Origin of the sequence: Blastomonas ursincola, from assembly GCF_013607875.1 — a bacterium.
In the GTDB taxonomy this organism is placed as follows: Bacteria; Pseudomonadota; Alphaproteobacteria; order Sphingomonadales; family Sphingomonadaceae; genus Blastomonas; species Blastomonas ursincola.
The window spans coordinates 537374-593767 of record NZ_VDES01000003.1; the positions used below are offsets into that span (position 1 = coordinate 537374).

Below are 56394 nucleotides of genomic sequence, written 5' to 3' on the forward strand. Positions count from 1 at the left end.
ACGACAGGGGTTCGGTGCGGGGCCGACATCGCTCAGTCCCGCTCGGCGCGCTTGGGTGGCCGGTTCCAGTGCAGGCCCCACGCCGATTTATCGTCGGCCGACTGGAAGAGATTCGCCCGGATCGGATGACCGAAGGTTGGATCGTCGATCTGCAGCGAGACATAGTCGCCGGCCTTCTCGCCGGTGCGCTTCCAGGCCGCGCCGACTTCCGGGCCGACCTCCGTTCCGTCATCGGCGGCGCCGAGGTGGATGCGATAGTCCGGCGCATTCTCGGCTTCGGAGTGCTCGGCGGGGACAAGCACCAGCTCGGCATCGATGGCGAACGTGCGGATGCGTCCGGCATAACCGCTCTGGGTGCTATGGAATTGACCGATCAGGGACATGGGTGGCTCCTCGGTTGTGCGGTGGGAGAGGTCATGGGCACGCCGTCACCGCGTCGGCGCGCGCCAGACGAAGCGGCCATCGCCGTCCTCGTCGGTGTAGAGGGGGGTGGCCCGGCCGATGATCGCGGCGGCAGGCAGCGGTCCGAAATAGCGACCGTCGAGACTGTCGCGGACTTGGGCGTTCATCAGGAAGACTTCGCCGTCTGCGATGCGCCGGCAGCCCCGCCAGACCGGCAACTCGCGGCCAAACCGGTCGCGCTCCAGCGCCGCGGCCATGGGCAGTCCGTCGACCGTGACCGTGCGTCCGATACGGCAGACCCGCTGTCCTGGAAGGGCCACGACCCGCTTCAACAGCGGCACGCCGCGCGCCAGATAGCCGCGTTGTTCGAGGAAGGCCGCCAGCGGTTCGGGCGCTTCCAGGGCGACAAGGTTCGTCACCGCGATGCGCTCGGTGGGACGGATCAGGTAGAAGCCGATCGGCGTGCTGGCGGAGGCGTTCCAGATCAGCTTCGGCGCGACCTGGACGGCAGACACGCCGACGATCGTCAGCACCGCGGCAGCCGTCACGATGACGTATCCGCGCCGGCTCATGGCGCGATGCTCCGACGCAGCAGCCAGGCGCGATGCTGCTCGAGGCTGTACGCCCGTGGCTCATGGCCGGCCGTCAGCCGGTTGTGAATGTGGCGCCAATGGTCAGGCGCGATGTCGATCGGATCGAGCCCGAGTACGTCGATTGCGTCGATCATGTGCAGGACGCGTTCGACTTTTGGCCAGCCCTCGATCTTCAGCAGGATGTCGCCGCCAGGACGCACGAAGGGCAGCGTCTGATAGGGCTCGCCCGATCCGACCGCGCGCACCACGTCGATCCGCGACACTACCGTGCCGAAATCGTTGGCGGCCCAGCGCACGAAGGCGAAGATGCTGCCGGGCGCGAACGACAGGACGCGCCGCCGGCGGTCGAGAATCTGTTCGTGCGCCTCGTGGCCGAACCGGATCCAGTATTCGATCCTCTTTTCGATCCAGGTCAGTTCAACGTGGGTCGACGCGTCGGGTCGACAGTGCGACGGCGATGCACCGCCCATCGAACCAACGCCGGTCATGGCTGCTCTCCTTCGGTCGTCGGGAACTCGCGGGCGAGCAGATCGCGCAGCATGTCGGCGACCGTGACGCCGCGCCGGAAGGCGCTGACCTTGATGCGGCCACGCAGCTCGGGCGTGACGTCGATCGTCAGTCGGGCGGTGAAGCCGGTGGCGTCATTTGCGCGTGCCAGCGGCGCATCCGCCGCCTTCACCCAATGCTCGGCGGAGGGGGCGGTCTCTGCGGGCCGCGCGGCGAAACCATGCTTGGGTGTGCGCGCGGTCATCGCGGAATCCTTTCTACCTCGGCGGCGAAGGCAGCGATTTCCCGCGCGGCAAGGCTATCGGGGTCGACCTCGAAGGCGAGGCGGCCGGATTGCGCCGCGTCGGCGAAGGCGACGCGCTGCCCGATGGTCTGGGCGAGCGCCGGGGGATCGTTTTCGGCGAGCGTGTCCGCCGTCTCGCGCGCGATGACGGTGCGCGCGGCGCAGCGATTGAGGACGAAGCGGGCGGCGAGATGCGGGCGATAGATGCGCGCCTCGCCGAGCAGCGCCAGCATCTCGGCCGACGCCCATCCGTCGAAGGGCGACGGCTGAACGGGGATCAGCACCAGGTCGGCCGCCAGCAGCGCCGAGCGCATCAGCCCGGCGACGCGCGGCGGTCCGTCGATGACCACATGGTCAGCGTCGCACGCCAGCTCCGGCGCTTCGCGGTGGAGTGTGTCGCGCGCCAGGCCGACGACCCCGAACAGTCGCTCCAGCCCCTCCCGGCCGCGCTGCTGCGACCAGTCGAGCGCCGAGCCTTGCGGATCGGCGTCGATCAAAGTGACGCGCCTGCCTTCGCGCGCCCATTGGCCGGCAAGGTGCAGCGCCAGCGTCGTCTTGCCAACGCCGCCCTTCTGGTTGAGGAGCGCGACGATCATGGCGCGCACCTGCACTGCCGTGACGAGTTATCCGCCGATGTGCAAAAGCGCGGTCGCGTTAGAAAGATTCCGAAGGAATCTTGGTTAGATAAGTTACGGGGCTCGCAAGCTGATGATTTCGCGTGAGGAATCGTCGATTCCGGTCCCCGATAGCACGAGGATCGGGTCCCCGATGGCACGATACCGCCGGTCCCCGATAGCACGAGGCGATTCACAGCTTATCCCCAGTGCGAGATGCTGCGCGACGTCGGCGGCGCGGCATGTTGAGCGCGTCGGGATCGACCGGTGCGAAGGACAGAATGTCGGGACGGCCGGGACACGGCGCGATGCTCAACCAGTAGCCAGGCAATGGCTGCCGCCGAACGATGTCGCGCAGATCGTAGGCGAAGTGCTTGAGCGGTGAGAGACTGCCTGACTTGGCGTGCAGATGCGCGAAGTCGAAGCTCCAGCCGTGCGATTGCCGGCCGCCGTGCTTGCGCACCAACCTGTAGAGCCAGCGCTCCAGGCCACCGGTCAGGTCGAAATACGCCCGGTCGATGGTCAGAACGAGCGCGTCGTCGAGGACGGCGGCGTAGAACCAGTCGGGAACGATCAGCTCGAGGCCGAGTGGTCGCCCGTGCGCGTCGGCCTTCTCTTTCCATTCGTTGATCCAGGAGAAGCGATGCATCCGCCGCTCGTTGGGCTGGCGGATCGAGGTGGCGATCGTGGTCGACTGCAGCCGGTCGAGCGCGGCTTTGAGGCGGTCGTAATCGCGCAGCGAAACGCCGCGACCGATGAACCTCAGGATCTCATAGGGCGTCGTGCCCATCAGCCGCGACGGGCTAAGGCCGGCGTCACGCGCCTCGACGATCTGGCTGGCGGCCCAGATCAGCACGTCGGCGTCCCAGATGGTCGCCATGCCGTGCTCGGGAACGGCCTCGACGCGGATGACGACCGCGCCGGCCTTGAAGTCGATCGGCGCGAGGCGCTTCGACTTGGCGAGCGAGAAGAACGGATAGGCCATGAGATCCTGCGCGTCGCGCGGCGCGAGATCGCCGGGCAGTGCGCGGAACAGATCGAGCTGTTCGCGTTCAGGGCTGGGGCGGCGGAAAGACATGCCAGACGTCTCAGCGCGTCGAGCGGCTGGCGTGCGCCAGCGCCGCCGCGTCATGACGCTTGGCGGGCAGGACAGCGCCGCGCGGATCGGAGGTGGAGGTGACCGCGCCGCGGTCGGCCCAGGCCTGCAGGTCGTCGACGGAATAGACGACGCGACCGCCGAGCTTGCGATAGGCCGGGCCGGTGCCGTAGGTCCGGTGCTTCTCCAGCGTGCGGCCGGAGAGGCCGAGGAAGCGCGCGGCTTCGGGGGTGCGCAGAAAGCGCGGCGGCAAACCGGCTGCATTGGCGGACATGATCGGGCCTCCGGGACGTTCGTTGGCGCCGCTGGTGATCAGCGGCGAGCGAAGGCCACGGTGGCGAAGGGCGCTCGGCTGGGTGGAGGGCGAAGACGGGGATGCGATGTTCGCACACCGGCCGACCTCGCCGTGCAGTCAGCGGCGCTGCTGGTGCCGCAGGAGCTTGCGATAGCCGCCGGCAACCATGGCCAGGCCGTCCCGGATCAGCGACCGGGTCGCAAACCGGGCGGGCGTGGTCTGCCATTCGTCGCGGGGCATCGCGTCGAGCCGGAAGATCGCCGATGCGATCGCTTTCTGCGAGGCGCCCGCGCGACGTCCGTCGATCGCGCGCAACATTCGCTTCGCGCGAAGTCGCTGCTGGCGGGTCATTCGCGTATCGGCGGGGATAGCGCGGCCGTGGAGGCTCGCGAGCAGCCGCAGAACGGCTTCGAGCCGACCGAAGCCGGACACATCGAGCGGGACCAGGGCCGCGAGCTTGTCCTGCTCACCAGCATCAGCGCTGCGAACGATGTGGATGCGTTCGCCATTTGGCAGGATCTGAAGGCGATGAAGACCCTGCGCGTCCGCGACCTCGGCAGCGGCGGGGTCGAAGGGCAGTGCGACTGTTCCGACATCGAGCGCCGGCGGAGCGGTGGTCAGCCAGAGCGAGGCGGTGTCGGCGTCAAGCTGCCAGAAGACGTGCGCATCGGGTGCCGGCAGGGACGGCGGTATCGGGAAATCGCAGCCCCCAGCGCTCGCGGATCAGGTCTGGCGTGCCGCCGGGCTCGGAAGGCGCGCGGTCGAACGCCGCGAAGTCGTCCTCATATTGCTCGTTACGGCGAAGCCACTCCCAGGCGAGATCCGACGGACCCAGCGTGTCGAGATAGTCATAGTCCGACGCCGCTTCCCAGTCGGACGCATCCTTTGGCATCACATCCTCCGCATATGTCGTGCAGAACCGGCTGGAGACGATTGCCGGTTGTATGGCTGTGGGGAAGACGGTGGGTGGGCATCGCGCGATGCCGCGCCGGCATCACCCCTGGCGCGATGCGTCCTCGCGGACGAGTTGCCGATAACCGGTTTCGGTCATCCAGCGGGCCCGGGCCAGGTGCGCATCATGCACTTGCCGGGCCCGTTGCGGGTCCTGGCCGACGTCGAGGCCGAACAGTGTGCGGACCGCGTCACGCCAGTCCGCGCCGTCCCGTGCGGCGTCGAGCAGCCGCATGTACAGCGTCATGTGCGCGCGGTCGTAAGGCGTCAGCACGCTGCTTTGCGGCGGTTCGTCCTTGAAGGCTTGTTCTGTCACCTGACCCCCTGCGGCGAGTCGTATCCGTTTTGGAGGGTGTTGTTAACCATCGTCCAAGACGTGCGTGGCCGCGAATCGGCAAGTGGGGAGATGACCACGTCGGAGTGACGGGGTCTGCGCCTAGGTTTTTGCTGTCCGGACAAGCATCACCCCTTCGCCTCTGTCGGACTGGAGCAGGACGACGCCGTTGCCTTCGAAGGCGCGGCGAACCTGATCGCGGGTCGACTCATAGACAGGCAGGGCGGACTCCGACTCGAGGCGCTTCAGCGCCGTGAGCGAGACCTGGGCCTTGTCAGCGAGCGTCTCCTGTGTCCAACCCAGCAACGCGCGTGCGGCCCGCGATTGTCGGGCGGTGATCATGCATGATCACCTCCCACTCGGACCGGAGCGAGCGCCAGAACTACGACTATAATAGTCGTTCTGCGCTGTCGACGCCAGCCCAAAGCGCCTGTGGTGGGCCGCGCAAAGGCCCCTCAGGCGCGAGCTGATTCGGTCGTCGGGAAAGCGGAAGGCCCCGCCCGGTTCGACCGGACGGGGCCTTGCTGGCTGGCATTACTCGCCGTTGCGGCGGGTGGGGCGGGACCAGATCAGGCTGTAGGTCTCTTCGCCCTCGTCATCGAAGAGGTTGGCGTAGATCGGAGCGTTGAAGCTCGGATCGTCCAGCTTCAGGCCGAGATAGTCGCGGCCCTCGTTGGAGCGCTTGGACCAGGCGGCGCCGATTTCGACGCGGCCGACCATGACCCGGTGGGAGGGCGCGTTGTCGCCGGAGCGGGTGGCCTCGGGGACGATGCGGACATTCTTGGCCTGGACCGAGAGGGTGACGATTTCGCCGGTGTAGTCGTTGCCGGACTTTTTGAAGGTGCCGATGGTCGCCATGGTAGTTCTCCGTTCTTCTCTGCCTCGAGCCCGCACCATTGCGGCCTCGATGGCGATCGGCAGGCCGGAGGCGATCGACGCGGCATCGCTTGCGACCGCAGCGCAGCGGAGGATGGCGGCAGAGCGACTTTGTTGGTTCGCGAGGAATGACGGCGCAGCCGGCAGGGGAAGAAAGTCGTGGCGGCGCCGTTGCCGCATAGGCGATCGAGGCGCAGCCGGCCTTCGGTCAGATCAGCCCATTGAAGAGGCCGTTTGGAGCGGTCGACCCAACAGAGATCGAACAACGGAGAATGTGGCGACACTGGTGGAACCGCGAAGTCCCGCTGTCACCGCACCGGCAAGGATGACCGCGTCCGGGCGCGAACGCGCACGCCCTTGGCCCGTCGTTCGAGCGCCAAAGCAAACCGACCCGGTCAGGGTCCGTCGAGCAGGGCATCGCCTAAGCGGACCGATCGCTCCGGCTGGCCGTGCCCAAGGATCGGTCCAGAACCTCGGTCGTGCCACGCTGCTTCCGCCAATCCTCTGGCGATGAGGTGATTGCGGCCAGAGCCATTGTCGGTCCGACCCCAGCATCCGCGCCAGAGTTTAGCTCCGCACCAGGCCCTGTCCGGTCGAACCGGGCGGGGCCATCGCGGCGAGCCGCATCAGCGCGGTCACGCCGACGGCGACGGCGCCGATGATGGAAAAGGCGACCTGCCAGCCTTCCGACGGCATCGTGTGTTTCACGATGCCATGCGTCGCGTGATAGCCGGCGATCGCTGCTGGTGCGACGAAGGCGACCGCGACGAGGATGCGCGCCCAGAGCGGCCGAACGGACCCGAGCAGGACCTGGCCGATGCCGAAGGTCAGCGCGGCGGCAAGGGTGCCCACGACGAGCGCGCCGAGCCAGCCAGCGCCGGTATCGTACGCCCACAGGCCCGCCGTGACACCTGCGAAGAGGGGCAATGCGAAGACGGCGAGTGTGAACAGCAGCCAGCAGAAGACGCCGATCGCCGCGATGCTGAGAAGAATGCCGATGAAGATCATGGTAGTGGTCTCCGTGAGATATAGTCTGACGGTCGCGCCTTCCACCACCACCACGGCGCGGTGTTGAGTATAGCCGAAGAAAAAGAGCGGCGGGAGCGGAAACCGGCAAGGGTTTCCGCGTCGCCCCGGCGCGTCCCGTCAGGGCGCGAAGGGATCGATCTCCGCCACGACCTCGGCGTCGCCGTCGAATTCGCTGGCGGGGGTGACCGAATGCGTCCCGTCGCCGGCCTTGAAGATGACGATCACGGCCATGAGGGTGGTGGCGAGGCTGAAGGCGAAGGCGTGTGCGTCGGTGAGGGACATCGTTCCGGCTCCTGTCTTGGAGGCGGGGGACTATCCCCCGCGTGACAGGCGCCCGATGTGTCCGGCCGAGGGCCGCAATCACCGCGCAGGCGAAGCCGCAGCGGCGGCATGCGTGCATAGCCGACCCTTGATGACGTGGAACGGCCCGCACTCAACGACTCGAGGAGTGATAGAAAGCGACCGTTGGAGCACCACCATCAGGGAAGGACTATTCGATGCAGGAAGCGGTCACCGTTGGCTTGGACTTAGCCAAGCAAGTTTTTCAGGCCCACGGCGCTGATGCCGATGGCGCGCCGCTGTTCAGCCGTAAGCTTCGTCGAGCCGAAGTCTTGCGCTTTTTCGAGAAGCTACCGCGATGCCTTGTCGGTATGGAGGCGTGCAGCGGAGCGCATTACTGGGCGCGCGAGATTGGGGCACTTGGTCATCACGTGCGGATGATTCCGCCCGCCTACGTCGCGCCCTTCGTCAAGCGAGGCAAGACGGACGCGGGAGACGCTGAGGCGATCAGTGAAGCGGTGACCCGTAAGACCATGCGGTTCGTCCCGATCAAGACCGCCGAGCAGCAGGCGGCTGCGATGGTGCTGAAGACGCGATCGCTGCTGGTTCGCCAGCGGACTCAGGCCGTCAACGCTCTGCGCTGCCATCTTACCGAGCTCGGTATCATTGCCGGTGCCGGCATCGCCAAGATTGATTCACTGATCGCGATTGTTCGCGACGAGAGCGATACACGCCTGCCTCCGGCGGCGCGCTTTGCGATGACCGCCATTGCCGACCAGATCGAGGCGTTGAAGCAGCAGGCCAGCAAGCTCGAGGATGCAATCGTTCGTGAGGCCAAAGTCGACGAAGATATGCGGCGCCTCGTCACTATCCCCGGCGTCGGCGCCATCACCGCGGCCACAATCAAGGCGCTCGTTCCCGACCCCGGCGGCTTCAAGTCCGCTCGGCACTTTGCCGCCTGGATCGGACTAACGCCTAAGCCTCGTTCGAGCGGCGGCAAAGAGCGGCTGGGACGCATCTCCCAGATGGGAAATCCGGATCTGCGTTCCCTTCTCGTGGTCGGGGCAACGTCAGTGCTCCGCTACACCGAGAAGAACGCCAAGGCGATGCCCTGGCTGACGGGTATTGTCGCGAGGCGGCCTTACAAGGTCGCGGCCGTCGCGCTTGCCAACAAGATGGCGCGGATCGTTTGGGCGGTTCTGACCCGAGGCGGGGTTTATCAGCGCGGCAACAGTTTAGTGGCTGCCACGGTCACGGCGTGACCTTCACAACCGCTTGAATGAGCTGACGGCACGGTAGCCGGCAGAAGTGAGGTGCATGAAGTAGACGATGATTCCTTGGGACGAAACTCCGACGCAAGATAGGCTGAAACCCGTGACGCGCTTCGAGCGCGCACCCTTGATTAAGCCACTTGCGACGCGAACTTCATCGAGGCCAGCGGTCATAGGCCGCGCTGATAGGCCGGACATATGACCGCACCGTTCCCAAGTGATGAATCGACTGCCGACAGCTCTTGCTACGCGGGCCGTTCCACATATTAAGGGTTGATGGCGTCAGGCCCTGGGCCGGACCAAGGATCTGCGTCAGAGATGCGGGGTGGGCGCGCGCCCGGAAGCTGGCGGTTTAGATGTCCCGACGTGGGCCAATCGATTTCGACACGCTCACCAGCAACGTGCTCGCTACGCTGCACGCTTGCCCTGCGAGCGCCTCCGGCCATTGTCGCGACGGTTCACGCTGGAATCCGCCGCGCTGGAAATGCGGATGCAACACGCGCGCGACGTCGCGCAGTCCGCTCGGCGGATCGAGCCCGGCCCGCTCGGCATAGGTTATGGCCTTGTCGAGATCGTGCCCGATATGGGCGCGATTCCACGCATCGGTGGTGGCTGCGTTCAAGAGATAGGATTTCAGCCCCAATTCGATGGCGATGGCGATGGAATGGAGGGCGTCATTCGCCATTCCGCGCGACAACGCCCAGGCCGCGCTCCGAAGATGCGCTTCGGCATTAGAAAGCTGAACGTGTGCCAGTTCCTGATCGGGATAGAAATCGTTCGGAAAAGGTTCGCTGGCGTTCATGAACCGATGAACCTCGCGGACAGGTCGCTTCAAATACGTTGCGCCTGTCAAGCACGCCGGTGAAAGAGCGGCGCTCACGCGCCGCCTCTTTTCCGGAAATCGAACAGCGGGATACCGAGCTTTCGGGCCTTGTCCGCGAGGTTGTCGGAGATCCCCGAGCCCGGGAACACCACGACTCCGATCGGCATCGTCTCCAGCAACACGTCGTTGCGCCTGAACGGCGCTGCGTTCTTGTGCCGGTTGAAGTCGGGCTTGAAGGCGATCTGTGGCACCTTGCGTTTGTCGGCCCAGCAGGCGGCGATGCGCTCGGCGCCCTTGGGGCTGCCACCATGCAGCAACACCATGCCAGGGTACTTGGCGTTGACCCGGTCGAGCGCGGCCCAGATCGCCTCGACGTCGTTGCATTCATAGCCGCCGGTGAAGGCGATCTTCGGACCGGCCGGGAGCAGGACCTCGGTCTCGGCGCGACGTCGGGCCATTAGGAAGTCGCGGCTGTCGATCATCGCCGCGGTCAGGTGCTTGCGGTTCACCATCGACCCGGTGCGCGGGTGCCAGGGGTTGCGGGAGTGGATCTGGAAGTGCTCGGCGGCCAGATCGCGCATGAGCTCGAAAGCATTGCGACGCTCGATCAACGTCAGTCCCTCGGCCAGGAGCCGTTCCAGCTCGACCGATTTCACCTCTGAGCCGTCCTGCTCCCGCTGCCCGCGCTTCTGCGCCTGTTCGTTGTCGTCGAGCTCGCGTTCGATCCGTTCGGTCGCGCGGTGGAAGACGTTGACGGTCGACCAGAGCAGGTCATCGAGGTCGGGTTCGAGGCGCGTGTCCTGGAGGGTGGAGACGAGGGCGTCGAAGACGTCGGCGATCGCGGCTGTGACCAGAGGGGTTTCGGGCAGCGGTCGTGGGTCAGGCTCGTCCTGGAACGGGCGGTGACCATAGAGTGCCAGTTCGTCGAGCAGCGTGGAGGTGGCAGATGCCGCGTGGTTGGGCTCGTGGTCGTTGAAGTCGGGATCGGTCGTCATGGGGGTTCGCCTTGGCTGTCGACCGCGCCCATCGCGGCCTTCACAGGCGACGAAGAGCGGGGGCGGACCGGGCCTGCACCGACGCGCGCCAGCGCGATCGGCTGAAGCGCAGCGGAGGACGGCGAAAAGCCCCGCTATTTTGTTTCGCGATGCAAAGGCGGGCGCGAGCCCGCTGGCGGAAAATAGCGGGGCGCAGCCGTTGTCGGCCCGGACCGGCTCCGCTCCGATCGCCCTCTCAGAAGGCCGTGGGCGGCGGCTCTAAGCGGAAAAAGCGGACTTTGACGTTCCCTCTTCCCGGCAATCGACCTGCCGTCACAGCGCCGCAGCTTCAATTGCGCTGATCGACCTCACGAACCGCGCCACGTCCTCCGGGGCGAGCTGCAGCCGCACTGCCGCAGCCAATGCTTCCGGTCCGAAGGTGCGCAGATCCTCGTTGAAGTCGCCCAACCTTGGCTCGAGCGTCAGCGCCTCGATCCCGACCGACGTTGCCCGTTCGGCCAACGCCGCCACCGCACCATGCCCGGCCGCATCATTGTCGCGCGCGAGGTAGAGCCGACGGAGGGTCGGCGGGAAAAGCAGAACAGCGAGGTGGTTGGCGGAGAGTGCGGCGACCATCGGCAAGGTCGGCATTACGCGCCGGAGCGACAGCATCGTTTCGATGCCTTCTCCGGCTGCCAGTTCGTCGTCCGCCACTCCGAACCTGACGCCGTGCCCGAGAAGATGACCCATGGCTCGTCGCGGCGTCGACACCGGGGCCTTGTCCTGCCCCGACAAGTCGAGCCAGGTGCGGTGCGCTCCCGTCTGCGTGCCGGCGAGATCGGTTACGGCGGCGATAAGCGCCGGCCAGGCGTCACGTACCCGGTCGCGCGGGTCGTCTTCGTCACCCCGGTAATAGCAGCGGGGGTGGAAGCGGAGCGCCGTGCAGTTCCGCAAACCCGTCAACGCACGGCTGCGCAAATACGCTTCTGCAAGCGTGCCGGCGATCGGCTGCGACATGGCGAACAGGCGGCGCGCAGCTTCTGGCGATCCGGTCGGTGCGGGCGGTTGTCGGGGCGGCGGATCGGGCCGGGGCAGTGACAGGAAGGTGCGCGCCTCGTCGAGGATGTCGCGAAGGCTGTCGAGGCGGCGGTTGGCGGCGATCAGGTCGAGGAGGTCGCCATGCTCGCCAGTGGCGGCGTCCGTCCATTTGCCTGCCGCACCCTTGCCGGACTCGGTGCCCTTCAGGCGGACATAGAGGCTGCGCCCGGGTGTGTTTTCGACATCGCCGACGAGCCAGTATCGGCCCTCGCGGCGGCCATTGGAAAGATAATGACGGCATACCGCCTCGGCATTGCGGGCGAGCCGTTGCGCCAGCTCGGATGCATCGTTCCGCATCGCATTCTCCCAGACGAAAAAGGCCCGCCGACGTTGCGCCGGCGGGCCCAGAGGGGGCGGGTGCGTTGCTCCTCTATTCGGCCGCAATCGCGTGGGGTTCGATCTCGACGGAGTCATCCTCGACCGAAGCGTCGGGTTGGTCGATGGCCGATTCGCCGCCGTCCGCCGCCGTCTCTTCGCCAGCCGGTTCGGGGGTCGGATCAGGATCGATCGCGGACGCCTCGATGTCGGCGGTGTCGACGACGGGCGGCAACGCGCGGCCCGGCGTGCGGAGCGGCTCGGGGAGCCAGCCGGAACCGTCGAGCAACGCCTCGGCCTTCTCCGCCATCTCGACCTTTTTCAGATGGTCGATGAGTTGCGCGGCCCGTTCGCCGTTCGCCTCCCTGACCGCTCCGAGGATCCGCGCCTTGGTGACGCGGCCGAGATATCCGCCGACCGTCGGCGTCCACCCCGCCGCAACCATGTCGAGATCGACCGCCTGGGCGAGCCGGTCGGCATGGGCGAGCGCCTTGGGCCGGCGGTTGTAGGCCTCGAACATGGCGTTGAGCGAGAGCGAGACGCAGTGCGCGAACAGCGCCTGCCGACTGTCGGTGTCGAAGTCCGTCAACGCCTCCCACAGGTCGCTCGCCTCCTTGGGCAAGGCGGTCCGCCACGCCTGATGCCGCTCGGTCATCTCCGTGGCGATGCGGCTGTCGTTCAACCCCGGCGCCTGCGAATGGAAGCCGACGCTTTTGATGTCGATCTCCAGGCAGGTGTCGAGCGCATAGGAGTAGAACGCCTTGAGGCAGAGCGCGTGCAACGCGGCGAGGAACGCCACGTCGGGTTGGCCGCCGAGCGCGTGGCGAAGCGCCAGCGTGCGGTGCGCGGTCAGTTCGGTCATCAGCCGGTCGGGGATCGGCTTCAGGCCTTCGTCCTCGTCCGGCTCGGTTGCGGCATCCGCCTCGTTGACGACGTCGTCGTCATCGTCCGTGCCGGGCGCGATGATCGGGTGCTGCTGATCGCCATCGCCCCCGGTGTCTCCGTCGGCATCCGGCTCGGCGACGATGGGCAGTTCGTCCTCGGGCCGGACGTAGCCACGCTCGACGCGCAGATCGCCGTTGCGGTCGATGCTGACGAAGGCGCCCGCCCGTTCGACCTCGGCCGGATCATACGCGACCGGACGATCCTCGAATGCTGCGAGGGCGGCCTCGATCTCGCTCAGGCGCTGATCGACATCCTCGGGCAAATCGTCCGCGGATTCCGCATAGGTCGCCTCGATGCCGTCCAGCTCGGCCTGGAGCGCGTCGCGGGTCGCTTCTTCCTCGGCGGTCAGCGGCACTTCATCCCCGCTGAGCTGGCGCAGCCCGAAGGTATGGCCTTAGGCGAAGTCGGGTGCGACCTCGATCCACTTCCATCCCTCGGCGCGGATCATCTCCGCTTCCTCGCGCAGCTTTTCGGCGACGAGCATGTCGACCAGGCCGACATCCTGCAGCCAGCCGCCGTGGTCGGTCTGGAACAGGTCGTTCAGCACGACGCCGCCCGCCTCCTCATAAGCGGCCACGCCGATGAACTGCGCGCGCTTGTCGGCGGCATTGATGGCACCCTCGGTCAGCATCCGCCGGATATCGTGCGGCTGCTTGGAGTAGGACTGGGCGAGCCGCTCGAACACCTGCTCCTGACGCGCGTGGTCGCCGTTGACGGTGAACGCCATCAACTGGTCGAGCGTCATGCCGTCCTCGGCGTAAACGTCGAGCAGCTTCGGGCTGACGGACGCCAGCCGCAGCCGCTGCTTGACGACCGCGACCGAGACGAAGAACGCGGCGGCGATCTCCTCCTCGGACTGACCCTTCTCGCGCAGCGTCAGGAATGCCCGGAACTGGTCGAGCGGATGGAGCGGCGCGCGCTGGACGTTCTCGGCGAGGCTGTCTTCCTCGGCGATGCCCTCCTCGCGGATCACGCACGGTATCGGTGCGGTCTTCGCCAGCCGCCGCTGCTTGACCAGCAGTTCGAGCGCCCGGAACCGGCGACCACCGGACGGGACTTCGTACATGCCGGTCTCGACGCCATCGGCGTCGCACACCGCACGCACGGTCAGGCTCTGGAGGAGCGTGCGCCGGGCGATGTCCTCGGCGAGCTGCTCGATCGCGACGCCGGCCTTGATCCGCCGGACGTTCGACTGGCTGAGCACCAGCTTGTTGAACGGGATGTCCCGAGACGCGCTCAGGACGATCTTCTGCACATTGTTGGCTTTCGTGGCCATGGTAGGTCTCCATGACGGCCTGGCCGGAGAACCTCTCTCTCGACCTTCTCACCGTCACGAAGCTGCGGCCCACCTCTTCCTCTGAAGGGGCGGACCGCAGAATCGTGGATCAGGAAAGACGCAGAACCGGAAAGCCGTTCAGGCCACGCGCTCGAGCAGCTTCTTCGCGCGGCCCTCAAGGTCGAGCCGGGCATCCTGGTGGGTCTTGTCGCGCGCCACGGCGGTGATGCCCTGCACGAAGTCGAAGACGCTTTCGGGCTTGCGGCCTTCCTCGTTCAGCACCCGCTCGAGGATCTTCGCCGTCTCGGCCTTGCTGAACCCGCGCTTGCGCAGGAAGTCGGCGCGGTCCTCGTCGGTGCGCGCGACGATCTTGGCACGCGCCTGTTTGATGCCGTCGATGAACGGCGCGGGTGACGAGTTGGCGAACCGGGTCAGCGCCGGCGCGGCCTCGTGCGCGAAGCGCGAGGCGGCATATTTGCTGTGCCGGATCGCGATCTCCTCGAGGTCCTCGACGCCCCAGAGGTTGCGGTTTTGGCAGACGGCGCGGAGGTAAAAGCTCGCCATGCCGAGCGTCTTTGCCCCGACCTCGGAGTTCCAGCAGTAGAAGCCCCGGAAGTAGAGGTCGGGCGAGCCGTCCGGCAGTCGTCCGGCCTCGATCGGATTGAGGTCGTCGACAAGGAAGAGGAAGACGTCGCGATCGGAGGCGTAGAGCGTGGTCGTATCCTGGGTGACGTCGACACGCGGATTGTAGATGCCGGTCGACCAGTCGAGCACACCGGGGACTTTCCAGCGCGTGTCGCCGGTGCCGTTGCCCGCGATCCGCTGCACGGCCGCGACCAGCTCATGGTCGAAGATGCGGCCATAGTCGGGCCCGGTGACGGCGCGTAGCTCGATGCGCCCGTCGTCGGTCTCGAGCGTCTTGACCTGTTCGGCGCGGTGCGAGGTCAGGCCGTATTGCAGGTTGATACCGGCCAGCGCGGCGGGAAGCTGGCGAAGATAGGCGGCGGGCGCGCCGACCAGGCTCGCGAGCTGCCCGAAGCTCCAGTGGGTCGGCGCGATCGGCGCGTCCGACCCGGGCAACAGCAGGGATAGGCGCTCCGCGTCGTCGCGGCTGGCTTCCACTCGGACCGCGGCGCTCTCCACCGTGCGGGTGCAGCTCCGCTCGCTACGGCCCTTCACCGAGGCGAACAGGTCGGTCAGCGACAGGTAGCGCTCGTCGGCCGGGCGATTGAACCACTCTGACGAGACGCGGCCGACCCGCTCGCCGCGGCTGACATCCACCTTGTAACCGCCGGTCGTGTCACGGCGCGCATCGAGAACTTGCATGTTCATGGGACCAATCTCCACGACGGGCGCGGGAGCCTCTCTCCCACTTATTCACCCGTCACGAAAACCGGTCCGCACTCTCACTCTCAGGGGGTGTTGCGGGGTCTCCCCGCAGAAGGGGCCGGCTGAGACCTTGGGCTCGGCCGCAGGGGAAGGCTTTCCCCCAATCGCGTCCAACCTTGGCGGACGACGGTCTGTATGGAGGGCCGGAGAACCGTAGTTCAGGCTTTCAGTAGCGTCGTCTTGGTCAGGAGACCTTTTCTCGCAGCCAGGAAGAGAGGCCGGCGTCGAGCACCATGCGAGAAAGCTTTCGCGGACCAAGAAGTATGACGCCTGCCGGACCGTTTTCCTCTGCGATGTCGCCGGTGTGCCAGACGAAGAACATCCGGTCATAAGCATCGGCCTCTGCCAAGCGGGCGACATACTCGTTCAAGGCCGCGGTTGTGGCCTGCGATTTGACCTGAACGAAAGCGCGCTCGGCTGTGCTGGGCAAGATGAGCTCCAGGTCCACAGTCTTCTGCGTGCGTCCGACCTGGCTCACCCGGCGCCAACCGCTGGTCGAGAAAACGAGATCGACGAGGAGCTCGAAGTCCTGCCAGGTGAGAAGTCGCATCAGCTCCCCGATCGCCGTCATCAGCGCACGTTCGGCCTCTTCGGCGGCGGCGACCTCGGGGGAGAGCTGATCGCTGAGCTTTCGCAAGAGATAGTCTCCCGCCCGAACATCGCAGATCGTCCCCCGGAACATCTGCACCTTCAGCAGACGTCCCGATAGCCGGTCGGCCGAGAGCAGGGTGCCGTTGACGCTTGTGTTGCGCCATCCTTCCGCGGTTTGACGACGGTGGCTGCGATCATCGAGCAATTCGACAGGCCCGCTGGGTCGGCACCAATACAGGAGTCCACCGACGAACGTGATGAAGATCGAATGCTCGTCGGCCTCGTAATAGGCTCGGATCTGATTGACATCACGGGTCGCGGTGCCGGCATCACCACGGATGGTTTTCATTGCCTCCCAGACACCTTGCCAGTCGCCGCGAGCACACAGGTCGTGCGGCGCCTCTCGATAGCCGAACCGCAGGACGCCATCGCGCAGGCTTTCGGCCTCCCAGTCTCCGCCGCGACCGAGCTTTATATAGTAGAGATGTGAAGCGGCGACGGGGGAACGCTGATCTTCGATCGTTGGGGAAGGCGAGCGACCTAACGTCATATTGCTGCGTCGTACCCTCTCATTTGGTCTCCAGCGCCTTCTTAACGGCTGAGGCTACATCCGCGTGGGTCGTGCAACGGATCTGACCGGTTGTTGTCATTCGCCACACGGAAAATCCGGAACTGCTTGTCTGCTTCATGGTCTCTGCTGACCACGTCCCGTCAGTAATAAACCGAACCAAAATGCGTTGCTGCCCCTTCTCATCCCGGATCGCCAACAGCTTGCGGCCAGCTTCCGTTTGAAGGAGAAACCCACCTTTAGGATCGATCGCTACGATTTTCTTGTCCTTCCAGACAAGGAAATCAGGAAAAAAGCGCCGGCTCTCGCCCTTGTCTAGGAGGGGAATTGAGTATCCCCCGTTCACCGGGTTGCGGACCCAGGTGTGTCCCGTACCGTCGATCTCGTGCGCTACCGCAAGTTCCGGCGTGTTGAGATCGCTATAGCTCTCATGGACCGAGTTATTGAATCTGTGGGTGGCATCTGGACGAACGTACACTGCCCCTACGGTGTAAGGATTCGAATCCTCAAATGCCAATTCTGCATGAGACAGGTATGTGTCGACGAGCCGTTCGGCATCCTCGCGTAACTGTTGAGCGGCGACACTCGTGATCTCTACGCGGGCTTCAAACTTTGGGTCGGCCCAGTCGATCGTCTTGACGGCTTCGGGATATCGAGACTGCATGTGTCGCCGAACAAGCCAGCGCGCAATAACGCGGTTGGAGTGATCTTTGACGTGTGTCTCGATTGAGGGTTTGGAGCCGTCACCGATTTGTTGAATCGCGCGAGTTAGCTCGCCTGCACCCTGAACATTCACGGAATCGGTAGTGTAGTCGTGGATCGACGAGATGGCTTTGGTAAGTGGATCAACGGACTCGTCGGCATCTATGTGGATTTCTGGAATGGTGAGGCTTTGCTTCGGCTCGATACGCGAGCGTCGCCGGTCACGTGCATCGCTGAAACCCTCCAGCTTCACGTCGGGCATTTCTGAAGCGATCTTGCGTCTAACCACCTCGAGTATTTTCGGGAATTCCTGCTTACTGTCGATGCGAATGTAGAAATTCGCCGTATTCAACAATGGGTCCGGGTAATGACGGGCTCCAGGCTGACGCAAAACGCGACCGATGACCTGTTCGACTTGAAGAGCCGATCCCATAGACTTATCGATATAGGCAAAGCAGCAGGCCGGATCGTCCCAACCCTCCTGAAGGCTCTGGTTGAAGATGATATGCCGGTAGGCTCCCTGCGAGAATACGGCGAAGTCGTCCTCTCCGCCTGAGAAGAGGGTGAACCCTTCCGGAGCAGGATAGTCCTTTTGATTCATTTTCAGATCGCAATAGAGCGCGATCTCGTCTGCAGGGATGCCTTTTTCTTCGGTCAGGTACCGCCAGATTAGGATGGGAGGCGCCTTGCGTTGGTTAAACGGCCGATGAGGGTTATCGGCGGTTCCATCATCCTGACTGATGTTCGTACGGCAGACGTAGATCGCCTTCGGAAGGAAGCCGGCTTCGAGTTCGTCCGCTTTGAGCGTGGCGAGCTGGAAGTCTTCGATCATGTCATTGAGAGTGGTCTCCATCTCGGTGTCGTAGCCGCCGAGGACGATCTGTCGTTTCACCAAGCCAGCGTCGACGGGTTCCTTTGATCTGATGGCGGTGATCAAGCAGCGCGACGGACTATCTTCGGGATCAGAGATGGCCTCTGCATTCCAACCTACCTGCTTAAGCCGGTCGATAATCTGTCCTAGCTTGCCCGGCGTGCGCATCGTCGCTGACGCTGCCAGGATAATGTCCGGTTCAAGTTCTAGGAGCAGATCCGTCTGCTGATCGGATAAATTGTGTGCTTCATCATAGACGATGATCAGCGGGCGCCGCTCCGATGCACTAGGCGCTTTCCTCTCAGCGAGAATTTCCCAAAGCGCTCCGTCGTTCTCGTCCTCGTCCTTCTGGTGGACTTTGAGTTTGCCGTCGCCTTTCGATTTCTGATTGAAGCTACCTACCGTAGCCAGCAGGATGCACGCCTGCGTGTCGTCTTGGATTTGATCCACCTTGGCTTCACTTAGGTAGCCGGTGGTAAGCTGGGGGATCAGATGCTCGTATTTCCCACCCGCCTCAAAGTTCGCGAACGTCTGATCGACGACGGCTTTGGATTTGGAGATCCACAGCACGATTGGCTCGAGCTGCATGCCCGCTCGCAGTAACGAAACCGTATCGGCGAGGATGGCCGTCTTGCCGGATCCGGTCAGCGACGCGAGTGCTTGATAGAACGGCGTCGGCCACCCCATGTACTCGATAGGCCGCTTCTTGTCGGTGACCAGGAGCCCGTAGCGAGCCACAATTTGCTGGGAGGCTTTCGTTTGAAAGGGAAGTAGTTCGATGCTCACGCGGCGGTCTCCTCGCCGGCATCTTACGTCGATCCGACTCCATAGGGGTGTAGCGCTTCGTTAAACCCCAGCGCATCAAGGATGCGATTCGGAATCTGGTAAAATTCGACGTTGGGGCCGCTGTACGTCGATATCCGCGCATAGACGTGAAACGGTTGTGTCAGCCCCTCAGCCTTCGCCTCCGCGGCGATGGCTCGGAACGACGCGCGATTCAGCACCGAAGCCTGATCCGGACCGTTCCAAATTAGAAAGAAGCCTTCGCCCCGCGCGCTTTTCGCAAACAGATACGAGTGCGTCCCTGCGGGCAAGCGTCTCAGATGTGCAGCAGCCCTATCCTTCTGATCCCAGTAAGAGGTCAGCAGCAGGTCCACCATTTCTTCTCGCTCAAGTGCCAAAACTGCCGCAGCGTCGACCTGCGACATGAGTTTCGAGAACCGAAAGCCGCTCGAAAGCGGCGCTGCAGAGATCGCTGAGACACCCTTCTTGTTGACACGCTCTCCCGTTACGGCGCGCTTCAGACGTTCATAGGTAAGAGTTCGGGCATAGGCATCGCCGCGCTCCGGCCGACCCTGCTCGATAAGTAAGAACCGCCGATCGGCTCCCGATTCAGCATTTAGTTCCATGATCGCATGCGCGGTGGTGCCCGACCCTGCGAAGGGATCGAGCACGATACCAGTGGGCGGGCACCAAATTTGAATGATCTTTTTGATCAGCTTCATAGGTTTGACAGTTTCAAACCCATGACCCGGACCGACGATCGATGTAAGTTCGTTAATGCCAATCTGACTATGGCCGGAATGCTCGTGATCCCATGAGGTCGTGCCGATGTCTAACGGCTCCTCGTAGTCATCGTCAGACCAGTATGTCGTCGGAACAATCCCCTGTTTGACGTCCTTCAAATACTTCTTCATGCCGAACGTGCCCTGACCATCGTCACGCCAATGCGCAGCAGGCCAGACGCCGGACCTTATCTTTTCAGCAGCCTTACGGGCGGCTTTCAGCGCTTTGTGCTCGGTCGAAAACGACTTTTCGGTCGGTATCGGAGCACCGGTAATGAGCAAAGCCTTCTGGCGGCCATCGCCTATATCGCGCTCGACATACTTCGATCCCCATGTCTCCAAATATGCCTTCATTCGCCGCTTTTCCGAGCCCCAGTGGCGACCCGCGGTGGGATAGTGGAGCTGGCCAGTGAATGGCGATTGAATCGCGTAGATCATGGACAGATGAGTCTCCTCACCACGCGCGGTTAAATCGCCCGGCTTCCATGGATGGGGATCTCCGTCACGCGAGAGGTAGCGCTTGTCCATCTCCTCAGTGCGCGGGAGGAGTGCAGTTTTCGCTCGTTCTGCGTTCTTCGCGTAAACGAGAACGTATTCTGTTGCTGTAGAGAGTTGGCGCTGATCGTTTCGCGGCGCGTATGACTTTTGCCAATTGATTATCCCGATACGATTGGCCTCTCCGAACATCTCATCGAGCAGCATGCCCAACCGGAAGAGTTCTCGATGATCGATACAGATTGCCAAGACGCCGCCAGGTCGAAGCATCTCTTTCATCATCCAGAGGCGTGGTGTCATGAAGCGGAGCCACTTGGAATGCCTTGAGCCGTCATCCGCGGGAACTAACTTTCCCAGGTCAGGATCGTTCGGATCCTCGTCCCAGCGATCGTTGTACCGAAAATCCAAGCCGGTATTGTAAGGAGGATCGGTTAGGACTAGGTCCACTTGGCCGCGGTACTTGTACAGACTGACCAGCGCTTGAAGGTTTTCGCCTTCGAGAAGGATATTCTCTGACTGCTGTATTTCGGAGCCAACGCACAGCTTCTTTTCGATCCGCTGGGACCGAGGCTTCAACTGTCGAATAATCTGCCACGGAGGGGTCTGACCCGGGTATGTCAGCCGGATGCCGCCAATGTCCACGCCGTCGCGCTCAAGCAACACTCGGATGAGGTCTTCGCGGCTCAGTTTGTTGTAATCAGTCATTTTTTTCCTCAACAAAGCCGGACCGCGCCTGCTCTTGAATTATCGCGAACCTCATGTCCGTCTGCCGCTCGGCTCGTCGCACCTGGATAAATCGCGACCGCTCGCAGTAGAACATAACATGAACAAATGTGGTTGGCTATTCTCCCGCGCACAGATCAAGTTCCATCCTCGGCCTGGCTAGGAGGCCTATGCGCGACGGACTCGAAGCCGAACACCGCAGGCACCTTCTCGCCCTTGACGGGCTCACGGCCGGTCAGGTTCTCGACCTTGACGCTCGGATGGCCGTGCTGGGCCTGGTACGGCGCCCCGGGAGTGGGGAAGGGGGTGAGTGTCAGCGGTACGCCGTCAATACACTTGTCCTGGGACAGCGAGGGCAGGAAGACCTGCAGCACCTCATTGCCGTAGGCGAAGGTGAAGAAGGCATAGGGGACGGTATCGACGCCGGCTCGTCGGCGCATGAGCATGAGTACGATGAGATCATTGCGCATTGGCCCGCGGATGAAGGTCCGGAAAACTGGGAATTCGGCGACGAAGTTGCGCGTGTGATCGGTGTCGCGAATCCAGTCGAAGGTTTCGCGGAAATGTTGCGTCTCGATGTCCGGGATCAGGGTGAGACCGATTTTGACGAGGCCCTTCAACGCAGCCACCGGGACATACGTGTCGCGGTGCAACTCAAAGCGAACCTGTTTCGCCTCTTCGTCGATCTCGAAGAAGGGGTCGTCCTCATATTCCTTCAACTGGAAGCCGCCGTCTGCGTGCTCCAACCGCCAGCCCTGGCCTGGACCCGGCTTCTTGATCGTCGGTACGCCGTTCCGCCCTTTGATGCGGGATAGAGTGCGCATCGGCTTGGACCAATTGCCGAGGTGGTTCTCGATGCCTTCGCCAAATAGGTGATTGCAGGCGTCACATTCGTAGTTGCTGAACAGGCCCGTATTGCCGAACGCAGCCGGTAGTGCGTGGGCCTCGTCCCTAAAAGTGACTTCCGGTTCGTCCTTGCCGCAGAAACGGCAATGCCTTGGTCGCTCGGGGCTACCGAGCATGAGTTTCATGCCGGGTTGAAGGAAGATCGGGTCAGCGCCAGCATAGTGCTTATCGTAAAAGTCGGCAGCGGCGACGGTTGCAGCGGGAAGCTCGGTCATTGGTCGGTCCCCATCAGGCGCGGCGCAGCATGCGTTCTACGCGCACGCGCCGGAAACCCTGGGTGTGGACCTGCTGCCGGAGCTGCTTGATGTCGCCGACGCCAAATGCCACTGCGGCCTTCAGCGGGCTCGCGAAGGTGGCGTAATAGCTCCACCGCGCGTCGCCCGGCAGCTGCGGATTCTGCCGCCTGTCCGTAATAACGACGTCCCGAGGATCGGTGGTGTTCCTGAAGGCGTGAAACGTGATCCAGTCGGGTCGACGATAGCGCGCCGCCTTGCTGAAGGGGACGGACTGGACCTTTACGTCGCTTTGGTCGAGCACCCAGTCGCGCTGCTCAAGGATTTGCCGGACCATGTGGCCGACCATCTGCTTGACCCGATCGACAAGGACGTCCTCTCGAAATTCAGCAAGAAGCTGTTCCCCTAGCCCCTCGACGGCGGGCTTTCCCAGTTCCGATGCTGTTTCAAGCCGAGCAACGTTTTCGGGCTGTGCAAGGAACGCCCAGATTCGCTGACCGAGATCGGTCGCGTAGAGCGAAGCGAATTTTTCGGGGCTATAGGTCAACATGGCGGGCTCCTTAACCGGGCAAATATGACCGGTTATAAATGCCTGTCAACGGATCGTTGGGCCTGTCCACAGGCTGATTGCAAACTGTCAGAAAACTGCGTATGTTTCTGACAGGAGAATGGCCATGCAACGGTTGACCGAACAGATTCTTGAGCACGCGAAAGGGCTGGCAGAGGGCACGCCCGTCGCAGCTAAGAGCTTGCTTCACCTCGGGAATCGCGCCGCGGTGGATCAGGCATTGTCGCGTCTAGCCGAGCGGGCGCAGTTGATCCGGGCGGGCCGCGGCGTCTATCTCCTTCCGGTTACGAGCCGGTTCGGCACGCGGGCTCCCTCCGTGGAGCAAGCGGTCGAGGCGCTTGCCAGCCAGCGCGGGGAGATCATCGTCCCAAGTGGGGCCGCTGCCGCCAACACCCTAGGTCTCACGACACAGGTGCCGGTCCGGTCGGTCTATCTGACTTCCGGCCGCACCCGGAAGATGAGCCTCGGCAAGCAGGTCGTCGAGCTTCGCCACGCACCCCGTTGGCAGCTCGCCATGGCGCATCGGCCCGCTGGCGAGGCGGTGCGAGCCTTGGCTTGGCTTGGGCCGGAGAAGGCTGAGGCCGCCCTTCAGACACTGAAGCGGAAACTCCCCCCGGGTGCCTTCAGCGAACTGGTCGCGGTAGCGCCGCAGCTTCCGACCTGGCTGGCGCGCAGCGTGGGCAAGGCTGCATATGGCTGATCCCTTTCTCCACCTCCCGATCGAGGATCGGCGTGAGGCGCTCGGCGTCGCGGCCGATCGGTCTGGCCGGCCGGCGCATCTTCTCGAGAAGGACGTGTGGGTGGTCTGGGCCCTCGCCACCCTTTACGGCTCGGCGCTCGGCGAACATCTGGTATTCAAGGGCGGTACGTCGCTGTCCAAGGCCTATCAGGTCATCCGTCGGTTTTCTGAGGATGTCGACCTGACTTACGACATCCGGGCGATTGCACCTGATCTGGTGGGCGAAAACGGCGAAGCGCTGCCGAAGACCCGTAGCGAGGAAAAACGCTGGTCCAGCGAGGTGCGCAAGCGCCTACCCGAGTGGGTTGAAGGAAGCGTTCAGCCGATCATCGCAGAGGCGCTCGCGGCTGAAGCTTTGGCGGCCACCATCCGCGTCGAAGGCGAGAAGCTGTTCATCGATTACGAGGCGGCGACGGCTGGCTCCGGCTATGTGGCGCCGAGCGTGATGCTCGAATTCGGCGCGCGATCGACGGGCGAGCCCGCGAGCTTGCGCGACATCGCCTGCGACGCGTCTGGTCTGGTCGAGGGCGTGACATTTCCCACTGCTCGTCCACGCGTGATGCATGCGGAGCGGACCTTCTGGGAAAAGGCGACGGCCATTCATGTCTTCTGCTTGCAGGAGCGGCTGCGCGGCGATCGCTTTGCTCGTCACTGGCACGATGTCGCGCGATTGGACGAAGCCGGTTTTGCGGCGTCCGCCGTCGCTGATCGCGACCTGGCGAACGCAGTCGCGCGGCACAAGACCATGTTCTTCGCCGAGAAGGCGGCCGATCGGACACCCGTCGACTACGCGGCGGCCGTCAACGGCGGGCTGCGGCTTGTGCCCGGAGGCGATGGTCTGAAGGCGCTGGAGGAGGACTACGCCCGCATGGTCGATGACGGGCTTCTTCTGGAAGACGCCGAGCCTTTCGACGCGCTCATGGCGCGATGTGCCGATATCGCCGAGCGAGCCAATCGCGTCCGCGAATAGAAAGAAATGGGGGGACGGCACCGTGCGAATTTCGCGGATCAAAATTATAAACTTCGCCAACTTTTCGGATCTCGACGTAGAGACCGGCGACAGCATCGTCATCGTCGGCGAGAACAAGGTCGGCAAGAGCAACTTCGTCCGCGCCCTGCAACTGATACTCGATCCCGGCCTGTCCGAGCGCGATCGCCAGCTTGGGTTTGAACATTTCTGGGACGGACTCGGGGAGGATAAGCTCGGAGAGACCGTCGAAATCTCTGTCGAACTGACCGACTTCACCGACGATCCGCGGTTGATGGCCCATCTGGGCGATTGCGTGGTGGACCCAGGTCCGCCGATGGTCGCGCGTCTGACCTACCGCTTCCAACCGAAAGCTAATCTCGGACGCGATCCGGAGAGCTTGGCCGACTACGAGTATATCATCTTCGGTGGCGACGATCCGGAGATGTCCATCGGCTCTTCGTTGCGGCGGATGCTGCCGCTCGACGTCCAGGTCGCGCTGCGCGATGCCGAGAAGGATTTGGCGAGCTGGCGCAATTCACCGCTCAGGCCGTTAATCGAGCAGCTGGCGACCTCGCTCGATGAGGACGCGCGGGACGAAATTCAGGAGCTGGTTAGCGAAGCGCAGGCTGACCTAGTAGGCCGCGCCGAGGTGGTCGCTACGGCGCAACGGATAGGCGAGCGTCTGATTGCGATTGCCGGCGAGCAGCATGCGGTGCCATTGACGCTTGGTCTCGCGCCCACACGGGTAGATGCACTGCTGCGCAGTTTGCGCTTGCTGATCGACAATGGCGCGCGCGGTATCGGGGACGCCAGCCTCGGCACGGCAAACCTGATCTTCCTGGCGCTGAAGAGCCTCGAACTCGACCGGCTCGTTACTGACGGCGAGCGCGATCACACATTCTTCGTGGTCGAAGAGCCTGAGGCTCATCTTCACCCGCATGTGCAACGGCTCGTCTATCGCTATTTCCTCGGCAATACGGGGGATGCCGAGGAGGATACGCCGCCGCTCACAACAATTCTGACGACGCACTCACCGCATATCGCCAGCGTTACCCCGATCCGTTCGATCGTGCTGCTGCGCCATGATGTCAGCGAGGAGACGACGATAGCGGTTTCAACCGCGAAGGCGCCGCTTACGCAGCGAGACGAGGCGGACTTGCAGCGCTACATCGACGTCAGCCGCGGCGAGATCTTCTTCGCGCGTGGCGTGATTTTGGTGGAGGGCGATGCCGAGCGGTTCCTCATCCCCGCATTTGCGGAGGAGCTGGACATCCCGCTCGACATGTTGGGCATCACGGTGTGCTCGGTGAGCGGCACGAACTTCACGCCCTATGTGAAGCTGTTGGGACCGCAGGGCCTCAACATCCCGCACGTCATCCTGACGGATCGCGATCCGAACGGCGCCAGGCCGCCGCTCGTCAGGCGCCGGCTGATCAATGTACTGCGGCTTGTCGAAGACGGGGTGAATTATACGCCGCTCAACGCCGACGCCGTGATCGCTCGCGCTGAGCCCTTCGGCTATTTCGTAAACAGCAACACCCTCGAGCCGGAGCTGTTCACCGGCGGGCTTGCGGAGGCGATGCAGGAGGTCATTGAAGAGGAGCTATCCATTGGCGACGAGACACGCGCAGAGCTCCAAGGATGGGTCGATGACACCGACGATCTCGACGAGGAACGCCTGATCAAGCTCATCGAGCGGATTGGAAAAGGGCGCTTCGCACAGGCTCTCGCTCCCCATGTCAGTGACGAGACGTGCCCGGATTACATCCGGCAAGCGTTGGAGCATATCCGCGATGCCGTTTCGTAGCGTCAGTGCCGCCTATCTCGCCCAGGCCGCCGATCTCGCTGGCAATGCGGGCCAGCAGGCGGCTTACGATTCGACCGGACACTGCGTTGTCCTTGCGGGTCCGGGCAGCGGCAAGACCAAGACGTTGGTGCTCAAGCTAGCCCGGATCATGGCTGAAGACGTGCGGGCACCGCGCGGCGCCGCCTGCATCACCTATAGCCAGGAATGCGCACGCGAGCTGACGCGACGCTTGGAACGGTTGGGGCTGCGTGAAGCGCCTAACCTATTCATCGGCACGGTTCACGGCTTCTGCTTGAGGCATCTCCTCATGCCTTATGCCCGTCTCGCTAATCTGCCTGTGCCGTTCCCTCTCGCCGTCGCGACGCAGCGGCAGAGCGATCAGGCGATGAAGCGGGTGGGCGATCGGCTCTTTGGCGTCGGGCATCCCAACAAGCCGATGGATCTCGGACGCCATCGGCGGTCGATCCTCGACCGCGCCTCGATTGCTTGGACCAGCGAAGGGGAACTGGCCGGATGGGCGGAAGAATATGAGGCCGAGTTGCGTGGAATGGGCCTGATTGACTTCGATGACCTCGTAATCTTCGGGCAACGGCTGGTGTCGGAGCATGACTGGGTGCTCCCATTGCTGCAGGCGAAGTTCCCGATCCTGGCGGTCGATGAATATCAGGATCTCGGGGTGGCGCTGCACCGCATCGTCAAGCGCGTGGCCTTCGATGGCGGCGTCCGGCTCTTTGCCGTGGGAGACTCCGACCAATCGATCTACGGCTTCACCGGCGCTGACGGCGCGCTGTTGCAGGAGCTGGCCGAACGGGATGACGTGGAGCGCGTCCAGCTCCAACTCAACTATCGCTCGGCCTCCCGTATCGTCAGCGCCTCTGAACTGGCGCTAGGGGAGGTGCGTGGCTACGTCTCGAACGATCCGGATCGTGAAGCGGTGATAGCGTTCGTCGAGTGTGGCGATGGCCTTGAAGGTCAGGCGGCGCACGCTGTGGCCGAGATAATCCCCGCGGCGCTGGCCGCCAAGCCAGGCCGGACGTTGGGTGACATCGCGATCCTATACCGGGATTACCGCGCCGGCGACATCGTTGCCGAGGCCGTGGCCGCTGCGGGGCTCGACTTCATCCGCGTCGATACGGCAGCGCCGTATCGCAAGGTGGCGCTGACAAGCTGGATCGAGGACTGCGCGGCCTGGTGCGCTGATGGCTGGCGTGAGGGCCGGCCACAGTTGCGCGGATTGCTCGATCGGTGGCTAGGCTTTCACCGCACCCGCCTCGCTGAGGCCGAAGCCCGCGGCGAGGCTCAACGGCTGACCCGACTCCTTTGGTCGCTCCGGACGGACGAAGGGTTGGCGCGGGACTTGGTCGGCGCGCTGAGGGCCGGAATGCTGGATGCGCTGATGGCGGCAGAGCCAAGCCTCGCCGACCAGCGCGAACAGGTGGTGCGCATGTCGACGGCGCTCGCAGTTGGCGGGCCGCTCGCCGACCTGGACGTGGCCAGCCTCGGTGGACGTGACGGGTCGCCTCTCCACCTCAACCTGTTGACGCTGCACTCCGCAAAGGGCTGCGAATATGACGTCGTGATCATGGTAGGGCTCGATCTGGGCGGTTTGCCGTGGCGCAACGAGCTGCCGGCGGCGCGACGCGAAAGCCGCCGCCTGTTCTATGTTGGCCTAACGCGGGCCCGCGACGAGATCCACATGCTGTATTCCGGTTACGTCGACACCGGCCGCGGGCGAATGCATTGGGGGCGCTCGCCGTTCTTGAACGAGCTGGAAGCGCGAATGGAGGAGGCCGAGGGCGAGTAATCTATGCTGTCATTCCGTGAAGCCCAGGCTGTCGAAGACCTGGCCGATCTCTTCTACGATTTCCTTCCCGGCAGTGGGAACAGCCGTACGGCGTTCCCGCTTGCGGCCGCCCAAGCTGGTGTCGGCGAGCTATGGATGCCGGGGAGCAAGCGGCCGGCGATCGTCCAGCTCTTGACCGCCACTCTCGAACAGCGCCGATCGCTTTTCACGAAGCTGATCGTAGCGATCGTTCGCCAGGCGATGACGTACCGACGCGGCAAGGGCAATCCTCTGAGCCGCGCCGAAATTGACCGGCTGAACACTCTCCTTCCGGGCGTGCAATTCAAAATTCCCGAGTTGCTTGATCCCGGGTTTCTCAGCAGCTTTGGGCAGCCAAAGACGGAGGAGCCTTCTCCACAAGGGGCGGCGATACTGAGCGAGGCGAAGGCGCAGGAACTTGCGGCGCTTTTGATCGAGATCACTAAGCTTGACCCGCAGACCCGGGGTCTCCGGTTTGAGGGTTTCCTCAACGAGTTGTTCGCCGGGTTCGGGCTTGCGCCGCGCGGCGCGTTTCGGATCGTCGGAGAGCAGGTTGATGGAAGCTTCAGACTCCAGGGTCACACCTATCTGGTCGAAGCCAAGTGGCACGGGCCGCAGATTGGCTTTGCCGATCTGATGACCTTCTCCGGGAAGGTCTCGGGCAAGGCGGCTTGGTCGCGCGGGCTGTTTGTCAGTAATTCCGGATTTACGGCCGAAGGGCTTGAAGCGTTTTCGCGAGGGCGGCAAACCAATCTCATCTGCGCTGATGGACTCGATCTGTATGAAGTGCTGTCGCGCAAGGTTTCGTTGATCGACGTGCTGGAAGAAAAGTCGCGTCGCGCTGCCGAAACAAATCGCGCCTTCGTTGCCGTACGCGATCTCAATCTGCGAGGCGGCTGAACGGTGGCAGCTCGACGATGACGGTATAGATAGGAGAAGGAGAATTCACGTCGGTCGTAGCGTAGCGTGGAAACGGCGATGTGGGTATGAATGCCCTTCAAGTGACCGTTTCGGCCGACGTTGGCGATAGATGGCGGAAGGTCATTTTCCGATATCGAACCCAAAAAACCAATGTTTTCAGCAGCACCATTTTCTGACGGTGTGGCTGACGGTATCTCGTCCCAAGAAAAATATTTTGTGTAGTAAAATCAGCGCGTTATGATGCTAGGAAATAATGGAGTGGGAATGAGCCTCAGCGCAGCCGCTTGACGAAAAGCCCACCATTTTCGCGCCTTTCGGTGACGAACTGAGGCGAGGCTTCGAACATGTCGAGCAGTCGCGCAAAGCCGTGGTTTCGGACGTCGAAGCTGGACCGATTGCCCGCCAGCTTGCCCACCTCGCTGAGCGAGGCGAAGCCGCGCTCGTCGCGCTTGCTCGCCTGATAGGCATCGATCAGCAGCTTGATCACCTCATCATCGATGGCGCTGCCACCTGCGGAAGGCTTCGGCTCGTGTTTCGGCGCGGCCTTGGATGACGTAGCGATTTCCGCTTTCTTTTCGGCGCTCTGGACCTTGATCAGCGCGCCCACATCGATGAAGCGGGTGCATGCCTGCTTGAACGCCTCGGGCGTCTTTTCACCGCCAAAGCCATAGACCGGCAGCCCGTCCTGTCGGATTCGCTGTGCCAGCGGCATGAAGTCGCTGTCCGAACTCATGATGCCGAAGCCGTCGACCCGGCCCCGGAACAGCAGGTCCATCGCATCGATGGTCATCTTCATGTCGGTGGCGTTCTTGCCCTTGGTCAGGTCGAACTGCTGCTGTGGCTCGATGCCGAACTTGTGGACGATATCCGCCCAGCCTTTCAGCGCGGGCTTGCGCCAATTCGCATAGGCGCGGCGGATGTTCACCGTACCCAGCTCGGCCAGCACGGTCAGCACCGGGTCGATGCCGGCCGGGCTTGCATTGTCGGCATCGATCAGCAGGGCGATATTGGGGGGTGTTTCTTTTGCCATGGCAGACGGTGGCCGCTGCCGCGCTCAAATGCAACGGGTCATGGAACCAGCCATTGGCCGTACCAGCTGCCATCCGGTTGCAGGCGGAAGATCGCGCGGCGGTGGCCTGTATGCGCGAGGTGGAGGAACTCGATCGTTTCGATCCTCGCCAGCAGCACCGCGAAATTGGCGCGGCCGGGGGCGACTTCGGCGTCGTTCTCGGGCTTGCGGCCTTCTATGTCGGCGGGCAGGCCCGATACCGGGATATCCGAAAGCGTGCCCGGCGCAGGATCGGCGAGATAGCAGCGGCGGGCGAACAGCGTCGCGTCGTTCCAGGCCTTGTCCGCCGTTTCGCCGTCCGTCTCGATCCGGCCCGTGCCAGAGAGGCGGAACTGGCGCTTGGCAGCAGGATCGTAGGCGAGCACCGAGATCGGCGCGCCATCGCCAAGCTCATCGACCTTGGCGGCTCTGGAGTCGGTGTGGAAACGCAGCGTAGCCGTCGCCGGGTCGAACGCGCGCAGCACCATCACGCGCTGGCTGGGCGTGCCATCGCCGCGGACGGTGCCGATCACCGGCGTGTGCATCGCGCTGCGGCGATCCTTGCTCGCGCGCCCGAGACGGCGGAAGATGTCGGCGCGCACCTCGTCCAGATCATCGATCACCTCATCCAGCGGATTCATCGCGGCACCCCTTTTTCTTGCGAGAAGCCGATCTAGTCTGTGCCCAAGCTTTTACCAGTGGAAGTGCGCTTGCCCCTGCGCTAAAGCGCGCAGCATGAACGAGATCACGCCCATCGAGACGCCCGAAGGCCGACCGGCCCGTGTCCGCAAGCCCGACTGGATCCGGGTGAAAGCCCCGACCAGCAAGGGGTTCAACGAGACGCGCAAGCTGATGCGCGACCTCAATCTCAACACCGTGTGCGAAGAGGCGGCCTGCCCGAATATCGGCGAGTGCTGGACCAAGAAGCACGCAACGGTGATGATCCTGGGCGATGTCTGCACGCGGGCCTGCGCGTTTTGCAACGTCAAGACGGGCATGCCGCGCAAGGTCGATACCAGCGAACCGCAGCATGTCGCCGATGCGGCGGCTGCGATGGGGCTCGAGCATATCGTCATCACCTCGGTCGATCGCGACGACCTGGCCGATGGCGGCGCGAGCCAGTTCGTCAAGGTGATCGAGGCGCTGCGCCGGACGACGCCGAGCACAACGATCGAGATCCTCACCCCCGATTTCCGCAACAAGCACGAGGCGGCGGTCGAAGCGATCGTCGCGGCGCGGCCCGATGTGTACAACCACAATCTGGAAACCGTGCCCCGGCTATATCCCACCATCCGTCCCGGTGCGCGCTATTATGCCTCGCTGCGCCTGCTCGAGATGGTCAAGCGGCTCGACCCGTCGATCTTCACCAAGTCCGGCATCATGCTGGGCCTGGGCGAGGAACGGCTCGAAGTGCACCAGGTGATGGACGACATGCGCTCGGCCGATGTCGATTTCCTCACCATGGGCCAGTATCTGCAGCCGACGCCGCGCCATGCCAAGGTGATCGATTTCGTCACGCCCAAGGCGTTCGATGCCTATGCCGCGATCGCGCGCGCCAAGGGCTTCCTGCAGGTCGCATCGAGCCCGCTCACCCGCTCCAGCTACCATGCCGGCGAGGATTTCGCAGAGATGCGCGCTGCGCGAGAGGCGAAGTTGGCCAAGCAGGCGGCGCGCTGAGGCGATCATGCCCTCGCACCGCGAAACCCGTCATCTGCCCTTCCGGCCCGACCAGATGTACGATCTGGTCGCGGATGTGGCGCGCTATGCCGAGTTTCTGCCCTGGGTGATCGCGACCCGCGTCAAGTCGGACAGTCCGCACGAGATGGTCGCGGACATGGTCGTCGGCTTCAAGCAGCTGCGTGAGAAGTTCACCTCGCGCGTGCGCAAGGTGCCGGGTGAGAAGATCGAGGTCGAATATCTCGACGGGCCGCTCAAGAATCTCGAGAATGTCTGGCAGTTCGCCAGCGACGGGCAGGGCGGCTGCACCGTCGATTTCTATGTCTCGTTCAACTTCAAGAACCGGTTGTTCGAATCGCTCGCCGGGCAGTATTTCGACCGCGCCTTCCGCAAAATGGTGAGCGCGTTCGAGACGCGAGCGGCCGAGCTTTACGGCAGCAGCAGTTCCAGCGCGACCATAGCCGCCTCCTGACGGATTTCGGAGCGGCTGAGCGAGGGATCGAAATTCTTCTGCTCGGCGCTGATGTCATTCTCGTTCTGGCCGCGCAGCGCGCAGGCGAAGACCACCGTTCCCACCGGTTTGCTCTCCGACCCGCCGCCGGGACCTGCAATGCCGGTGATCGCGACCGCGACATCGGCATCCGAATGCTTCAGCGCGCCGCGCGCCATGCCCCAGGCGACCGCGACCGAGACCGCACCGAACGTGTCGATCAGTTCGGCGCTGACGCCCAGCGACTCGATCTTGGCCTCGTTCGAATAGGTGACGAAGCCGCGCTCGAGCACTTCCGAGCTGCCGGGAATTTCGGTCATCGCTGCGCAGACCAGCCCGCCGGTGCAGCTTTCGGCGAGCACGACCTTGCGGCCCGCAGCGGCGTTTTCGGCGACGACGCGCGCGGCGAGCTCGGTGAGCGAGGGCGGGAACAGGCCGGTCACTGTTTCGGACCTTCGCAGATCGTGAAGGGGTTGGACTTGGCCTGACCGGGCTTCTTGTCGTTCTCCCCCAGCTTCAGGAAGGCGACGAGGAGCTTGCCGACATTTTCCGGCGGGAGCGGTTCGAGCGCCGAATAGAATTCGTCGATCGTGCCGCAATCCTCGGGCTTGATCTCCTGCTCGACCAGCGCGCTGATCGTCGCCAGCAACAGCGGCCGCACGACATCGGGGCTGGTGCCCTCGGGCAGCGGCAGTTCGAAGGCCGAGAGGAAGGCACGCCCCGCCTGCGGCCAAGCCCGGTCGGCAGCGGGCCGATAGACCTGCGTGATCCGGGTCGACGCACTGCGGAGCGCCGATCGCGCGGGCAGGTGCGGCGCGCAGGCCTTCTGCGCGCTGGTGAGTGCGTCCGGTAGTGCGCTGATCGCCACCGATTGGGCTTCGGCAGGGGTCAGGCACTTAGCCGCCTGCGCGGCATGCGCCGTTTGGCTGGCAAGTGTGCCGACGACCGCAAGCGCGGTCAGACTGGGCATCATGCGGCGAAGCAAGCGGGTCATGCGCTGGCATCCTGTGCTGAAGGAGAAGGGAAGGGGGCGAGGACGGTGGCGACCGCCTGGGCGGCGATACCCTCGCCGCGCCCGGTAAAGCCGAGGCGCTCGGTGGTGGTCGCCTTGACGCCGACCTGATCGGGATGGAGCTGCAGAATATCGGCAATGCGCTGCTGGATCGCCCGCTTGTGCGGACCTATCTTGGGCGCCTCGCAGATGATCGTGAGGTCGATATTGGCGATCTCGGCGCCCTTGCCGCGCACCAGCGAGGCGGCGTGCGCGAGGAAGCGTGCCGAGTCCGCACCGCGCCATTGCGGATCGCTCGGCGGGAAATGCTCGCCGATATCACCCAATGCCATCGCGCCAAGCAGCGCATCGGTAATGGCGTGCAGCGCGACATCGGCATCGCTGTGCCCGACCAGCCCGCGATCATGCTCGATCCGGATCCCGCCGAGCCAGAGCTCCTCACCCGCGGCGAGGCGATGCACGTCATAGCCCAGGCCCGTGCGCGGCATGGTGGCGGTGCGCGGAGTATCCATCGCGAAATCCTCGGCAAAGGTAATCTTTTTAAGCGCTTCATCGCCCTCGACCAGTGCCACGTCCAGCCCGGCTGAGCGCGCGATCTGGCTGTCGTCGGTCGCCAGCGCGCCTTGGGGCCAGGCGAGATGCGCCGCAAAAATAGCCTCGAAATGAAAGGCCTGCGGGGTCTGGATGCGCCAGAGCGCGGCCCGGTCGACCGCGTCCCGCATCAGCCCGCCTTCGCCGCGCGCGAGGCTGTCGACCACGGGTAGCACCGGAACCGCACCGGGCTGCGCATCCAGCGCCTGATCAAGCCGGTCGAGCACCGCTGACGCCAGATGCGGGCGCGCGGCATCGTGGATGAACACCCGGTCGCTGCCGCCCTGCGTCGCGATCGCCATCAGCCCGGCGCGGACAGAATCGCTCCGCTCCGCACCGCCAGTAACGATGCTGACATTGCCAAGCCCTTCGAGCGCCGCCTCGGCCAGCGCCTGCTGCCCTTGGCCGATCACCACCATGATGGCGCATTCGCGCGGCCAGCCGACAAAGGCCTCGACGCTGTGCCGTAGCAGCGGCTTGCCCTGATGCAGCGCATATTGCTTGGGAATATCGCCCCCGGCGCGCAGCCCCTTGCCCGCCGCGACGATTAGCGCGGTGCGGCGAAGGCCTGGCTGGCCCGCAAGGGACGGTGCATCGTTCATCGGGCAGGGCGCATAGACCAAGTGGCGCTTGCTCGCCAGCGGCTTTGCGATTATGTGCGCTGCCTAAATATTAGGCATCATATCCCCATGACCCAAGAACCTCTTCTCAAGCCGATCCAGATCGGCCCGCTCCAGATCGACGAGCCGGTGCTGCTCGCGCCGATGACCGGCGTGACCGACATGCCGTTCCGCACGCTGGTACGCCGCTATGGCTCGGGGCTCAACGTCACCGAGATGATCGCCAGCCAGGCGATGATCCGCGAGACGCGCCAGTCGTTGCAAAAGGCCGCCTGGCATCCGGTCGAGGAACCGGTCTCGATGCAACTCGCCGGATGCGGTCCGAAGGAAATGGCCGAGGCAGCCAAGCTGAACGAGGATCGTGGAGCTGCGATCATCGACATCAACATGGGCTGCCCGGTCAAGAAGGTGGTCAATGGAGATGCCGGATCGGCACTGATGCGTGACCTGCCGCTCGCGGCGAAGCTGATCGAGGCGACGGTCAATGCGGTCAAGGTGCCGGTAACGGTCAAGATGCGCATGGGCTGGTGTCATGACAGTCTCAACGCCCCCGAACTCGCGCGCATCGCCGAGGATCTGGGCGCGAAGATGATCACCGTGCACGGTCGTACCCGCAACCAGATGTACAAGGGCAGCGCCGACTGGGCGTTCGTCGCGAAGGTGAAGGCGGCGGTGAAGCTGCCCGTGATCGTCAATGGCGATATCTGCAGCATCGACGATGCCCGCAAGGCGCTCGAGCTGAGCGGTGCAGACGGTGTGATGATCGGTCGGGGCGCCTATGGCAAGCCGTGGCTGCTCGGCCAGGTGATGCACGCGCTGCGCACCGGCGAGACGCTGCCCGATCCCGATCTGGACGAACAATATGGCGTGATCGTCGAGCATTATCACGCGATGCTCGATCACTACGGGGCCGAGACGGGCGTCAAGATGGCGCGCAAGCATCTCGGCTGGTACACCAAGGGCCTGCCGGGCTCGGCGGACCTGCGCAACAAGATGAACACGCTCGACAATCCCGATCAGGTTCTCGCCATGCTGGGCGAATTCTACCGCCCCTGGCTGCGCCGCGCCGCCGCCTGATGGAGCAGCATTCCGGTCTGGCGCCGGACGCCGCCGCGCAGCTGCAGAGCCTGCCGATGGCGGTTGTCATGCTGCACGCGGACCGGACGATCGCAGCGGCCAATGCGGCGGCGGAAAACATGCTCGAGCAGAGCGCGCGCCGTCTGATCGGGCGACCGCTGTCCGAATTCCTGCAATTCGACGATGCCCGGATCGGGGCGGCGCTCAACCAGCCGGACACCAATCTGGCGGCGCACGGCATGCGCGTGCACATCGGCCGCACCAGCACGCGCAAGGTCGATATCTCGCTGAGCCCGGTGGGGCAGGGCGAGGGCTGGCAGCTGCTGGTGCTGAGTGAATCGGGTGCGGGATCGCCGCTGTTCGACAGTGAGGCGGGCACAGAAGGCTTTGCAGTGCGCGGGCCCGACATCCTGGCGCACGAGATCAAGAACCCGCTCGCCGCGATCAAGGGCGCGGCGCAGCTGATCGAACGCCAGCTCGACGGGGCAGGGCGCAGACTCTCGGGCCTGATTACGGCGGAGGTGGACCGCATCGCGCTGCTGATCGACCAGATGCAGTCGCTCACCCGCCGCACCGCCGCGCCGATGAAGCCGTGCAATATCTACGAGCCGCTCGGCCGGGTGCGCGAGATCGTCGAGACCGCACATCCCGACACGGTGCGCTTTGTCGAAAGGTTCGATCCCTCGATCCCGCCCGTGCTCGCCGATGCCGACAATCTGGTGCAGATCCTGCTCAACCTGATCACCAATGCGCGTGAGGCGATGGAGGGGCAGGACGATGCCTGCATTACGCTCACCACCAAGTTCGTCAGCGGCGTGCGGCTGCGTCTGTCGCGCGACGACCGCTATATCCGGCTGCCCGTCGAGATCCGCGTGACCGACAATGGCCCGGGCATCGATACCGACATTGCCGAGGATATCTTCTCGCCCTTCGTCACCACCAAGAAGACCGGGCAGGGGCTGGGCCTCGCGCTGGTGCAGAAGCTGGTGCGCGACATGAACGGGCGGATCGTGCACGACCGGGATTCCGCTGCGGGGCTCACCCATTTCCGCCTGTTCCTGCCGCTGGCACCGCAAGAGGGCTGACGCATATGGCCAAATCGATTCTGCTGGTCGAGGACGACCGCGCGATCAGCCAGGTGATCATGGCCGCGCTCGAGGCCGAGGGGTGCAGCGTCGACCATTGCACGTCGATCGCGCGGCGCAACGCGCTGGTCGCGAACAAGCGCTACGCCGCGATCCTCACCGATGTGATGCTCGAGGATGGCGACGGCATCGCGACCTTGGGCAGCGTGCTCGAACGCCAACCCGACACGCCGGTCATCGTGCTTTCGGCGCAGAATACCCTCGACACCGCCGTTCGCGCGAGCGAGGCAGGGGCGTACGAGTATTTCCCCAAGCCGTTCGATCTCGACGAACTGATCCGCGCCGTCCTCCAGGCGATCGCGCGCAGCGGCGACGTGTCGGGCAATGCCGATGCCGATCCCGCCGATAGCGGGCTGCCGCTGGTCGGGCGCAGCGCGCCGATGCAGAACGTGTACCGCATGATCACGCGCGTGCTGCGCAACGACCTGTCGGTGCTGATCCTGGGCGAATCCGGCACCGGCAAGGAACTGGTGGCCGAGGCGATCCACCAGCTCGGCCATCGCAAGCAGGGCCCGTTCGTAGCTGTGAATATGGCCGCGATTCCGGCCGAACTCATCGAATCCGAGCTGTTCGGGCATGAAAAGGGCGCGTTTACCGGTGCGGTGGCTCAGTCGATCGGCAAGTTCGAACAGGCGCATGGCGGGACATTGTTCCTTGACGAGATAGGCGACATGCCAATGCAGGCGCAGACGCGGTTGCTGCGCACGCTGCAGACCGGACGCATCACGCGGGTCGGTGGCCATCGCGAGATCGAGCTCGACGTCCGCTTCGTCGCAGCGACCAACAAGCCGTTCGGCCCGCTGATCGAGGCCGGGCTGTTCCGCGAGGACCTCTATTACCGGATCAACGTGGTGCCGATCGACCTGCCGCCGCTGCGCGACCGGCTGAGCGACATTCCCGCGCTGGTCGACCATTTTCTGGCGCTGGCGGTGCAGGAGGGGCTGCCTAGGCGGAGCTTCGACGATAGCGCCATCGCCGCAATGCAGCGGCGCAACTGGCGCGGCAACGTCCGCGAGCTGCGCAATCTGGTCTTCCGCGCGGTGATCATGAGCCGCGACGACCTGATCACCGCCGATGCGCTGGGCAGCATCTTCGACGAGCCTGCTCTCGGCACCGGCGAGACGCGCCGCGAGGAGAGCGATTTCGAACAGGCGGTGAGCCGCTTCCTGCTGACCGAACGCCCGGAGAACGGCGCCGTCTATAACAAGGCGCTCGCGGCCTTCGAGATTCCGCTGCTTCAGGCGATCATGCGGCGTTGCGACGGCAACCAAGTCAAGGCTGCGGCGGTGCTGGGCATCAACCGCAATACGCTTCGCAAGAAACTGGTAGAGCACGGCATGGCGAACGGCGAGCTGCGCTGAAACGGTTGCCAAATGCGGTGATATCCGCCGCATGCGCTGAAACCTCTTGTATTCCGGCAACGCAACTGTTGTAAACTGAACACTATGCCCGCGTCTGCCGCACAGCTGCCCAACAGAAAGAGTCGCCTGACCCGCCGGTTCGCGGTGATGATGCGCCGAGGCAGCCTGTTTCCCGCGCTCGAGATCGGCTGCGTGCTGTTGCTGATCGGGATGCTCGGCCTGTCCTGGTGGCTAGTGAGCAGCTATCAGGGCCGCGAGGCGATGGTGCCCGCACCGGTCACCGCGACGTTGCTGGTTGCCAATCTGGTGCCGGCCATGGCGCTGCTCGCGCTGATCGGACGGCGTGTCGCGATCAGCCGTGCCAATGCCAGCGGAGAGCAGGGCACCGGCCAGCTCCATGTCCGCTTCGTCGCCCTGTTCTCGCTGATCTCGTCAATCCCGATGCTGCTGGTCGTCGTGATCACCTCGCTGCTGTTCCAGTACGGCGTCGAGTTCTGGTTTTCCGAGCGTGCACGCACGATGCTCGAGAATGCCAATGACCTGGCGCGCGGTTATTATGAGGAGGGACGGCGCGACGTCTCAGCCGAGACCGTCGCCATGGCGAGCGACCTGCGCCAATATCTGCAGCAGACGCGAATCGACAGCCCCGAATTCGCCGAGGCCTATGTCTTCCAGGTCGCCGGGCGCAAGATGAACGAGTCGGCGATCGTCGAGGTCGGGTCCGATGGCGTGCTGCGGACCGCCGCGATCGTCGATCCGGACAATCGCACCTCGTCCGACCGGGTCAGCCCCGCAATCATCCGCCAGCTCGACAAGGGCGAGACCGCGGTCGTCTCGGCCGAGGCGGACCGGATCGAGGTGGTGACGCCAATCGACCGCCAGGCCAAGATCTATCTCTATGTCGCCCGCGCCTCGAACCAGTTGGCGCTCAGCCAGTGGGAGCGCGCGCAGACGGTGCTCACCGACTACAAGGCGCTGTTCTCGCGCTCGCAGAACCTGCAGGTCCAGTTCAACATCGCGCTGTTCTTCGTCTCGCTGCTGCTCGTTGCGGTGGCACTCTGGGCGGCGCTCAAGTTCGCCGACCGGATGGTGCGTCCGCTGACCGACATGGCGGGGGCCGCACGCGACATCAGCACCGGCAATTTCGCCATCCGGGTCGATACCGCCAATCGTACGGACGAGGTCGGGGTTCTGGGCCGCGCGTTCAACCGCATGGCGAGCCGCCTCGCCGAGCAGACCTCGGCACTGATCCGCGCGAACAGCCAGCTCGACGATCGCCGCGCCTTTACCGAGGCGGTACTGGAATCGGTCAGCGCCGGGGTGATCTCGGTCGATCCGATGGGCGTGGTGCGGTTGATGAACAGTACCGCACAGCGGCTGCTGCAGACCGAGGTCGCGCACTGCCTGGGCTGCACGCTTTCCGACATAGCGCCGCCCTTTGCCCGGCTGGTGGGCGAGGGGACCGAGAAAGCGGTGATCCAGTATTCGCGGGAGAACGACCTTCTCACCCTGGCGGTGCGCGTGGTGCGCGAGCCCTATGGCATCGTCATCACCTTCGAGGACATCACCCAGCAGCTGGTCGACCAGCGCCAGGCCGCCTGGTCGGACGTCGCGCGCAGGATCGCGCACGAGATCAAGAACCCGCTCACCCCGATCCAGCTCGCCGCCGAACGGCTCAAGCGCCGCTATGCCAGCAAGGTGAGCGAGGACGATGCGACCTTTGGCCAGCTGACCGACACGATCGTCCGCCAGGTCGGCGATCTGCGCAACATGGTCGACGAGTTCTCGTCCTTCGCGCGCATGCCCAAGCCGGTGTTCCGCGAGGAGAATTTCTTCGATCTGGTGCGCCAGGCGATCTTCCTGCAGGAGGTCGCGCACCCGGCGATCCGCTTTGCCGCGGAAGGCGCCCACGAGGGCAGCGATCTGTGCTGCGACCGGCGCCAGATCGGCCAGGCCGTCACTAATATCCTCAAGAACGCGGTCGAGGCGATCGAGGCGCGGCAGCAGATCGAGCAGGACTATTCCGGCGCGGTCACCGCAACCGTGTTCCGCCAGGAACCGTATCTCGTGCTCACGCTCGACGATAACGGCATCGGCCTGCCTGCGGACCGTGACCGTATTGTCGAACCCTATATGACGACGCGGGAAAAGGGCACGGGCCTGGGCCTCGCCATCGTCAAGAAGATCGTCGAGGAGCATTATGGCGAACTGTCGTTCGAACCCAATGATCAGGGCGGCACGCGGGTGACGATCCGCATGGATACGGTGCTGCTCCAGGCCGGCGCGCTGCAGGATCCCGCTTCGGACGACCAGCGTTCCGGCACCGAAAAGATGACCACCATGACTTCGCGACCGGCCCGGGCCCGTGCCGAGCTGAGCCCGACCGCGCAGGACAAGGAAAGCAATTGAACATGCCCCTGGAAATTCTCATCGTCGATGACGAGCGCGACATCCGCGAGCTGGTCTCTGGCGTGCTGGAGGACGAAGGCTATCTCTGCCGCACCGCTGGCGGCAGTGACGAGGCGCTGGCCGCAATCGACGAGCGCCGCCCCTCGCTGGTGCTGCTTGATGTCTGGCTCAAGGGCAGCAAGCTCGACGGCCTCGAACTGCTCGACGAGATCAAGGCGCGCGATGCCGACCTTCCGGTGATCATCTTTTCCGGCCATGGCAATATCGACACGGCGGTGTCCGCCATTTCGCGCGGGGCAATGGACTTCATCGAGAAGCCCTTCGAGGCAGAGCGGCTCATCCACATGGTCTCGCGCGGCACCGAGACCGCAAGGCTGCGCCGCGAGAATGCGCAGCTGCGCGAAAAGCTCGGCATTTCCGACGAACTGACCGGCAATTCGAGCGCGATCAACACCGTGCGCGCCACTCTCAAGCGCGTTGCCAATAGCGGCAGCCGGCTGCTCATCACCGGACCTGCTGGCGTCGGCAAGGAGGTCGCAGCGCGGCTGCTGCACAGCTGGAGCGCGCGTTCGTCGGGCCCGTTCATCACGGTCAACTCGGCGCGCATGACCCCTGACCGGTTCGAGCAGGAGTTGTTCGGCGAGGAGGACCAGGGCAAGCTGGCTACACCCGGGCTGCTCGAGCGCGCGCATGGCGGCACGCTGTTCCTCGACGAGGTCGCCGACATGCCCGAATCGACCCAGGCCAAGATCCTGCGCGTGCTGACCGACCAGAGCTTTTCGCGCGTCGGTTCGACGCGGCCGATCAAGGTGGATGTGCGCTTCGTCTCTGCCACCTCGCGCAATCTGGAGAACGAGATTGCCGAAGGGCGTTTTCGCGAGGACCTGTTCTATCGGCTCAATGTGGTGCCGGTGGAAATCCCGGCGCTGACCGACCGCCGCGACGACATTCCCGCGCTGGTCGAACATTATGTCGCGCGCTTTGCCAGCGAGCATGGCATCACCCCTCCCGAGACGAGCAGCGAGGCGATGGCGGCGTTGCAGAGCTATAACTGGCCGGGCAATGTGCGCCAGCTGCGCAACGTCATCGAGCGGACGATCATTCTGGCGCCGCGCGGACGGCTGGCGCGGATCGATGTCGACATGCTGCCGCCCGAGCTGGTCCAGGGCGATGGCGGCCGCGCCGCAGGGATTTCCAGCCTGATGGGAGTGCCGCTGCGCGAGGCGCGCGAGAGCTTCGAGCGCGAGTATCTCAAGATCCAGATCCGGCGCTTTTCGGGCAATATCTCCAAAACGGCAGAGTTCATCGGGATGGAGCGCTCGGCCTTGCACCGCAAGCTGAAGCTGCTGGGGCTGCACGACCGCTAGAATCCGCGCAACAAACCGCAAATACCCGCAAACTGGGCATTGGCGCGGTGCAGCATCCGCACTATGTATAGACGGCGTCCTCCAAGCGCAGCCGGGACGGGATGTGTCGCACCGGCTTTTCATGAACCGTGGCGCAACGTCGCCACCAAGACCGGGGGTCAAAAATGACCGAAAAGGCTCAGAACATTCAGGATGTTTTCCTCAACTCCCTGAGAAAATCGAAAATTCCCGTGACCATGTTCCTGGTCAAGGGCGTGAAACTGCAGGGCATCGTTACCTGGTTCGACAATTTCTCGGTGATGCTCCGCCGCGATGGCCAGTCGCAACTGGTATATAAGCATGCGATCTCCACCGTCATGCCGGCGCAGCCGATCGACCTGGGCATGTTTGCTGGGTTGATGGGGGCAAAGAGCGCCAAGAACCGCAACCTGCAGGAAGTGTTCCTGCGCACCGTGCAGGAAACCGGGGTTCCGGTAACCATGTTCCTGATCAACGGCGTGATGCTGCAGGGCAAGGTCGCCGCCTATGACCTGTTCTGCATGCTGCTCGAGCGCGAAGGCATGGCGCAGCTGGCCTACAAGCATGCGGTTTCGACCGTGCAGCCCAATGCGCCGATCGATCTGACCGGCGACTGGGGCGATGCCGAAGGCGATGATGACTGACCTCGTGGATTGCGGGGGCGGACTAGGATATATTTGACATTTGACCGACCCGCAGACCCTTGAATTCGCGCGCGGTGCCCGCGCGGTGATAGCCTATCCCGATCTTGGCCGCCGCGGCTCCGTGGACGCTGACGCGCGTCTCGAAGAGGCGAGGGGGCTGGCGCTCGCTATCGGAATCCAGGTCTGCGCCGCACATTCGTTCCGGATCCGCACGGCGCGGCCCGCCACGCTGTTCGGAGGGGGACAGGTCGAGATCATCGCGCAAAGCCTGGAGGATCAGAAGGCCGAACTGCTGATCGTCGATGGCAGCCTCTCGGCCATCCAGCAGCGCAATCTGGAAGAGCGGCTCAAGGTCAAGGTGATCGACCGCACCGGCCTCATCCTCGAAATTTTCGGCGAGCGCGCCGCGACAGCCGAAGGACGATTGCAGGTCGAGCTGGCGCATCTCGATTATCAGGCAGGAAGGCTGGTGCGCAGCTGGACCCATCTCGAGCGCCAGCGCGGCGGCTTCGGCTTTCTCGGTGGCCCCGGCGAAACGCAGATCGAGGCCGACCGCCGGATGATCCGCGACCGCATGGCCAAGCTGCGTCGCGAGCTCGAACAGGTCAAGCGCACGCGCGGGCTGCATCGCGAGCGGCGGCAAAAGGCGCCCTGGCCGGTCATCGCGCTGGTCGGCTATACCAATGCGGGCAAGTCGACGCTGTTCAACCGGCTGACCAACGCCGGAGTCATGGCCGAGGATCTGCTGTTCGCGACGCTCGATCCGACGATGCGCGCGATCCGGCTCGACGGGGTCGAGAAGGTCATCCTGTCCGATACCGTCGGCTTCGTCTCGGACCTTCCGACCGAACTGGTCGCCGCCTTCCGCGCGACGCTCGAAGAGGTACTCTCGGCCGATCTCATCATCCATGTCCGCGACATGTCGCATCCCGAGGCGGACATGCAGGCGCAGTCGGTCGAAACGATCCTGGCCGATCTGGGGATGGAACTCGATCCGGTGCTGGCGGGCGAGGGGCTTGCCGTGCCACTGATCGAAGCATGGAACAAATGGGATGTCCTGGACGAGGAAACCCGCGACCGGCTGATCGCTACGGCACCGCGCGACCGCACGGTCTGTCCGATGTCGGCGCTCACCGGCGAGGGCGTTGGCGACCTGCTGCGCGCAGCATCGCAGGCGCTGGTCATCGGTCACCGGGTGCACGATGTGACCTTGCCTCGCCATGACGGCCAGCGGATCGCCTGGCTGCACCAGCATGGCGAGGTGCTTGAAAGTCGCGAGCAGGGGGATGACATGGCGCTTTTGGTGCGCCTGTCGGACAAGGACTGGGGCCGCTTCCAGGCGCTATAGCTTGTTTTCGCCCCGCTTGGCGCGCTGCCACAAGGCTTCCTTGTCGTCGAGCGGCAGATCGGCAAAACCGTCACCAGCGATCGCCTCCATCGCGCGAAAGCGGCGTTCGAACTTCGCATTGGCCGCGCGCAGCGCATCTTCGGCGCTGACGCCCATATGCCGGACCGCATTCACCGCAGCGAACAGCAGGTCTCCGGCTTCCTCGGCGCACTCGGCCTCGGTCTCGGCATCGAGCAGTTCTTCGATCTCCTCGCCGATCTTCTCGATCGCACCCATGACATCGGGCCAGTCGAATCCAGTCCGCGCCGCGCGCTTCTGAAGCTTCTGCGCACGCATCAGCGCCGGCAGCGCGAGCGCGACGCCATCCATCGCGCTCTCCGCACCGCCGCTGCTGCGCTCCTCGGCCTTGATCGCTTCCCAATCCCAGCTCTCGACCGACTGGTCGGCGAAGATATGCGGATGCCGCCGCACCATCTTGTCGCTGATCGACGCGATCACATCGGCGACCGAGAAATGCCCGGCTTCCTCGGCCATACGGCTGTGGAACACGACCTGCAGCAGCAGATCGCCAAGCTCGTCCTTGAGCGCGGCCATATCGGCGCGCGTGATGGCATCGGAAACCTCATAGGCTTCCTCGATCGTGTACGGCGCGATCGTCTCGAACGTCTGCTCGATATCCCAGGGACAACCGTGCTCCTTGTCGCGCAGCCGCGCCATGATCGCCACCAGCCGGTCGAGTGGCACCGGCGACTGAGGGGAAGCGCTGGACGGAACGGTCTGGTCGGTCATGAGCATAAGTCCGATAATATATATTATGTTAAATTAAAAGGCATTCAGCGGCTGGGCTGGCGCGGCACCAATATCATGCTGCTCCCCTCGACGCGCCAGCTTTCCAGCTCGGACAGAAAGTTCATGCCGAGCAGATTGGTCTCGCCGAGCCCGTCCGAAATCAGCACGTCATGATCGCGCATCGCCAGCGAACCGACGCGCAGGTCCGCGATCGACGCGCGGTCTGCCTCGACCATGCCGTTGGCGGTTTCGATCACCGTCTTGAGACCCAAACCGCCCGGCTCGATCCCGGCAGCCTGAGCTGCCTGGGTCGAGATCGCGGTAAAGGTTGCGCCACTGTCGACCATGAACCGCATCGGACGACCATTGACCTCGGCGGTCACCCAGAAATGGCCGTCCTCGCGCTTGCGCAACGTCAACGGCGCGCCCGTGATCTCCGGCGCGCTGGCGAGCCCGAGTTCGGCCGATATGCGCTGCCAGATCAGCTTCATTTCGGGGCGAAAGCTCACCAGCAGAAAGATCAGCGCGAAGATGCCGATCCAGGCCAAGGCCATCTTGATCGTTTGCCCGATGGGCAGCGCCCGCGAGATCAGCGCGCTGCCGACCAGGACCAGCAGCATCAGGCTATAGACCAGGCTGGCAGTATCGCTCTCGCTCATGGCGCGATCCGGTCCAGATCGACGACCATCCCGTCGTAACCCGGCTCGACGCCTTCGGGGAGTTCCAGGCAGAGCGCGGCATAGTCGAGTGTCTTGTCCATATGCGTCAGCACCGTATGCCGCGCGCCGCATTGCTCGGCCAGTTGCAGCGCCATGGGCAGGCTGGCATGCGTCGGGTGCTTCTCGTGCCGGAGGCAGTCGGTGATCAGCAGGTCGCATCCTGCATAAAGCGCGACCATCTCGTCAGTGAAATGGCTGAAATCGGTGGCGTAAACGATCGACCGACCCTGTAGGTCGAAGCGAAGCCCGGTCGAAAGAACCGGTCCATGCGGCTGGTCGACCGTGCGCACGGTCAACCCGCAGATCGCCTGTTCATCGCCGAGCGCGGCCGCCGAAACGGTCGCCGGATAACCGTCACCACCTTCGAAAACATAGTCGAAACGGGTGATAAGGCTGTGCAGCGTATAGTCTTTGGCATAGCCGGCTATCGGCTGGCGCGTGCGGTGAAAGAGCGCGCGGAGATCATCGATCCCGTGCGTATGGTCGGCATGGTCATGCGTCCAGATGACCGCATCGAGTGCACCTATATGTTCGCGCAGCAACTGGTGTCGCAGATCGGGAGACGTATCGACCAGGATGCGCTGGCCATCATGCTCGATGATGACCGAGACACGCGTTCGGCAATTGCGCGGATTGGCCGGATCGCATTCGCCCCAGTCATTGCCGATGCGCGGCACTCCGCCCGAAGTTCCGCAGCCGAGCAGAATCGCCTTCACGGACGCGCCCGGTTGAACAGCGCGTAGAAGTTGCGCGAGGTCGTCTCGCACAATTGTTCGTAGCTTTCACCTCGCAGATCGGCGAGGAAGCGGGCGGTATCGGCGACAAAGGCGGGTTCGCCCTGCTTGCCGCGGTGCGGCACCGGCGCCAGGAACGGTGCGTCGGTTTCCACCAGCAGCCGGTCTGCAGGAATGTCCTTAGCAACGGCGGCCAAATCCTTGGCATTCTTGAACGTGACGATGCCCGAGATCGAAATCGACAAGCCCATGTCGAGCACCTTGGCGGCAAAATCGGCGCTGGCGGTGAAGCAATGGATCAAGGCGGGGAAGGCCCCCTTCCCCATTTCCTCGGCGAGGATCGCCGCGGTATCGGCCTCGGCATCGCGCGTGTGAATGATCAGCGGCAGGCCGGTCTGGCGCGAAGCGGCGATATGCGCGCGAAAGCAGCGGCGCTGCTCGTCGCGGTCCGACTTGTCGTAATAATAATCGAGCCCGGTCTCACCGATGCCGACCACGCGCGGATCGATTTCGGCGCGCGCCACCAGCCGCGCGGTATCCATGTCGGGATGCGCGTCGGCTTCGTGCGGATGGATGCCGATGCTTGCCCAGACATCCGCCTCGCGATGCGCGGTCGCGGTCACGTCGTCCCACTCGCTGGCACGGGTCGAGATGTTGAGCATAGCGGTCACGCCCGAGGCGCGCGCGCGCTCGAGCAGCACCGCCTGCTGCTCGGCCATGCCCTTGTAATTGAGGTGGCAGTGCGAATCGACGAGCATCAGGCCGCGTCTTCCGCCGGCAGCTCGATGCGCGGGAACAGCGGCTTGGGCGTAGCGATCGCGAAATCGCTCTCGGCCAGCGGCGAGTACCAGTGCGTGCCCATCCCGGCGATGCTGCGCGCGCCATCGGGCACGCCCATATGATCGAGCAGGGCCTTCGCGCTGCCGGGGATCACCGGCGAGATCGCGATGGCGAGCTGTGCGATGGCTATATAGAGCGTCGCTAGCACGGTCTGCATCCGCTCGGGATCGGTCTTCTTCAGCGCCCAGGGGGCCTGTTCGTCGACATAGGCGTTGCAGGCAAACACCGCGCGCATCCACGCTTCGAGCCCCTGCGACAGCGCCAGCTCGCCGAACGCCTTGGGCAGATCACGCTGCAGCGCCTCTTCCAGCGTCGCGAACAGCGCCTCGTCAGCAGGCGTGTGGCCGTGCACCGCAGGCAGCGCGCCATCGAGATTCTTGGCGATGAAACTCAGGATCCGCTGGGCGAGATTGCCGAAGCTGTTGGCAAGGTCGGCATTGGCGCGCTGCGCGATAGCCTCGGGCGAATAGCTGCCGTCCTGACCGAAGCTGACTTCGCGAAGCAGGAAATAGCGCAGCTGGTCGACGCCGAACGCATCGGCAAGCGCGATCGGATCGACGACATTGCCGACCGATTTCGACATCTTCTCGCCCTTGTTGAGCAGGAAGCCATGGCCGAAAACCTGCTTGGGCACCGGAATTCCGGCGCTCATCAGGAAAGCGGGCCAGTAGACCGCGTGGAAGCGCACGATATCCTTGCCGATCAGGTGCAGGTCCGCCGGCCAGTATTTCATCAGCGCATTGTCCGCATCGGGATAGCCAAGCCCGGTCAGATAGTTGGTCAGCGCATCGACCCAGACATACATCACATGCCCGTCGCTGCCCGGCACCTTGACGCCCCAGTCGAAGCTGGTGCGAGAGACCGAGAGCGCGCGCAGGCCCGATTTGACGAAACTGACAATCTCGTTGCGGCGGCTGTCGGGCTGGAGGAATTCGGGATGCTCGTCGTACAGCGCCAGCAGCTTGTCCTGATACTGGTCGAGCCGGAAGAACCAGCTTTCCTCGACCGTCCATTCGACCGGCGTGCCCTGCGGCGAGACCTTGCCCCCCTGCCCGTCGTCGACCAGCTCGTCCTCGCCATAATAGGCCTCGTCGCGGACCGAGTACCAGCCTTCGTAGCGATCGAGATACAGGTCGCCATTGGCCTCCATCGCCTGCCAGATGGCCTGGCTGGCGCGGTGATGGTCGTCCTCCGACGTCTGGATGAAGCGATCATAGCTGACATCAAGTCTGTCACACATTTCCTTGAAATATTGCGACATTTCATCCGCCAGCGCGCGCGGCGTGGTCTCCAGCTCGCGCGCTTTTTGCAGCATCTTCAGACCATGCACGTCGGTACCGGTCTGGAAGCGCACGTCACGGCCCATCAGCCGCTGGAAACGCGCGATGACATCGGCGGCGATCGCCTCATAGGCGTGGCCGATATGCGGGCGACCATTGGGATAGCTGATCGCGGTGGTGATATAATAAGGTTCGCCCATGGCGGTGATGTCTGCCGTTTCTAGTCGAGGTTGGCCGGTAATGAGCGCCTATCTAGGCGGGGCCAGCCGTGCCAGCAAGCTGCCAATTTGGAACGCCACGGCCGAGGCATCCAGATTGAGCACCACCGCGCGCGAGGCGAGCGCCCCGATCTCCTGCCAGGCCGCGATCGCGCCCGGCAGCCGCTCGTCGCGCAGATCGCGAATGCGCCGGGCGGCGAAACGCGGCGCATAGGCGAGCAGCGCCTGGAACCTGTCGCGATTGGCTTTGTTCGCCACCAGGGCGCCCAGTGCCAGCCGCGCCCGATGTGTGCTGTCGCCATGATCCGCAATCTCGCTGAGCAGCACATCGATCTTCGCCATGTCGAGTCCGGCAAAGCTCAGCGCCTGCCCCGGCGCCCCCTGGCCCAGCCGCACCAGCGCCGCAATCTCGCCCTCGGGCAATTCGGGCCGCGCGGCGCGCAAGGCTCCCGCCATATTGGCATCGTCGAGCGCGGGAAAATCGAGCACCAGGCAACGCGAGCGGATCGTCGGCAGCAGGCGGCCCGGATTGTGCGCGATCAACAGGAACACCGTGTCCGCAGGCGGCTCTTCAAGGCTCTTGAGCAGCGCATTGGCCGCGTTGCGCTCCATCAGATCGGCGGAGTCGAAGATGATCACCCGGCGATCGGCCAGGCTGGGGCGGACGGTGAGCCGCTTCTGCAAGGACCGGATCTGGTCGACCTTGATGTTGCGCGCGGTCTCGAACGGCTTGCCGTCCTCGGCCTTGCGCGCCTCCTTGTCGTCCTTGGGCCCCAGCGTGATGTAATGGCAGTCGGGGTGCTTGTCCTGCAGCAGCAGTCGCCCCGACGGGCTATCCATATCTCCATCGAAATGGTCGCCCCGATGATCGGGCGAGCGCGTCAGCAGATGCGCGGCGGCTGCGAGCGCGAAGCTGCGCTTGCCGATGCCTTCGGGCCCGGCGAGCAGCCAGCCATGGTGCAGCCGACACGCCTGGAATGCGCGCAGCAGCGTCGTTTCCGGCTCGGCATGGCCCTTCCAGTGTGCGGTCGAAGCCTTCATGACGTCATGCCATCAATGGCTGCAAGGTCGTAACGATGCGCGCGTGCACCTCGTCTGCAGCGCCGCTGGCGTCGATGATACGAAAGCGCTGGGGCTCGGCCTCGGCTAAGGCGCGGAAAGCGGCGACAACGCTGGCGTGATAACCTGCATCGCGCCCGCCGATCCGGTCGCTGTTCGCGCCGTCACGGGCCGTGGCGCGCCGGGCCGCCTCGTCGGCGGGCAATTCGAGCAGGATCGTGCAATCGGGCATAAAGCCCTCCGAACCGAAGCGATGGAGCGACAGGATCGCCTCGTCGCCGAGCCCGCCCGCCACGCCCTGATAGGCGCGGCTGCTGTCGACGAACCGGTCGGAGATGACCCAGCCGCCCGCCTCGACCGCCGGGCGGATCAGCCTTGCGACATGGTCGGCGCGCGCTGCAGCGAACAGCAAGGCCTCGCTGCGCGCGTTCCAGCGATCCGTGCCGCCTTCGAGCAGCAACGTCCGGATCGCCTCTGCGCTTTCCGTGCCGCCCGGTTCGCGGGTGACGGTGACGTCAAGACCCTGGCCTTTCACCCAATCGGCGAGCAGGCGAATCTGGGTGGATTTTCCCACCGCCTCGCCGCCCTCGATCGAGATGAAGCGCCCCCGCATCGCCGGTCAGGCGCCGAAGAAAGAGAGGATACCGGCCCAGATGCGTCCGAAAAAGCCGGCTTCCTCGACCGCCTCGCCCGCGACCAGCGGCATCACCTGGCGCTGCATGTCGGGGGCGGACACGATCAGGCTGGCGACCTGCTGGCCCTTGGCGATCGGCGCCTTGAGCGGGCCCTGATAAACGACCTTGAGCGAGACCTTGTCGGTATCGGCCGTGCGCGGCAGCGTCAGCGCCAGGTCGCGCGGCGCGACGAGCGGCAGTTCGCGCATACTGCCCTGCTGCACCGGCGCGGTATCGACGGTCTTGCCCTTGGTGAAAAGCGGCACCGACTTCCACGCCTTGAAGCCCCAGTTCATGAAGCGCACCGATTCATCGACCCGGCCGTTGAAGCTGTCGAGACCTGCGACGACCATGACCAGACGGCGGCCATTCTGTTCGGCCGAGCCGGTAAAGCCATAGCCCGCCTCGTCGGTATGCCCGGTCTTCAGGCCGTCGGCTCCCGCCACCTTGCCGAGCAGCGGATCGCGGTTGGGCTGGGTGATCCCGTTCCAGGTAAAGCTGCCCTTGGAATAGAAGCGCTTGTACAGCTTGGGATGGTTGCGAATCGTCGCGGTGGCGAGCGTCGCCAGATCGCGCGCTGTCACCTGGGTCACGCCCTCGTCGGGCCAGCCGTTGCTGTTGCCGAAGCGGCTGTTGGCAAGGCCGATTTCCTTCGCCTTCTTGTTCATCATGTCGACGAACGCCTCTTCGGATCCGGCAATGCCTTCGGCGAGCACGACACAGGCATCATTGCCGGAAAGCGTGACGATGCCGTCGAGCAGGTCGGCGACGGTGACCTTGCTGCCGACCGCCAGGAACATGCTCGACCCCTGGTTATTCCATTTCTTCCAGGTTTCGGCGGAGACCGGCAGCGTCTGGTCGAGCTTCAGCTCGCCCTTCTTGATCAGGTCGAAAGCGACATAGACCGTCATCATCTTGGCCATCGATGCGGGCGGAATCTGCTTGTCGGCATCGCGCGAGAACAGCACCGCACCCGAGGACAGGTCGGTCATATAGGCGATGGGGGCTTCGGAGACATAAGAGGGGGCGGCAGCCGCCAGCGGCGTCGCCAGTAGCGAAAACAGGGTGAGACCGATAATCGGGGTTTTCATGCGGTATCCATGGTGTGCGTGTTGCAGGGACGCAGGCCTTTGACTGGCCCGTCTGTGTCAGCGACCGGAGTCCTGCTGAATCTGTACCCCCTGATAGCCTTTGCGACGCGCCAGCGTAACCCCCTGCTGCGCGGCATTTGCATCAGGATAGGGACCATAGCGGACACGAAACAGCTTGCCATCGGCGCTCGCGACGGTCTTGGCGCCGATCCGCCTGGCCAGTTCGTCAGCCCGCGCCTTGGAAGAGAAGGATGCGACCTGGACGAAATAGGAGCCGGCCGACGCCGCTGCTGGCGGCGCAGCAGGCGCGGGGGCGAGCGTCGCGCGATTGTCGCCGGTGCTGTTCTCGGCCATCTGCGGCCGGCCGCCCCTGCCCCCCTTTTCGCCCTCGACGATGAAGCGGTCACTGCCCTGGGTGCGGGGGGTCGGGGATGGCAGCTGCGCGGCCGGTTTGGCAGCCGCTGCTGCCGGTCCTGCGGGGGTTCGCGAGCCCGGTGCGGGCTTGATTTCGGGGCTGGCCTTGGTGCCTGCGTCTGCCACGACGGGTGCCGGCGCGGCATCTGCCGCCGGGATCGACGCCAGATTGGCCGGCTTTGGCTTGCCTTCGAGCTTGCGGCGCAGCGGCACCAGCAGCGATTCGGGCGTATCCATCCGCGCCGCGACTTCCTGGCCCTGGCGCAGCCTCGCGCGCTCGGCCTCGGGCGGATTGACCCGGCGAACGCGCACGGCAAACGACCCCTGCCCCAGCACGCCCAGCTGGCGCGCTGCGCCCTGCGACAGATCGAGCAGACGCTCGGGCGCTGCCGGTCCGCGATCGTTGAGCCGGACCAGGATGGTCTTGCCGGTATCGAGTGCGGTTACCTCGACATAGCTGGGCAGCGGCAACGTGCGATGCGCGCCGCTGATCGCTTCGGGGTTGAACGTTTCGCCATTGGCGGTGCTGCGCCCGCCCAGCTCCTGCCCGTACCAGCTGGCATAGCCGGTCTCATCATAATTGAAGGCATCGCTCGGCGTGTAGGTGATGCCGCCGAGCTGATACGGCTCGCCCAGCTTCACCGGATAGTCGGTGACGCCGCCCGCTGTCTTGGGCGGCGCGGTCTCGAGGCTGCGCGTGACGGTGCTGCCCCCGCCGCATCCGGTCAGCGCGAGGCTGAGCCCTGCGCTCACGATCATCCAGTTCCTCATCCCGCTTCCCCCTTTTGCCCGGCCGATCAGTTGCGCACGCCGTCTGCCAGCAATCCTACCGACATCGCATAGTAATTGGAGCAATTATAGTCGAGGATCGCCCGATAGTTGCGCGTCAGAAGATAGCCCTGCGCATCGAGGCCCGGCGTCAGCAGCAGCGAGGCCTTGATCTTGTCGTCGCCGGGCCACACGCCGCCGCGCGGCACCACGCCCAGCGCCTTCCATTCGCGGAGCGTCTTCCACTCGCTATGCCGTTCGATGGCGCGCGCGCACTTGGTCACGGTCTCGCGATTGGTAATGGCGGCCGGGTTTATCGTGGAAGGAATCGAGACGGCAAAGCCCCAGGGTTCGCCGCGTTGCCAGCCGGCCGCGACCATGTAATTGGCGATCGAGGCAAAGGCATCCGCACGGCTCGACCAGATTTCCGCCTTGCCGTCGCCGTCGCCGTCCTTGGCAAGCTTGAGATAGACCGAGGGCAGAAATTGCGGATAGCCGAAAGCGCCGGCATAGCTGCCGCGCAGCACCGACCTTGGCACGCCCAGATCGACCATCTTGAGCACCGCGATCAGCTCGCCCTCGAACAGGTCGCGCCTGCGCCCTTCATAAGCCAGCGTCGCGAGCGCGCGCGGCAGGTCGGTCTTGCCCAGCAGCGTGCCATAGTTGGTTTCATGCCCGAAGATTGCGACCATGATCGAGGCTGGCACCCCCGTCTTCTGCTCGATCGCGACCAGCCGGGCGGCCTCGTCGGCATAGACCTGCTGGCCCTGGCGAATCTTGGCGGCGTTGATGCGCTTGGCCATTTCGGGACCGAATGAGGGAAAGCTCTGTCCGGGCAGAGTCGGCGCGAAACGGCGATCGAGCGCGGCCACGCTTTCGTCGAAGCTCAGCGTCGGCAGCACGGCATCGATCGTCCGCTGCGACACGCCCTCGCGCCGCGCGCGGGCGGCGACACTGTCGAGATAGCGCTGGAAACCCTGGGTCTGCGCTGCCTTCGCCTCCGCGCCCGGTAACGGCTGGACGATCTCGCGCTGCGCCGTACTGGGACTGCCGCAGGCGAGCAGCGCAGCGGTGCTGATGACGGCGCATGCGCGCACCGCAGCCGAGTGTACGATATTGAAATTCATGCGATACTCCCAGGGGCGGTTGTGCCACCAAGCCGGTGCGGGGGAAAGGGCACAGATCATGCACCCATCCCGCCATGGCCACGCTTGACCGGCGCTGAACCACGCGGGCATGCTGCCCGCAAGTTTCGCTTTCCAGATTTTACCACCTCGGCTAACAACCGTGCCGCACACCGGGCCCGCACTGGCGCGCCTGGCGCTGTCTGTGGAAGAGTGTCCGAGTGGTTTAAGGAACCGGTCTTGAAAACCGGCGAGGGTGCAAGCTCTCCGTGGGTTCGAATCCCACCTCTTCCGCCAGCCGCCGCAAGCCTTATTCCGGACGCGAGACCCACCACCTCCAATCGGCCATGATGGGGGCATGGTCCATGTTGTAACGTCCAAGTTGCGGCTTGATGTCGGCGATATCTCGGCTTGGCGGCGTAGACTGTGCCGGGCTGAACGACCAGGCTGAGGGCATTGCCACATCGCTGTCCCGTGATTAGACCCCGGCGATGGCATTGCGCGCCGCCCGGTTCAGATTTTCGAACCTGCTGGGATTGTCGGGCTCCTTGCGGTCTATCTGCGCGCTAGCGCTTCGCCACAACTGGGCGAGCCGGGATGGATGCCATGCCTTCGTGCTGCGTCCGGGCTGCACACACGAGCTCTTCAACATGTGCGGCCGGAGCACCTAGCCCGGTCAGCCCCATGAGCAGCATGTCGCCTAGCCGATCCGCGGCGACCTGGCGCGAAGGGCGCGTCTCGACAAGGTGCATCATCAACACCTGGCAAAGGCCGAGCCAGTAGAGCACGCCCGATTGGCGCGCCTCCGGCTGGAGCAGGCCCTGTTCCAGCGCCGCTTCGATATCGTCACTGAGCCCGCGGTTCAGCGGATGCGACTGGTTGGTGGCGGGCACCTGACTGCGCAGCAGCACCATCGCCCGGCGCGGCTGTTCGACTGCGAAACGCGCGGCCACGGCCATCCCTCCGGCGATGCGCGCGACGGGATCGCTCACGCCTGCATTGGCGCGCGCCACCTCCGCCTCCACCTCCAGCCGCACCTCGGCGGCCACGGCGGCGGCGAAATCGTGCTTGTCCTTGAAGTGGTTGAAGAAACTGCCCTTCGCGACCCCCGCCCGTGCAACAAAATCGTCAATCGGAATGGCATCGATCGGACGATCGACCATGAGATCGAGCCCCGCAGCGATGAGAGCCACGCGGGTTCTCCCGGTGCGGGACGGCCGGGATTCTGGAAACGTCTGACTGGACATACCCGAGCCCTACTTGACCAGACAGTCAAAATCAACCATTTTGACCAAATAGTCATATATGATTCGGCATGTGATGCCGGACGCACAAAAGGAGTGGGTCATGGCGATCATCAAGGTCGAGGACATCGCGCATGTGCGGTTTGCCGTGCCCGACCTTGCATTGATGCGCGGATTTCTCGAGGATTTCGGGCTCTCCTGCTTCGAACAGGGCGGAAGGCTCTACGGCAAGGGCAGCGACGGACGACCGTTCATCCATGCAACCGAGCCGGGGGCAGCAACATTCCTTGCGGTTGGGCTGCGCGCTGCCAGGATTGCCGATCTGGAAATTCTGGCCGCCCAGGAAGGCGTTGCCGTCGAGCCTCTGGAAGAGCCCGGCGGCGGCATGGTTGTGCGCCTTGCCGATCCGGACGGATACCGCGTCGAGGTGGTCGCGGGCCAGCAATGCGAGGCGCCCGCCCCCTGCCCGCGCCCACGGTTCAACTCCGCGGCCGACAAGCCTCGGCAGCGCGAGACGATCCGACTGGAGCCCGCCCCCGCGCATGTTCGCCGGATCGGTCATGCGGTGCTCAAGGTGAGCGATTTCCGCGCCTCGGAGCGCTGGTGGAAGGCCCGTTTCGGCTTTCTTACCTCCGACGAGATCGAGGCTGCGCCGGGCGTACCGCTGGGTGCGTTCATGCGCTGCGACCGAGGAGACGTGGCGTCCGACCACCACACCATCTTTCTCGCCCAGCTCCCCGGCGCTCTAGGGCTGCTTCACGCAGCCTTTGAAGTCGAAAGCCTCGATGACCTGATGCTTGGCCACGAGTATCTCAAGGTCCGCGAGCGCCAGGCTGCCTGGGGCGTGGGGCGGCACATCATGGGCAGCCAGATCTTCGATTACTGGAAAGACCCGTTCGGCAACGAGCTGGAGCACTGGACCGACGGAGATCTGTTCACCGCCGCCGACCCACCCGCCAAACAGACGATGCAGGCGCTGCTCGCGGTCCAATGGGGCGCACCGCACCCGATGTTCGCCGGCAGGATGGCCCCGCCGCCTGGCCTTGTCGCTTTCGTCACCGCGCTGCAGCTGCGCCTGAAGCGCCTCTTTGCCCGCTCACCCAAGGAAGCCTGATCCATGAAACTCTGCACCTTCACTGCCGATGGCGTCACCCGCACCGGGATTGTCGTCGACGACACAGTGGTCGAGACCGGCGTGCTGGGCTCGATGATCGACCTGATCCGCGATTGGGACCGGTTGAAGCCCGAGCTTGAGACCAGAGCGGCAAGCGGTGGCGGGGTACCGCTCGCTTCGGTGAGGCTCGAAGCCCCGGTTCAGCGCCCCGGCAAGATTTTCGCCATCGGCCTCAACTATGCCGACCACATCGCCGAAAGCGGCCTCGGCACGCCCGAGCGGCAGGTCTGGTTCACCAAGGCGCAGACCAGCGTCAACGCTCCCTATGATCCGATCCTGATCGCGCGCGGAACGATGACGCCGGATTATGAGGCCGAACTGGTGGCGGTGATCGGCCAGGGCGGCAAGCACATTGTCGCTGCCGACGCGTCTGCCGCGATCTTCGGCTATTGTGTCGGCAACGACGTGACCGAGCGCATGTGGCAACATGCCGTACCGCAATGGTCGCTCGGCAAGAGCTTCGATACCCACGCACCGATGGGCCCCTGGATCGTCACCGCCGACGAGCTGGGCGATCCGCATGATCTGGGCATCCGCTGCTACGTCAACGGCGAGGAGCGGCAGAGCTCGAATACCGGCCACCTCGTCTACAACGTGTGGCAGCAGGTCGAGCACCTGTCGGTCGGCA

General features: G+C 64.3%; 56 protein-coding genes, 1 tRNA gene and 1 pseudogene (1 of these 58 running past the window's edge). 18 read left to right on the plus strand and 40 right to left on the minus strand.

The window, feature by feature from the left end; translation table 11 throughout:
- Nucleotides 1–32: 32 nt before the first annotated feature.
- The 14 genes from FG486_RS16425 to FG486_RS16490 all read right to left on the minus strand — a co-directional run bounded on the left by FG486_RS16425 (nt 33) and on the right by FG486_RS16490 (nt 7262).
- Nucleotides 33–383 carry a DUF736 domain-containing protein gene (locus tag FG486_RS16425; RefSeq protein ID WP_181268323.1) on the minus strand — a complete coding sequence of 117 codons (351 nt, stop codon included), beginning with the start codon at nt 381–383 and terminating at the stop codon, nt 33–35.
- A 45-nt stretch (nt 384–428) separates the two neighbouring features.
- The gene (locus FG486_RS16430; RefSeq protein WP_181268324.1) at nt 429–974 is read right to left on the minus strand and encodes a S26 family signal peptidase; all 546 of its coding nucleotides are present in this window, start codon (nt 972–974) and stop codon (nt 429–431) included.
- Nucleotides 971–1483 (minus strand): DUF2840 domain-containing protein, encoded by a 513-nt coding sequence (locus FG486_RS16435; RefSeq protein WP_181268325.1) that lies wholly within the window; start codon nt 1481–1483, stop codon nt 971–973. The genes FG486_RS16430 and FG486_RS16435 overlap by 4 nt, the downstream gene beginning before the upstream one ends.
- Nucleotides 1480–1746, minus strand: a complete 267-nt coding sequence (locus tag FG486_RS16440; protein WP_181268326.1) for a hypothetical protein — start codon at nt 1744–1746, stop codon at nt 1480–1482. Before FG486_RS16440 ends, FG486_RS16435 begins: the two co-directional genes overlap by 4 nt.
- Complete coding sequence (parA, locus tag FG486_RS16445) at nt 1743–2381, minus strand: ParA family partition ATPase (RefSeq protein ID WP_181268327.1); 639 nt, start codon at nt 2379–2381, stop codon at nt 1743–1745. Before parA ends, FG486_RS16440 begins: the two co-directional genes overlap by 4 nt.
- Nucleotides 2382–2592: 211 nt before the next feature.
- Nucleotides 2593–3477, minus strand: coding sequence for a replication initiator protein A (locus FG486_RS16450; protein WP_181268328.1), 885 nt, complete (start codon nt 3475–3477; stop codon nt 2593–2595).
- A 10-nt stretch (nt 3478–3487) separates the two neighbouring features.
- Nucleotides 3488–3769 (minus strand): helix-turn-helix transcriptional regulator, encoded by a 282-nt coding sequence (locus tag FG486_RS16455; protein ID WP_181268329.1) that lies wholly within the window; start codon nt 3767–3769, stop codon nt 3488–3490.
- A gap of 138 nt (nt 3770–3907) precedes the next feature.
- Entirely contained in the window at nt 3908–4483 is a 576-nt protein-coding gene (locus FG486_RS18375) for a DUF2285 domain-containing protein (RefSeq protein WP_338401635.1), read from the minus strand.
- Entirely contained in the window at nt 4434–4682 is a 249-nt protein-coding gene (locus FG486_RS16465; RefSeq protein ID WP_181268330.1) for a transcriptional regulator domain-containing protein, read from the minus strand. Before FG486_RS16465 ends, FG486_RS18375 begins: the two co-directional genes overlap by 50 nt.
- 102 nt (nt 4683–4784) lie before the next feature.
- Nucleotides 4785–5057, minus strand: a complete 273-nt coding sequence (locus FG486_RS16470; protein WP_181268331.1) for a DNA -binding domain-containing protein — start codon at nt 5055–5057, stop codon at nt 4785–4787.
- A gap of 120 nt (nt 5058–5177) precedes the next feature.
- Complete coding sequence (locus FG486_RS16475) at nt 5178–5417, minus strand: helix-turn-helix domain-containing protein (RefSeq protein WP_181268332.1); 240 nt, start codon at nt 5415–5417, stop codon at nt 5178–5180.
- A gap of 192 nt (nt 5418–5609) precedes the next feature.
- A complete protein-coding gene (locus tag FG486_RS16480; RefSeq protein WP_181268333.1) occupies nt 5610–5933 on the minus strand; it encodes a DUF736 domain-containing protein in 324 nt (107 codons plus the stop codon).
- A 585-nt stretch (nt 5934–6518) separates the two neighbouring features.
- Nucleotides 6519–6959, minus strand: coding sequence for a hypothetical protein (locus tag FG486_RS16485; protein ID WP_181268334.1), 441 nt, complete (start codon nt 6957–6959; stop codon nt 6519–6521).
- 138 nt (nt 6960–7097) lie between these two features.
- Complete coding sequence (locus FG486_RS16490; protein WP_181268335.1) at nt 7098–7262, minus strand: hypothetical protein; 165 nt, start codon at nt 7260–7262, stop codon at nt 7098–7100.
- A gap of 215 nt (nt 7263–7477) precedes the next feature.
- Here FG486_RS16490 and FG486_RS16495 point away from each other — a divergent pair, with 215 nt between their 5' ends.
- Nucleotides 7478–8521, plus strand: a complete 1044-nt coding sequence (locus tag FG486_RS16495) for an IS110 family RNA-guided transposase (RefSeq protein ID WP_181268336.1) — start codon at nt 7478–7480, stop codon at nt 8519–8521.
- A 361-nt stretch (nt 8522–8882) separates the two neighbouring features.
- On the opposite strand, the gene FG486_RS16500 is transcribed toward FG486_RS16495, so the two are convergent.
- From FG486_RS16500 to FG486_RS16545, 10 genes and pseudogenes are all read right to left on the minus strand, one after another.
- Complete coding sequence (locus FG486_RS16500; protein WP_181268337.1) at nt 8883–9410, minus strand: hypothetical protein; 528 nt, start codon at nt 9408–9410, stop codon at nt 8883–8885.
- Nucleotides 9407–10348: a DUF2493 domain-containing protein gene (locus FG486_RS16505; protein WP_181268338.1), complete on the minus strand. Its 942-nt coding sequence runs from the start codon at nt 10346–10348 to the stop codon at nt 9407–9409. Before FG486_RS16505 ends, FG486_RS16500 begins: the two co-directional genes overlap by 4 nt.
- Before the next feature lie 312 nt (nt 10349–10660).
- Complete coding sequence (locus FG486_RS16510; protein WP_181268339.1) at nt 10661–11722, minus strand: DUF7146 domain-containing protein; 1062 nt, start codon at nt 11720–11722, stop codon at nt 10661–10663.
- Between the two features lie 73 nt (nt 11723–11795).
- Nucleotides 11796–13961 (minus strand): annotated as a pseudogene (locus tag FG486_RS18410) (ParB/RepB/Spo0J family partition protein).
- 138 nt (nt 13962–14099) lie between these two features.
- Nucleotides 14100–15293: a DUF932 domain-containing protein gene (locus FG486_RS16520; protein WP_181268340.1), complete on the minus strand. Its 1194-nt coding sequence runs from the start codon at nt 15291–15293 to the stop codon at nt 14100–14102.
- Between the two features lie 241 nt (nt 15294–15534).
- Complete coding sequence (locus FG486_RS16525) at nt 15535–16491, minus strand: restriction endonuclease (protein WP_181268341.1); 957 nt, start codon at nt 16489–16491, stop codon at nt 15535–15537.
- Between the two features lie 19 nt (nt 16492–16510).
- Nucleotides 16511–18868, minus strand: coding sequence for a DEAD/DEAH box helicase family protein (locus FG486_RS16530; RefSeq protein WP_181268342.1), 2358 nt, complete (start codon nt 18866–18868; stop codon nt 16511–16513).
- A gap of 23 nt (nt 18869–18891) precedes the next feature.
- A complete protein-coding gene (locus tag FG486_RS16535; protein WP_181268343.1) occupies nt 18892–20847 on the minus strand; it encodes a site-specific DNA-methyltransferase in 1956 nt (651 codons plus the stop codon).
- A 155-nt stretch (nt 20848–21002) separates the two neighbouring features.
- Entirely contained in the window at nt 21003–21986 is a 984-nt protein-coding gene (locus tag FG486_RS16540; RefSeq protein ID WP_181268344.1) for an HNH endonuclease, read from the minus strand.
- Nucleotides 21987–21999: 13 nt separating this feature from the next.
- A complete protein-coding gene (locus FG486_RS16545; RefSeq protein ID WP_181268345.1) occupies nt 22000–22554 on the minus strand; it encodes a hypothetical protein in 555 nt (184 codons plus the stop codon).
- A 124-nt stretch (nt 22555–22678) separates the two neighbouring features.
- Between FG486_RS16545 and FG486_RS16550 the strand changes: the two genes are divergently transcribed.
- The 5 genes from FG486_RS16550 to FG486_RS16570 are packed head-to-tail and all read left to right on the plus strand — an operon-like array spanning nt 22679 to nt 28810.
- A complete protein-coding gene (locus FG486_RS16550; RefSeq protein ID WP_181268346.1) occupies nt 22679–23272 on the plus strand; it encodes a DUF6088 family protein in 594 nt (197 codons plus the stop codon).
- Nucleotides 23265–24281 carry a nucleotidyl transferase AbiEii/AbiGii toxin family protein gene (locus FG486_RS16555; protein ID WP_181268347.1) on the plus strand — a complete coding sequence of 339 codons (1017 nt, stop codon included), beginning with the start codon at nt 23265–23267 and terminating at the stop codon, nt 24279–24281. The genes FG486_RS16550 and FG486_RS16555 overlap by 8 nt, the downstream gene beginning before the upstream one ends.
- The gene (locus tag FG486_RS16560) at nt 24187–26088 is read left to right on the plus strand and encodes an ATP-dependent nuclease (RefSeq protein ID WP_194249931.1); all 1902 of its coding nucleotides are present in this window, start codon (nt 24187–24189) and stop codon (nt 26086–26088) included. Before FG486_RS16555 ends, FG486_RS16560 begins: the two co-directional genes overlap by 95 nt.
- Nucleotides 26075–27892: an ATP-dependent helicase gene (locus FG486_RS16565; protein ID WP_181268348.1), complete on the plus strand. Its 1818-nt coding sequence runs from the start codon at nt 26075–26077 to the stop codon at nt 27890–27892. Before FG486_RS16560 ends, FG486_RS16565 begins: the two co-directional genes overlap by 14 nt.
- Before the next feature lie 3 nt (nt 27893–27895).
- On the plus strand, nt 27896–28810 hold the full coding sequence (locus FG486_RS16570) for a restriction endonuclease (protein WP_194249932.1): 915 nt from the start codon (nt 27896–27898) through the stop codon (nt 28808–28810).
- 292 nt (nt 28811–29102) lie between these two features.
- Here FG486_RS16570 and FG486_RS16575 read toward each other — a convergent pair whose 3' ends face one another.
- Both FG486_RS16575 and FG486_RS16580 read right to left on the minus strand, forming a co-directional pair.
- Nucleotides 29103–29861, minus strand: a complete 759-nt coding sequence (locus tag FG486_RS16575; RefSeq protein ID WP_066284994.1) for an NYN domain-containing protein — start codon at nt 29859–29861, stop codon at nt 29103–29105.
- Between the two features lie 38 nt (nt 29862–29899).
- Nucleotides 29900–30520, minus strand: a complete 621-nt coding sequence (locus FG486_RS16580; RefSeq protein WP_241695860.1) for a pyridoxamine 5'-phosphate oxidase family protein — start codon at nt 30518–30520, stop codon at nt 29900–29902.
- A gap of 94 nt (nt 30521–30614) precedes the next feature.
- Between FG486_RS16580 and lipA the strand changes: the two genes are divergently transcribed.
- Together lipA and FG486_RS16590 are read left to right on the plus strand one after the other, a co-directional pair.
- The gene (lipA, locus tag FG486_RS16585; protein ID WP_181268349.1) at nt 30615–31556 is read left to right on the plus strand and encodes a lipoyl synthase; all 942 of its coding nucleotides are present in this window, start codon (nt 30615–30617) and stop codon (nt 31554–31556) included.
- Nucleotides 31557–31563: 7 nt separating this feature from the next.
- Nucleotides 31564–32028, plus strand: coding sequence for a type II toxin-antitoxin system RatA family toxin (locus FG486_RS16590; RefSeq protein WP_060979118.1), 465 nt, complete (start codon nt 31564–31566; stop codon nt 32026–32028).
- Here the strand turns inward: FG486_RS16590 and FG486_RS16595 are convergent.
- From FG486_RS16595 to FG486_RS16605, 3 genes are read right to left on the minus strand one after another with little or no spacing between them, the layout of a single operon-like run.
- Complete coding sequence (locus tag FG486_RS16595; protein ID WP_181268350.1) at nt 31986–32489, minus strand: nicotinamide-nucleotide amidohydrolase family protein; 504 nt, start codon at nt 32487–32489, stop codon at nt 31986–31988. The genes FG486_RS16590 and FG486_RS16595 overlap by 43 nt on opposite strands.
- On the minus strand, nt 32486–33040 hold the full coding sequence (locus FG486_RS16600) for a hypothetical protein (protein ID WP_181268351.1): 555 nt from the start codon (nt 33038–33040) through the stop codon (nt 32486–32488). Before FG486_RS16600 ends, FG486_RS16595 begins: the two co-directional genes overlap by 4 nt.
- Nucleotides 33037–34251, minus strand: coding sequence for a bifunctional 2-C-methyl-D-erythritol 4-phosphate cytidylyltransferase/2-C-methyl-D-erythritol 2,4-cyclodiphosphate synthase (locus tag FG486_RS16605; protein ID WP_181268352.1), 1215 nt, complete (start codon nt 34249–34251; stop codon nt 33037–33039). The genes FG486_RS16600 and FG486_RS16605 overlap by 4 nt, the downstream gene beginning before the upstream one ends.
- 87 nt (nt 34252–34338) lie before the next feature.
- Between FG486_RS16605 and dusB the strand changes: the two genes are divergently transcribed.
- The 7 genes from dusB to hflX all read left to right on the plus strand — a co-directional run bounded on the left by dusB (nt 34339) and on the right by hflX (nt 43638).
- Entirely contained in the window at nt 34339–35346 is a 1008-nt protein-coding gene (dusB, locus tag FG486_RS16610) for a tRNA dihydrouridine synthase DusB (RefSeq protein ID WP_181268353.1), read from the plus strand.
- The gene (locus FG486_RS16615) at nt 35346–36431 is read left to right on the plus strand and encodes a two-component system sensor histidine kinase NtrB (protein ID WP_181268354.1); all 1086 of its coding nucleotides are present in this window, start codon (nt 35346–35348) and stop codon (nt 36429–36431) included. Before dusB ends, FG486_RS16615 begins: the two co-directional genes overlap by 1 nt.
- 5 nt (nt 36432–36436) lie before the next feature.
- Complete coding sequence (locus FG486_RS16620; protein ID WP_181268355.1) at nt 36437–37852, plus strand: sigma-54-dependent transcriptional regulator; 1416 nt, start codon at nt 36437–36439, stop codon at nt 37850–37852.
- Nucleotides 37853–37999: 147 nt separating this feature from the next.
- A complete protein-coding gene (locus tag FG486_RS16625) occupies nt 38000–40261 on the plus strand; it encodes a sensor histidine kinase (protein ID WP_231750238.1) in 2262 nt (753 codons plus the stop codon).
- 2 nt (nt 40262–40263) lie between these two features.
- Nucleotides 40264–41628, plus strand: coding sequence for a nitrogen assimilation response regulator NtrX (ntrX, locus tag FG486_RS16630; RefSeq protein ID WP_060979110.1), 1365 nt, complete (start codon nt 40264–40266; stop codon nt 41626–41628).
- A gap of 128 nt (nt 41629–41756) precedes the next feature.
- The gene (hfq, locus tag FG486_RS16635; RefSeq protein ID WP_273301305.1) at nt 41757–42290 is read left to right on the plus strand and encodes an RNA chaperone Hfq; all 534 of its coding nucleotides are present in this window, start codon (nt 41757–41759) and stop codon (nt 42288–42290) included.
- 40 nt (nt 42291–42330) lie between these two features.
- Entirely contained in the window at nt 42331–43638 is a 1308-nt protein-coding gene (gene hflX / locus FG486_RS16640) for a GTPase HflX (RefSeq protein WP_181268356.1), read from the plus strand.
- Here the strand turns inward: hflX and mazG are convergent.
- From mazG to FG486_RS16690, 10 genes are read right to left on the minus strand one after another with little or no spacing between them, the layout of a single operon-like run.
- Nucleotides 43633–44427 carry a nucleoside triphosphate pyrophosphohydrolase gene (gene mazG, locus FG486_RS16645; RefSeq protein WP_181268357.1) on the minus strand — a complete coding sequence of 265 codons (795 nt, stop codon included), beginning with the start codon at nt 44425–44427 and terminating at the stop codon, nt 43633–43635. The two genes, hflX and mazG, sit on opposite strands and share 6 nt — an antisense overlap.
- A 44-nt stretch (nt 44428–44471) precedes the next feature.
- On the minus strand, nt 44472–45086 hold the full coding sequence (locus FG486_RS16650; protein ID WP_181268358.1) for a retropepsin-like aspartic protease family protein: 615 nt from the start codon (nt 45084–45086) through the stop codon (nt 44472–44474).
- Complete coding sequence (locus FG486_RS16655; RefSeq protein ID WP_181268359.1) at nt 45083–45862, minus strand: MBL fold metallo-hydrolase; 780 nt, start codon at nt 45860–45862, stop codon at nt 45083–45085. The genes FG486_RS16650 and FG486_RS16655 overlap by 4 nt, the downstream gene beginning before the upstream one ends.
- A complete protein-coding gene (locus FG486_RS16660) occupies nt 45859–46638 on the minus strand; it encodes a TatD family hydrolase (RefSeq protein WP_181268360.1) in 780 nt (259 codons plus the stop codon). Before FG486_RS16660 ends, FG486_RS16655 begins: the two co-directional genes overlap by 4 nt.
- A complete protein-coding gene (gene metG / locus FG486_RS16665; RefSeq protein ID WP_181268361.1) occupies nt 46638–48200 on the minus strand; it encodes a methionine--tRNA ligase in 1563 nt (520 codons plus the stop codon). Before metG ends, FG486_RS16660 begins: the two co-directional genes overlap by 1 nt.
- Before the next feature lie 48 nt (nt 48201–48248).
- Complete coding sequence (locus tag FG486_RS16670; protein WP_066284959.1) at nt 48249–49259, minus strand: hypothetical protein; 1011 nt, start codon at nt 49257–49259, stop codon at nt 48249–48251.
- Nucleotides 49260–49263: 4 nt separating this feature from the next.
- Complete coding sequence (gene tmk, locus FG486_RS16675; protein WP_181268362.1) at nt 49264–49890, minus strand: dTMP kinase; 627 nt, start codon at nt 49888–49890, stop codon at nt 49264–49266.
- A gap of 6 nt (nt 49891–49896) precedes the next feature.
- Nucleotides 49897–51042: a D-alanyl-D-alanine carboxypeptidase family protein gene (locus FG486_RS16680; RefSeq protein ID WP_137776218.1), complete on the minus strand. Its 1146-nt coding sequence runs from the start codon at nt 51040–51042 to the stop codon at nt 49897–49899.
- 57 nt (nt 51043–51099) lie between these two features.
- The gene (locus FG486_RS16685; protein WP_241695861.1) at nt 51100–52227 is read right to left on the minus strand and encodes a septal ring lytic transglycosylase RlpA family protein; all 1128 of its coding nucleotides are present in this window, start codon (nt 52225–52227) and stop codon (nt 51100–51102) included.
- 26 nt (nt 52228–52253) lie between these two features.
- Entirely contained in the window at nt 52254–53351 is a 1098-nt protein-coding gene (locus FG486_RS16690; RefSeq protein ID WP_181268363.1) for a lytic murein transglycosylase, read from the minus strand.
- Between the two features lie 204 nt (nt 53352–53555).
- Here FG486_RS16690 and FG486_RS16695 point away from each other — a divergent pair.
- A tRNA-Ser gene (locus FG486_RS16695) sits at nt 53556–53645 on the plus strand.
- Between the two features lie 269 nt (nt 53646–53914).
- Here FG486_RS16695 and FG486_RS16700 read toward each other — a convergent pair.
- Nucleotides 53915–54541 (minus strand): TetR family transcriptional regulator, encoded by a 627-nt coding sequence (locus FG486_RS16700; RefSeq protein WP_181268364.1) that lies wholly within the window; start codon nt 54539–54541, stop codon nt 53915–53917.
- A 154-nt stretch (nt 54542–54695) separates the two neighbouring features.
- Between FG486_RS16700 and FG486_RS16705 the strand changes: the two genes are divergently transcribed.
- Complete coding sequence (locus tag FG486_RS16705) at nt 54696–55706, plus strand: VOC family protein (protein ID WP_181268365.1); 1011 nt, start codon at nt 54696–54698, stop codon at nt 55704–55706.
- Nucleotides 55707–55709: 3 nt separating this feature from the next.
- Nucleotides 55710–56394 carry the 5' portion of a fumarylacetoacetate hydrolase family protein gene (locus FG486_RS16710; RefSeq protein WP_181268366.1) on the plus strand. Its footprint extends 155 nt past the window's final position, so 685 of the gene's 840 nt are visible here — the first part of the coding sequence; its start codon is at nt 55710–55712; the stop codon falls past the right edge of the window.

Bases quoted from the DNA above. Each gene is read 5' to 3' on its own strand.
- FG486_RS16570 (WP_194249932.1), top strand. From the start codon at position 27,896: ATGCTGTCATTCCGTGAAGCCCAGGCTGTCGAAGACCTGGCCGATCTC.
- FG486_RS16575 (WP_066284994.1), bottom strand. From the start codon at position 29,861: ATGGCAAAAGAAACACCCCCCAATATCGCCCTGCTGATCGATGCCGAC.
- FG486_RS16505 (WP_181268338.1), bottom strand. From the start codon at position 10,348: ATGACGACCGATCCCGACTTCAACGACCACGAGCCCAACCACGCGGCA.
- FG486_RS16625 (WP_231750238.1), top strand. From the start codon at position 38,000: ATGATGCGCCGAGGCAGCCTGTTTCCCGCGCTCGAGATCGGCTGCGTG.
- FG486_RS16705 (WP_181268365.1), top strand. From the start codon at position 54,696: ATGGCGATCATCAAGGTCGAGGACATCGCGCATGTGCGGTTTGCCGTG.
- FG486_RS16620 (WP_181268355.1), top strand. From the start codon at position 36,437: ATGGCCAAATCGATTCTGCTGGTCGAGGACGACCGCGCGATCAGCCAG.
- FG486_RS16455 (WP_181268329.1), bottom strand. From the start codon at position 3,769: ATGTCCGCCAATGCAGCCGGTTTGCCGCCGCGCTTTCTGCGCACCCCC.
- FG486_RS16555 (WP_181268347.1), top strand. From the start codon at position 23,265: ATGGCTGATCCCTTTCTCCACCTCCCGATCGAGGATCGGCGTGAGGCG.
- FG486_RS16485 (WP_181268334.1), bottom strand. From the start codon at position 6,959: ATGATCTTCATCGGCATTCTTCTCAGCATCGCGGCGATCGGCGTCTTC.
- FG486_RS16435 (WP_181268325.1), bottom strand. From the start codon at position 1,483: ATGACCGGCGTTGGTTCGATGGGCGGTGCATCGCCGTCGCACTGTCGA.
- FG486_RS16565 (WP_181268348.1), top strand. From the start codon at position 26,075: ATGCCGTTTCGTAGCGTCAGTGCCGCCTATCTCGCCCAGGCCGCCGAT.
- parA (WP_181268327.1), bottom strand. From the start codon at position 2,381: ATGATCGTCGCGCTCCTCAACCAGAAGGGCGGCGTTGGCAAGACGACG.
- ntrX (WP_060979110.1), top strand. From the start codon at position 40,264: ATGCCCCTGGAAATTCTCATCGTCGATGACGAGCGCGACATCCGCGAG.
- FG486_RS16560 (WP_194249931.1), top strand. From the start codon at position 24,187: ATGACGGGCTTCTTCTGGAAGACGCCGAGCCTTTCGACGCGCTCATGG.
- FG486_RS16605 (WP_181268352.1), bottom strand. From the start codon at position 34,251: ATGAACGATGCACCGTCCCTTGCGGGCCAGCCAGGCCTTCGCCGCACC.
- FG486_RS16580 (WP_241695860.1), bottom strand. From the start codon at position 30,520: ATGAATCCGCTGGATGAGGTGATCGATGATCTGGACGAGGTGCGCGCC.
- FG486_RS16465 (WP_181268330.1), bottom strand. From the start codon at position 4,682: ATGCCAAAGGATGCGTCCGACTGGGAAGCGGCGTCGGACTATGACTAT.
- FG486_RS16425 (WP_181268323.1), bottom strand. From the start codon at position 383: ATGTCCCTGATCGGTCAATTCCATAGCACCCAGAGCGGTTATGCCGGA.
- lipA (WP_181268349.1), top strand. From the start codon at position 30,615: ATGAACGAGATCACGCCCATCGAGACGCCCGAAGGCCGACCGGCCCGT.
- FG486_RS16510 (WP_181268339.1), bottom strand. From the start codon at position 11,722: ATGCGGAACGATGCATCCGAGCTGGCGCAACGGCTCGCCCGCAATGCC.
- FG486_RS16430 (WP_181268324.1), bottom strand. From the start codon at position 974: ATGAGCCGGCGCGGATACGTCATCGTGACGGCTGCCGCGGTGCTGACG.
- FG486_RS16540 (WP_181268344.1), bottom strand. From the start codon at position 21,986: ATGACCGAGCTTCCCGCTGCAACCGTCGCCGCTGCCGACTTTTACGAT.
- FG486_RS16475 (WP_181268332.1), bottom strand. From the start codon at position 5,417: ATGATCACCGCCCGACAATCGCGGGCCGCACGCGCGTTGCTGGGTTGG.
- FG486_RS16680 (WP_137776218.1), bottom strand. From the start codon at position 51,042: ATGAAAACCCCGATTATCGGTCTCACCCTGTTTTCGCTACTGGCGACG.
- FG486_RS16545 (WP_181268345.1), bottom strand. From the start codon at position 22,554: ATGTTGACCTATAGCCCCGAAAAATTCGCTTCGCTCTACGCGACCGAT.
- FG486_RS16535 (WP_181268343.1), bottom strand. From the start codon at position 20,847: ATGACTGATTACAACAAACTGAGCCGCGAAGACCTCATCCGAGTGTTG.
- FG486_RS16670 (WP_066284959.1), bottom strand. From the start codon at position 49,259: ATGAAGGCTTCGACCGCACACTGGAAGGGCCATGCCGAGCCGGAAACG.
- FG486_RS16660 (WP_181268360.1), bottom strand. From the start codon at position 46,638: ATGCTCGTCGATTCGCACTGCCACCTCAATTACAAGGGCATGGCCGAG.
- FG486_RS16440 (WP_181268326.1), bottom strand. From the start codon at position 1,746: ATGACCGCGCGCACACCCAAGCATGGTTTCGCCGCGCGGCCCGCAGAG.
- mazG (WP_181268357.1), bottom strand. From the start codon at position 44,427: ATGACCGACCAGACCGTTCCGTCCAGCGCTTCCCCTCAGTCGCCGGTG.
- FG486_RS16590 (WP_060979118.1), top strand. From the start codon at position 31,564: ATGCCCTCGCACCGCGAAACCCGTCATCTGCCCTTCCGGCCCGACCAG.
- FG486_RS16525 (WP_181268341.1), bottom strand. From the start codon at position 16,491: ATGACGTTAGGTCGCTCGCCTTCCCCAACGATCGAAGATCAGCGTTCC.
- FG486_RS16520 (WP_181268340.1), bottom strand. From the start codon at position 15,293: ATGAACATGCAAGTTCTCGATGCGCGCCGTGACACGACCGGCGGTTAC.
- FG486_RS16685 (WP_241695861.1), bottom strand. From the start codon at position 52,227: ATGAGGAACTGGATGATCGTGAGCGCAGGGCTCAGCCTCGCGCTGACC.
- FG486_RS16480 (WP_181268333.1), bottom strand. From the start codon at position 5,933: ATGGCGACCATCGGCACCTTCAAAAAGTCCGGCAACGACTACACCGGC.
- FG486_RS16550 (WP_181268346.1), top strand. From the start codon at position 22,679: ATGCAACGGTTGACCGAACAGATTCTTGAGCACGCGAAAGGGCTGGCA.
- metG (WP_181268361.1), bottom strand. From the start codon at position 48,200: ATGGGCGAACCTTATTATATCACCACCGCGATCAGCTATCCCAATGGT.
- FG486_RS16450 (WP_181268328.1), bottom strand. From the start codon at position 3,477: ATGTCTTTCCGCCGCCCCAGCCCTGAACGCGAACAGCTCGATCTGTTC.
- FG486_RS16650 (WP_181268358.1), bottom strand. From the start codon at position 45,086: ATGAGCGAGAGCGATACTGCCAGCCTGGTCTATAGCCTGATGCTGCTG.
- FG486_RS16690 (WP_181268363.1), bottom strand. From the start codon at position 53,351: ATGAATTTCAATATCGTACACTCGGCTGCGGTGCGCGCATGCGCCGTC.
- dusB (WP_181268353.1), top strand. From the start codon at position 34,339: ATGACCCAAGAACCTCTTCTCAAGCCGATCCAGATCGGCCCGCTCCAG.
- FG486_RS16600 (WP_181268351.1), bottom strand. From the start codon at position 33,040: ATGACCCGCTTGCTTCGCCGCATGATGCCCAGTCTGACCGCGCTTGCG.
- tmk (WP_181268362.1), bottom strand. From the start codon at position 49,890: ATGCGGGGGCGCTTCATCTCGATCGAGGGCGGCGAGGCGGTGGGAAAA.
- FG486_RS16615 (WP_181268354.1), top strand. From the start codon at position 35,346: ATGGAGCAGCATTCCGGTCTGGCGCCGGACGCCGCCGCGCAGCTGCAG.
- FG486_RS16490 (WP_181268335.1), bottom strand. From the start codon at position 7,262: ATGTCCCTCACCGACGCACACGCCTTCGCCTTCAGCCTCGCCACCACC.
- FG486_RS16495 (WP_181268336.1), top strand. From the start codon at position 7,478: ATGCAGGAAGCGGTCACCGTTGGCTTGGACTTAGCCAAGCAAGTTTTT.